This is a genomic window from Phycisphaerae bacterium (assembly GCA_019636475.1).
In the GTDB taxonomy this organism is placed as follows: Bacteria; Planctomycetota; Phycisphaerae; order UBA1845; family UTPLA1; genus JADJRI01.
In genome coordinates this window covers 634,388-692,058 of the sequence record JAHBXN010000001.1, presented here as the reverse complement: position 1 = coordinate 692,058, position 57,671 = coordinate 634,388, and the positions used below count along the sequence as shown (strand labels likewise).

Sequence of the window (57,671 nt, the reverse complement as noted above, 5' to 3'; positions counted from 1 at the left end):
GGTCGTATGTTCAAATCGGTCGGGTTTCAGTTGTCCCGTTGTGTCCGCTGATCCTGGAGTCGCATGGATGGGCGAGTCTGTTCGTCAGCGGATTCTCTTCACGGGTCGTGTGCAAGGCGTCGGATTCCGGCAGACGACCTGCCTGATCGCACGTCATCACGCTGTCACGGGCTACGTTCGAAATCTACCTGACGGCCGCGTGGAGGCCGTGGTTGAGGGGGAGTCGGCCGCGATTGACTCGTTCCGCGCCGCAGTGGTCGACGAAATGCGCGGGTTCATTCGAGACGTTCGGTCAGAATCAGGCGAGGCGTCCGGCGAGTTTGAAGGATTTCGGGTCCGGTATTGACGAGGCGGGTTGATCGAGGCGCGGCTGTGGAAAGGATTTGCATGTCTTGTCGGTAGTCAATTGTCGCAGCGGCAAGAGGCGTTATAATTAGGGATTGCAGCCGACGCCCCTCCGCGATCGTCGGCGTTTTTCGTGCGCGGGTCAGCCGTACTGCCACGAAGTTGATCCATCCGCTCGCAGCTGTAGCTTCCTATCGGCACGGTCGCGTGTATCCAGCGACGACCGATGGTCGAAAAGTCTCTCCGACGGATTTCATCGCCGGGGAGCCTTGCCGGTCCGGATTTGTACGGTGGGCCGGCCTGCTGAGCGGACGCTTGATTTGGGTAGAGGCATTTTCCGTTGCTAGTGTGAGATCGCGTGGGCGCAGTTGCGAGCGGTCTCTTTTTCGCGTGTCAGGCGAGCGGCATCACCGCCTGCGTTGAATTGCAAATCGAGAAACAGAATCATGGCAGAAGTTGTTACTGAGTCATTGTTGCGTGTCCTGGAAATGGGAGAAGGCGGATTTGGTCATTTGCGCGATCCCGCGACGAATTATTCCGCGGCGGGCAACAGCCCGCAGATCGGACGCGATCTGATTCAGAAGTTCCGGCTTCGCGGCGGCGAACCAATCGTCTTCTTCCGAAACCAGGTGCAGAATCTGCGAGGTCGTCCGACGCTGACACGAATCGAAACAATCGCGGGACTCACTCCGCCCGCCTATGCTTCCAAACGTTCCTTCGACGAACTCGAAGTGGTCCATCCATCCGAATCCCTCCGCTTCGAGACGCCTGATGGTCCCATGTCGATGCGGATCATCGATCTGTTTGCGCCGATTGGCAAAGGACAGCGTGCGCTGATCGTCGCGCCGCCCCGTACCGGAAAGACGACGCTCCTTCAGCAGATGTCCTCCGGGATTCGCAAGAACCATCCGGAAACATTGCTAATGATGCTGCTGGTCGACGAGCGGCCGGAAGAGGTGACCGAGATGAAGCGTTCGGTGTGCGATGCCGGCGCGGGCTGGGAAAAGGGATTTCCGGAGGTCGTGTTTTCCAGCAACGACCACGAGGCGAAGAGCCACGGCAGAATCAGCCGGTTCATGATCGAGCGCGCGAAGCGTTATGTGGAGATGGGCCGGGATGTGGTCATCCTGCTGGATTCGCTGACGCGGCTGGGACGGGCATTCAATAATCTTGTCGGATCAAGTGGCCGGACGATGACGGGCGGCCTTGACATTCGGGCATTGGAAATCCCCAAGCAGCTGTTCGGCTCGGCGCGGAAGATCGAGCATGGCGGCAGCCTGACGATTATCGCGACGGTTCTCGTTGAGACAGGCAGCCGTATGGACGATTTCATTTTTCAGGAGTTCAAGGGCACAGGCAATATGGAACTTGTGCTTTCGCGTGAGCTGGCGAACCTGCGAATCTGGCCGGCGATGAATCTGGCGGAGAGCGGAACGCGCAAGGAGGAGATGCTTCTCGGCGCGGCGAATTATGAGAAAGTGTCGCGCGTGCGTCGTCGATTGATGTCGCTTCCGCCCGTAAAGCAGATGGAGACGATGCTCGAGGAACTCGGGAAATACCCCTCCAATGCCGAGTTTCTGCGGAATCTCGCCTGAGTTCGTGCCGTCGTAAGGCGACTCGCGGGCGCGTGCCCAACTATCGGGCTGCCGCGATCGGAATGCGCATCGGCGACGATTGAATCGGCTTCGAGGGGTCGGGACGAGTCACGGTTGGGCCGGCGAATTCGAGCAGATCCGCCACGCCATGCGCGGCACGGAGCCTGTCGAGAATATGCAGGTCTCTCCGATCGAACTGTCGTCGGAAGATGAGCTCGCTGAGCAGGCGTCGAATGCGATCGCATCGGGCCGAATCGATTTCCCGCCGAAGTGTCATTTTCTCCACGCCGTCTGATTCGTACATCACGTCGAGTCCCGTGGTGACTCCGGCGCCGACGGAGTGTGTCGGTTTGTTCCACGCCAGCGATTCAATCAGCACGGTCGAGTTGATTCCCACGACGGCGTCGGCATGCTGAATCCATGAGTGCAGGAATCCCTCTGTGGTCACCATCAGGTTGGGTCGCGGCGAGATGGCGACATCGGAGAATTGGGGATGTGGCCGCACGACGAACCGCTCATTGGGAAATTTCCATGAAAGTGCCGTGACAAAGGCATTCATGGATGGATAGGGCGAAGCAAGCGTGATATTCACGTCACGCTCGTCCTGCAGCGGAACGAAGATGTATCCATTGCGGCAGAATTCGGCACGCGGTTCCGAAAGTGAGCAGGCCGGATCGCCTACCGCACGGCCCGGCGTTTTCGAGAGTTGCTGATTTCGCCATTGATCGAGCCATTCATCGAGACCCGGGTGAATTGCAACGCGGGAGAGGTCCAGCCTGCGGATGGAACTGCGGGCATTGGTGCCCTCGAGATCGAAGTACATCGTCGTTGATTGAGGCAGCCATCCCAGCTCGGCGTAGCGAATCGGAATCCGGCGTTCCTCCGCAAACCGCTTTGTGATTTGATGGGCGTCGGTCGCGCCGTTCCAGAGAAACATGACGTCCGGTCTCATCTGGTCGAGCAGTTGGCCGAAGTCGCGATGATCCTCCCGGATGAACTTCCGATCGGCACGGATGGAATCGAGTCCTTTTACGGCCCTTGGGTGACAGACATACCAGCTTTCCACGCCGATCTCGCGCAGCGTGTTGCCCATCGTCGCAAAGAACCGGGCGACGGCGTGGCATCGTTCCGGCCTGTCATTAAAGCCGACTGCGATGGGGAACACGATTCTCAGTTGTTTTGGGGTCACGGTTCGGCGAGCGTGTTCGCGCGCGGGAGCGCCGTGGGCGATGGCCGCCTCCGAAACGTCGCGGTTGACGAAACTGTTGGCGCCGATGACGGCGTGATCGGCGATGTTGACGCCCGCGGCGATGGTGGTGTTAGCGCCGATCCACACGTCGCGGCCGATGACCGTGCGACGCTTGGAGAGCGGCTGATGCTGGATCGGGAAGGCAAGGTCAATCTGATGGGTGGTGCTCAGGATGACCACGTTTGGACCGAGACAAGTCAATTCCCCCACGGTGACATCGCCGTTGCCCTGAATCCAGTTGTTCACGCCGACGACGGCTTCGGGTCCGATGTGAACGACACCCTCGTCGTGGACTTCGATGTGAGCGTTGTCACGAATCTGGCACCCTGCCGCGAGGATGAGCGTGGCGTTGGGGCCGACGTCGAACCGGGCAGTCGATGCAACACGAGCGTCGGGATGCCGCTGAATATTGGTTCGTCGCTGAATGGCCGATTGGTCCTGCACTTCCGATGCGGGGACGGTTGCGATGGGCGAATCAGCCATGCGAGCGCGGGCCGGCAGGGTGTCGACCGGTTTTATCGCCTGCGGTTCGGCGGGCGGTGAATCGGGCAACCTGCCGGAGAGCCAACGTTCGACAAACACATCTCGATTTCGCTTCTGAAAATTGCCGAATTCTGCGGCGAGCTGCTCTCGCTTGATGTGCGACGTCGATTTCTCCGGACCGAGATCGTGGTGTCCGTGAGGGATCGGGCAGATCCCGAGTTGCCAGCCGCTGGATTTGGCGCGAATCGCGAGATCCGTGTCCTCGTAGTAGCCCGGCGTGAAAACTTCGTCGAAGAGACCGATCTCGTCGATCATGGACTGCCGGATAATGCACAACGAACCGGAGATGCTGTCGAATCGTCCGTCGCGAAGTTCATCGGCGTCAGCCAGGCGGCACCAGCCGAGGCGTTCAGCAGGTTCACGTTGGTAGATGACGCCGGTTGGACCGGCAATTCCAACTTTGGGCCGTGCGTCCATGAAACTGACAAGTGAGTCGAGCCAGCGGTTGTCGTGAAATACGAGGTCGCTGTTGAGCGTAACGAGAAACCGCGGGTCGAACCGCTCGATCGCCCTCCTGTGCAGCAGGTTGTGCCCAGCCGGGTATCCGATGTTGCGTTCAAGGCGTACAAGCGTGACGCGATCTTCGTGCGCCGCTGCGAATCGGCCAAGCAGATCCGCTGTGGAGTCTCCGGAGCCTTGATCGAGTATGAACAGCCTCCATGACTTCAGTTCAGAGATGCCGGATTGAAGCGATTCAAGCAGCCGGGAGACCGCCTCATGTGCGTCCCAGACCAGTAAAGTGATGAGTGCGTCGATTGGAGTTCGGCGATGGCCGTAAAGTCTGTGTACAGTGAGTCCGGAGGTCTGCAACGCGCCCCGGCGTTCCCAGATGTCGTTCTCATGCAGCCATGAACTAATGACGACGTGGCGGGCGTCGAGACCTGCGACATCATCCGGCCCGACGATCGGCCAGCCCCAAAGGGTCTTGCCATGATGAGCCGGGTCGTCGTCGATGACGGCAACGATCTCAACGGGGGACTCCGCCCAGACATCGGCCAGAGCACGGGTGTGTCGTCCCGCACCATAGATTGCGACCGAACCGGCGTCGCGCCGAGCGATTTCGTTGAGCAGCGTCTTCAGTCGCGCTCCGGCGTCGGTCGGTACGGTCAGCTCACCTGGGGTGTCGACGCCGGGTCGGCCGCCGGCTTCGGCCAGCACCGGTTGCGTGGTCGGCCAGGGTCGGGGCGCTGCGGATTCGACTTGTTGAAAGATACGTTCGATTTCGACGGCGTGCTGATCGAGATCGTATAGATCCCTGATCGTCGTCGCGGCCGCTCCAGAAAGCGCGGCGAGGCGCGTCGGGTCGGCCGCGAGTGACTCGATGCACGCAGCCGCGGAATTCATGTCGCCGATGGGGAAGGTGCGACCGTTGCAGCCGTCTCGGATGACGTCGCCGACTCCGCTTTCGACGGCGGAGACGACCGGCACGCAGCCTGCGGCCATGGCTTCGAGCATTGCGACGCTGAGACCTTCGTGTGCGGACATGAGCAATGCGATATCGGCCCAGTGCCACAGCTCGTGCATCTGCTGGGGCGGACGTGCGGATTCGAATTGAATCGTCGCGCATTGACGAACCGCCGATTGACCGCGGCCGCGCTCATGCTTCCAATCCGTGATCAGCCGATTGAGTTCTGCAGTGACGGGGCCGTCGCCGACGATTCGCATCTCGAATGCGATGCCGCGCGCGTAAAGATTGTGAGCAAGCGACGGCAGATCGAGAACGCGCTTCGCAATCTGGTCGATTCTGCCTCCGTACGCGAGGCGGATGGGACGGCCGGCTGCCGGGCCCCGTGACGTGTCGCGAGGCGATGGAACACCGTGCGGGATGAATCGGATGTCATTACTGCGATTGTTGATGCGCGAGCGAAGGTTCTGTGTGCATGTCGTCGAGTTGGTGATGAACGCATGGGCGATCGGCGCATATCGGCTCAGCAGGGTGTATTCGTAGGGATGATCGCTGTGGTTCCATGCCACGACGCGGAGCTGTTCGGCCTGCGACATTGCGAGTGCCGCAGTGATGGCATAACTTTGTTCCAGCAGGGCCGGCAGGATGATCGAAGGCGTCGCGGTGCGGTACGCCGCGGTCCACCGCGACCAGTTCTCGCGATGGTGCAGCGATGGAGCACGCAGCAGCGTGAAGCGCGGGTGCCGCGGAAGGGCGGCAGGCTCAAGCTCAATGTACCCGGGGGGAGCGTCGTGCAGGACCCAGTTTACGCGTCGGGGTGTTTTCTCAAGAAGGTGTTCGGTGAGTCGCAAGGCCCAGGCCGTGAAGCCCCCGACAGTGAATCCGACGGGCATTGAGAAAGTGACAGGCCAGTCTTGCATGGGCAGCTTGGGAGCAGGGTCCGTTCCGGGCGACCGCCGTTTCGGCGGTGAATTCGCACCCTGAAATATCGACGAATTGAGCGACACGGAATGAAGTGCGATTGCGACCGAGCGCGGTTTCAAGCCGTCGCGCGGTGCGTCCCGATAAGTTCTTGTGGCAACGGGTGTTTGGCTGGTTCAAATGAGCGAGACGGCCCGGCCTCATTGAGTCGTGAGCGAGGCGTGGAGGACGCGGATGCGGATGCCGCGCGCATCGTCTGAGCGTCACGTGTGATCGTTTGGGGTCAAGTCAGTTGGGAACGGGTGCATCCATCACGCGCGATCAGTTGCTCACGCTGGGGCGGGAGGGGGACAGCGTCGCATTCGTCAATATCGCGACCTATGCGCTGAATCAAGACCCGTCAGACGACGAAATTCGACTTATGCTCCTGCAGCATCTTGCGCAATGGGGGCTGATCGCGCGGGCGGCCACGATTTGCGAGGGATTCACGCCACCAATGCGAGATCGCGCAGAAATTGCCGATCTCATGAATCAGTTTCGTTCTCTTCAGCATGCCGGCGCAGCAAACTGGGAGAATCATCGCGCGACCTTTGAAGCCAACATGGCCGTGGCTCGGTCGCGACACGAATGGCCAGGGGAGGTTGCTGCGGCCTGGCAAGCCCACGGAGCATCGCTTGACCTGCATCGAACGCGCGATGGCGAATGGATGGTGTGCGAGCCGGCTGCCGGGGCGGTCGGATCGTGGCGGCCGGTGTTTGGACGCCTTCGCGTCGGTGCGACGGCGGAGGAGCTTCGGGCCGGTTTCTCGGGGAGGATTCTGGCGGCGATCGCGTTTGACGGGGTCGGGCTTGGATGGCCGGTCGGTTCTTACTACGAAGCGACGCGCGACACGATGTTGGGCGCGAGTCCGATGTTGTTCGTGGTGGAGCCAAGCCTGCTGGGTCTGGCCGTTTCGATGCATTTGCACGATTGGCGGGAGATCATTGCGGACGGGCGGGTTGTCTGGTGCGTGGGCACGAAAGCGTCAGATCGGTTTGAGTCAGAGCTGATTGCTCGGCCGCATGTGCCGTTACCGCAGAATGTGGTGGTGTCTCCATCGTGGCAGACGTGCGGTGATCGAAATGTGCGATCGATTGTGGAGGCTGTGCGCAAACGGGTCTCGGGCGAACATGCAAACATGAAGGATGAATTACGTGCGGCACGGTCAGGGCGGGACGTCGCATGGTGGGCAGCCCGTTACCGCGAGGCGATGGCGGCCGTCAAATCAAGCACCCGACTCGGTCGCTGTTCGGCTGCGCGGCAGGAAGGGCGACCGTTTCGCGTGCTGGCAATGACGAGCCGGTTTACGACGGTGTTACAGTATTCAACGCGTGACGCGATGGAAGCACTGGCGGGGATCGGCTGCGAGACGCGAACGCTGATCGAACGCGATGCACAGAGTTACCTGGCGCCGAACCAGACATTGAAAATGATTCGCGAATTCGACCCGGACCTGATTTTCATGATTGATCACACCCGGCGATCGCAGGCCGATCATTTGATCGAGCACGTGCCGGTCGTGACTTGGATACAGGATCGCCTGTCATGGTTGTACGACGAGCAGGCCGGCCGCTCGATGGGGCCGCTCGATTTCTGCATGGGACAGGGATCGGATGAACTGGTACGGCGTTACGGCTATCCGGCGGACCGGTTCCTCCCGTGTGACATGGCGACGCACACCGCTTCGCTTGTGCCGCGAGCGGATCGACCTGATCCAGACAAATTCGACTGCGACATTGCGTATGCAACGCATGCGTCGGAGACGCCGGAGGTATTTCACGCGGCGGTGCGCGAGCGCGTGGAATCCCCCGCGGTGCGGCAGCTTTTCGATGCCGTGTACGAAATGATTCGGGCGCGGTCGATCCGTGGCGACTTGAACGGATCGCTGAAATGTGAATCGCTTGTACAGCGCGCGTCCGATGCCATGGGCGGGACGGCGAGTCCGGAGATGATCGACCGAATCGCATCCGAGTTTGCGAGGCCGCTCTGTGATCGCTTCCTTCGTCATGAGACGATCGGCTGGGCGGCCGATTGGGCGGAGCGGACGGGCGGCCGGCTTCATCTGTACGGCAACGGCTGGGATCGGCATCCTCGGTTTGCACGATTTGCGCGAGGGGCCCTGTCTCATGGTTGGGAACTGGGCGCCGCGTTTCGTCGGGCGCGAGTGAATCTGCACGCCGGAAACAATTGCGCGCTGCATCAGCGTGTCCTCGACGGGCTGGCGGCCGGCGGTTTCTTCCTGATCCGTAAGCATGGTGCGGATGTGTCCCATCGCGTGGCTCGGGCGATTTACGAACACCTGAAAGTGACCGGTGCGACGCTTCCGGCGGAGGTTCGTGACGAGAATCTTCCCGAAAGCCTGCGAGCCGAGTACATCGAACTTCGACGCTACAACGGATTTGATAAGAACGAGCCGTTTGTACAGACGCATCAACACTGGGAGCAGTACGAGCGTATTTTTGTCACCGGAGCGGTCCAACTGGCCGGCCAGGTCTGGCCGGATCTGGATCGGGTGGTGTTTGCGACTGCCGAGGAGTTTGAGGAGCGTGTGAACTACTTTATGACGCAAATCGAGGAGCGAGAGGCCATTGCGTCTGCGATGCGATGTCGAGCGGTCGAGAAGTTTGGATACGAGTCCTTGATGAGGCGGATGCTTTCCTGGATGACCGATCGATTGTCCGAAGCGTCTCGCTCCGGGATCTCAAGGGATGTCGGCGAGGCACCTGTTAGAAAATGCGAAGTGGCTCGTCGTGGTGAAGCCGGCGTCGGTGCCGCGATCGTCTCAGGAGTCTGACGTCATGAATTTGTTCGACGTGACGGTCATCGTTCCGACGCACGGACGCGCGACGAAGCTGACACGCTGCCTGTCGTCGCTTACCAGGCAGAAGCTGCCGCCGGGCGTTCGACTTGAGTGCATCGTTGCGATCGATGGAGGCGTTGAGAGCCGGTTCGAGCAGCCCCGAGAGCTGCCGGCTGAGACGCTTGTGCTGCAATTGCCGCGAATCGGCGCGGCGGCGGCCCGAAACGCGGCCCTTCGCAAGTCGAGGGGGCGCATCGTGATATTCACCAATGACGACACCTATGCGCATTGCGACTGGGTAAAGGAACATCTGGCGGCTCACGAGATCATCGGCCGGCCGGGAATGGTGTTGGGCGAGACGCGATGGATGGACTGGCCGGACGCAAACGTGATGGACGGGCTTGTGCGAGATACGTCCATGATCTTCTTCTACGACAGATTGGAGAGCGGGCGGTCATACGGGTTCCGGCAGTTCTGGACATGCAATGCGTCGGCGCCGCGGGACATGATTGATGCGGTTGGTGGATTCGAGGAGCGATTGCGGCCATATCTATTCGAAGACATCGAGCTTGCGTTTCGAATTGAGCAATCGACGGGCTGCGGCGTGTATTATCACTCTGCGGCAGCCAACGTGCATGATCATCGCGTGACGTGGGCCGATTACTGTCATCGGGAAGCCTGTCTCGGACGAATGGCCGGCCGATTGGGTGCGGTGAATCCGGCATGCTTCGAATCGCTGTATGGATGTCGCGATGTTCGCGCGCTTGTTGCAACATATCGCGAGTGGCTTCAGCTCGATGTCGGCGATCATGATGCCATCCGTCAATTCATGGAAGCATGGGCCGAGCGTCCGCTGTCGAGCGTGGAGGATTGGCCGAATACCTGTGAACTGCTCTATCGGGCGCATCTCCCATTGAAGCGGCGGATGTTTCGCGCCGCTTTCGTCGATGCATCGCACTCTGCGGACGATTCGCATTGGCAGGAGCGGATTGCCATGCAGACCGTTTCGATCTGATCTTTCGAGTAAGCAATCAGTGCGGGCCGACTTTGGAATGCGGATTCGCGATCGGGGGATGGGCGTCCTGAGAATCAATGTGGCGAGCGGCCTAGTCCTGTCCGCAGAGACGGGTTTCCGCGCAACAGATGGCATCGACAAAATCGGAGCGCGTCTCGGCCGTGCGCAGTTGGTCCTGCAGTTCGGGGTCCAGCAGCAGTCGACAGAGTCTGCCAAGATAGAGCAAGTGGGTCTTCGGTTCGGGGCAGCATACGAGAAAGAACAGGTCTGTCAGGCCCCCGTCGCGCTGGCCGAACGCGATGCCTCCGGGCGTTCTCGCGGCCGCCAGGACGGGGCCTTCGGAATAGACCGTCTTTGCAGGGTGTGGCACGGCGATCCCGTCCTGCAGGGCGGTCGAGCCGCGTTCCTCCCGTTCGACAAGCGCTTCGGTGAGCGATGCGGCATCGATACACGGATCGGCCGATTCGGCGAGTCTTGCGAGTTCGCGAAGGACGGAGGCCTTCGTCTTTGCAGGCAGCTTGATTTCAACGGCCTCCTCACGCAGTGTGGGTGCAATAAGCAAGTCACCCGGTGCGAATGGGTCGCGGTCCCTTCGGCGTCGCTCGGGTAGCGAGTGGAGGTGCTTTTCGATCCAATTCAGAATCTCTCCGGAGCGGAAGTGCCAGACTTCCTTCACTTTCATGGCAGGGAGTATGCCGGCGTCCGCCATGCGGACGACTTCACGCGCGCTGACATGCAGGCTCGCGGCCACCTCACTGACTGTCATGATCGATCTTGGCATCGGTCTCTCTTATTCTAAGGCGAAAACGGGCGGCAAGAATTACCACGTACGCGAATCCGCCGCGCGTGATTATCGGCTCCCCGGCGTGGGACCATGAGCAAATCCGAGAGGCCCGGCTCTCCCCGCCACCGCCTACGCCGGGCGTCCGAGCAATACGCGGGTCTCATGAGCGATATCGCGAGCCCGCATCAGGACCTCACCGACGAGCATGGCTGCCGCGCCGTGTTGTTGCACGGTCAGGACGTCTTCCCGCGAGGCAATGCCACTCTCTGCGACGAAGGGCGTACCCGGTGGGACCAGGGCAGCTAGGCGGCGGGTGGTGTCCAGATCCGTCTTCTGAATCTTCAGATCGCGGTTGTTGATGCCGAGCAGGTTTCTTCGTGCCGCACCAATGAAGGGAAGCACGGCGCGCAGCTCGGCTTCGTTGTGCACCTCGATCAGTGTCGACATCCCGAGCTGATGGGATATCGCAGAGAGCGCGTCGATCTCGGGTGGAGAGAGCACCGATGCGATCAGCAACACCGCGTCTGCGCCGGCCGCCCGGCTCTCAAAAATCTGATACGGATCGACGATGAAATCTTTTTGCAGGACGGGGATGGAGACGCTCCTTTTGACGGCTTCAATGAAAGCGACGTCACCGCGGAAATAGGCGCGGTCCGTCAGAATGCTCAGGGCCGACGCGCCGGCGGTTTCGTAGGCCCGACCGATCGCGACAGGGTCGAAATCCTCGCGAATCATGCCTGCGGAAGGTGATGCCTTCTTAATCTCGGCGATCAATCGAATGTCATCGGCGGCTGCCGGCCCGAATACCGCCCGATGAAAGTCTCTTGAAGGCGCAGCGGTCAGGGCATCGCGACGGACCTGGTCGAGGGGTCGCGCGGACATGGTCCCGGCCAATTCTCGCCGTTTGTTTTCGATGATCGTATCCAATATCGTTGCGGCCATGTTCGTTGCCCTGATGTGAGTGGAAGGTAGAACGAATGAGTCGCGCACGGCGAATTGTCTGTCGGCGCGCCCACGATTGCAATCATTCAGGGATCGTTGGTGTTCGCGCCGCCCCGGGGAACTGTCGGTCGATCCGGAAAGTTGAGCTGGACGCATGCGAGCCGATCAGATCAGCGAAATCGTCCTTCTCATCCTCGGCAGTTTTCTGCTGATAGCCGGTGCGGTGCGATTCATCGCGATGGGTGGTTGGCGACGGGCGTTTGCATTGCCGCTGCTGAAGCCGATCGGACTGACAGCGCCGGACGTCATTCTGGCTGTCTGCCTATTCCTGTTGACGGGATCATTCGTGCTGCGGGCGGCATCTTCGATCTTACCACGCGGTGAGTCGATTGCGCCTGCGGCGACATCGCCTGCGCCGACCGGGCCTGACGGTGGCGATGGAACGGCGCCGGACTCTTCCGAACTGGCGGTGCGAGCGTTCGCGGATCTCATCGCCAAATCGATTCTGATCGGCTTGTTCGTTTCGATTGTCTATTTCCGGTTGGGGCGTGCCGGCTGGGCGGATTGGGGACTGAATCTCTCAGGGTTGCCGCGCTATTGCCTCTGGGCCGTGCTGGTGTATCTGGCATTCTGGCCGATTTGTGCGGGACTGCTGATGATCTCGACGACGATCCTTGAATGGCGTGGTTGGGGCGGAGAGATTCGGGAGCACAGTGCCATCCTGACGCTGCAGGACGAGCGGACCGCGACGAATGTCGTCGTAATGACGGCATTGGGCGCGATTGTATTCGCGCCGATCGTTGAGGAACTGCTCTTTCGCGGCCTCATCTTTCGATCATTGCAGGCGTATTACAAGTCGACATGGCCCGCGGCGCTCGTGAGCGGTCTGCTTTTCGGGATGATTCATGTCGGATCGCCGCAGACCGTGGTTCCGCTGGTGTTCTTCGGGATTCTGCTGGCGGCAGCCTATGCGAGGACAGGCTCACTCGCGTTTACTATCCTGATTCACGCGGTGTTCAATGCCAAGACCGTGATCTGGCTGCTCCTGGGGACCAGGGCCTAGTCACGTTCTTGGATGAAGGTGCCACTCGTCGGACAGCGCCGTGGATCCCCGCATTACGAGACGCGCGCGACGATCATTGTGCGGTCGTCGTCGGCAGGGTGCCCTGCGGCGAATTCGTTGACGGCTTCGATCACGGAATTGATCAGTCCGTCGGCCGTTCGCATGCATGTCTCCAGGACCTGGTCAAGCCGCTCCACTCCGAACATTCCGTTCTTTCCATTCATGGCCTCGGTAATGCCGTCGGTGTAGAGGATCAGTTGGTCGGACGGAACGAGCTGATACTCAGCGTCGTGATAGTCGGCGTCTTCTGTGATGCCGAGGGGAAGGCCCTGTGCCCTGTCGAGCGACGAGATGCCGCCATCGCGGCAGCGTTTGAGCCGCGGCGGGTTGTGACCGGCGCTGGAGTAGGTGATGAGATGGGTTGCGGGATCGTAAATTCCATAGAACAGAGTGACGAACGCGCCGATGCGGTTTGTATACCGTTGAACCAGGTGACTGTTCAGGTGGGTGAGCAGTCTGCTCGGAGGAAACGCGGGGCCGTTATACGCTGTGGCCAGCCCATGCGTGATGGCGGCGATCACCGCTGCGGAGGTGCCGTGCCCGCTCACATCGGCGATCAGCAGGCCCCATCGGCCGTCGGGCAGCTCGATACACTCGTAATGATCACCGCCCGCGCGTTGCGACGTCTGATAGTAGGCAGCCAGGTCCAGCGTCGGGATGCGGGGAAGTTTCTCGGGCAGCAGGTTTCTTTGGATGCGACCGACGGACTCCATTTCCTGATCGAGCGCTTTGTAGGCGGTCTTCAGTTCCTCGGCGATGACGAGCGTGTGGGTTGCCCGGCCGAAGAGGTTGCTCATCCAGACCCAATCGGGGAGCCTATCGTGTTCGAACCCGAATTCCTTTGAGCGAGAAAGCACGACCATGTTGATTCCCTCGCCGCCGTCGAAGAGCGGAATGGCGAGCAGCGAACCGGCATCGGCAAAATACTCATACGCCGGATCATCCGGATTGAGTGAGACCTGATCGAGGATGCGCGGCGTGTTTCCGTAAATGAGGTCGGCGAGAAGGCCGCCCTGCAAGCGCGGCAGCCGGTCTTTCTGTTTCCACGGGTTAATCATCTCCGACCAGCCGCTGAACCGGGTGATTCGGAACTCGGGATACTCAAGCCCGCGACGGCTGAGCGACATGCGCTTGTCGGATGGCAGAATTTGTTCAACGCGGCGTACATACGCGCGCACCATCTCCTCGGGATCGGTCTGACTGCTCATCTCGCGCATGGTTTGGACGACGAAGTCGAGGTGGTCGCCGATCTGATTCCGCGGCAATTCGTGTTGGAGCGACGTGCGTGTCATTTTGCATCCTCGTCCCGGAAGCGGCGATTGCCCGAGCGCGGCCGTCGGTGTTGACGGATTCCCACGCAGGCTCATCACGTGACCGGTCGCCCGCCGGATTACGTCAGTATAGCGGCTCGTATCAGGCACTTCATTCCGCAGCCGAAGGTTTTGTCGAGAGCGGGCTATGTTGGACAGGGCGAGAGCGGTCGCGACGGCTGGGATCGTCGGGTATCCTATGATTCACGAGATGTCAGCAAGCGAACTTCTGGAAAACCTGACGCCGCCACAACGTGAGGCGGTTGCCCATACCGACGGCCCGCTGCTGGTTTTGGCTGGCGCCGGCTCGGGCAAGACGCGGGTGATCACACGCCGCGCGGCGTACATCGCGCGGACAAAGGCGCATCCCGGCGAAGTGCTTGCGATCACGTTCACAAACAAAGCGGCCGGCGAGATGCGCGAACGCATTGAATCGCTGGGTGTCGGTGGCCGAATGTGGGTTTGCACGTTTCATTCGCTGTGCGCGAGACTGCTTCGCGAATACGGCGAGATGGCCGGCATTCAACCGAACTTCACGATCTTTGACACGGCGGACAGTCGTTCGGCGGTGGGCGATGCGGTGAAGCAATGCGAGCTTCACACGGACAACTGGCGCCCCGCGGCAGTCTTGCCGGCGATCAGTGAAATCAAGACCCGACTGCTGACTCCCGCGGAGTACGCTGTGCAGGCGTACAGTTTCGAGCAGAAGACCTATGCCCGAATCTACGAAGCGTACCAGCGAATCCTGACGAAGCAGAACGCGGTTGATTTCGATGATCTGCTCATGCTCGTCGCCCGGCTGTTGAATGACAACGCGGAGGTTCGCGCCGAGCTATCGATTCGTTTTCGATATCTGCTCATCGATGAGTATCAGGACACGAATCATGCGCAGTACGTCATTGCTTCGCGGCTGGCCGAGGGCCATCGCAATATTTGTGCGACGGGTGATCCCGATCAGTCCATTTATGGATGGCGTGGAGCGGACATGCAGAACATCCTGGATTTCGAAGCGGATTATCCGGATGCGGCGGTCGTCCGGCTTGAGCAGAATTTTCGAAGCACCGGATTGATCCTGTCGGCCGCTTCGAAACTGATTTCAAATAACGAGCATCGCAAGAAGAAGGAACTGTGGACGGAAGGCGATGCCGGTCAGCCCGTCCGGGTTTGGGCCTGCGAGGATGAGAGACACGAGGCACAGCGCATTGTCGAGGACGTGCAAGCCTGGTGTGCGCAAGGCGGCCGGCCGGGCGACGTGGCAATTTTCTACCGGGTCAATGCCCTTTCACGCACGCTGGAAGACGCGTTTCGCCGGGCACATGTGGCATATCAGATCGCGCGCGGCGTCGAATTCTACGCACGCAAGGAAATCAAGGACGTACTCTCATACCTTCGGGTGATCGTTAATCCAGCGGACGAGACGGCGCTCCTGAGGGCGATCAATACACCATCACGCGGCATCGGAAAAGTGACCATAGACCGTTTGCACAGCCTTGCGGGCCGCGGGGGCTTCACCTTCTACGAGGCGGTCCTGCGAGCCGGTCAGGATGAAGCATTCAAGGCCGCGAAGAAAAAGCTTGCCGCATTCGGAGAATTGCTGGTGACACTCCGCCAATTGCCCCGATCACCGGTACAGCCGATCATGGAGGAATTGCTTAAGCGAACGGGAATTGAGGCCTCGCTTCGCGAAGGAAGCGATCCGGACAACGAGCAGCTTGAGAACGTCGAGGAGCTGGTGTCGGCCGCACGGCAGTTCGATCTGGAGAATCCGGGCGGAACACTGGATGAATGGTTGCATCAGATCAGTCTCGTGAGCGACACGGACGGAATGGAGCTGAACGGCGGGTCGGTCACGTTCATGACGCTTCATGCGGCGAAGGGTCTTGAATTCCCGGTTGTCTACATTGTCGGCGTGGAGGAGGGACTGATCCCTCACAGTCGGGCGATCCGTAGCGGCGGTGACGCGATGGAACTCGAGGAGGAACGCCGGCTGGCGTTCGTCGGGATCACGCGGGCGATGCGGCGGCTGACGCTCTCACACGTTCGGTATCGGACGATCCGTGGCATCAGCGAGCGCGTGCTGGAATCCAGATTTCTCGATGAATTGCCCGCAGACGAGCTCGCCTTCGAGCGATTCGAAGTGGAGCGGGACCGCAGTCGCTCACATCTCGGGCGATACTATCGGGATGCGGTGTCGTTTGATTCCACATCGTATTATCCGGGCTGCCGGGTACGTCATGATGACTATGGCGAGGGTCGGGTCGTGGCAGTGGAGTCGCGTCTGCGGTCGAAGTACATCCGCATCAGTTTTCGCGAATATGGCGAGCGATCGTTTGCCCTGGATCATGTCTCTCTGTATGTAATCGATGATTGACATGCGCCGAACAGATTTCGCTGTCACTGGCCGTGGATTGGCTCCTGCATTAGGCTGATGCGCATGCGAACCGTCGCAGTCATCATGGCGGGCGGGTCGGGCACCCGCTTGTGGCCGCTCAGCAGGATCGCCCGGCCCAAACAGCTACTGCATATCGTCGGCGGACAGAGCCTGCTCCGAAGCGCCTATGATCGGCTTAGCACGTTTCTGCCCGCGGACGATATCTACATCGTGGCGCTGTCATCGCATCTGCCGGCCATCGCCGACGAGGTGTCTGCTCTTCCGCCGGAAAACCTGATCGGCGAGCCGATCGGCCGGGACACGGCGAATGCCATCGCCCTGACAGCATCCATCCTCCACGAGCGGGATTCCGATACGGTCATGGGGGTCTTCACCGCCGATCATTTCATCCGGCCCGCGAACGTCTTTGCGGAGGACGTGCGCACGGCTTTTGATGCCGTCGCTGCGCATCCCGACGCGCTCTTGACGATCGGACTGCGGCCGACGGAGCCGCATACCGGCTTCGGATACATTGAGCGGGGACAGCCCGTGGCCGAGCGGATCTATCGAGTCAAGCAATTTCGCGAAAAGCCCGATCTGGAGACTGCACGGAGCTATGCCAGGTCGGGCCGGCACTACTGGAACAGCGGCATGTTTGTCTGGCGCACTGAGACGATTCTTGCCGAATTCGCTCGGCGACTGCCCGAGACGCATTCGGCGGTTCGCACGCTCGGCAGGTCCTGGTACGAGTATGACGGTCCCCGTGCCGCAGCCGAAGTGTATCCGACGCTGACGCGGATCAGCATTGACTTCGCTGTGATGGAACACGCAAAGAACGTGCTGGTTGTCGAAGGCCGGTTCGAATGGCACGACGTTGGAAACTGGACCGCGCTGGAGCATGTTTTCAGTTCGGACGAGGCACACAACGTTCGCGCGGCAGCGAACACCGAGCTGATGGATAGCCGCAACACGATCGTCGTGGCCGAAGGCGAACATTTGATCGCAGCCATCGGTGTCAGCGATCTGATCGTCGTTCACAGCCACAATGCGACTCTGGTCTGTCGTCGAGATCGGATTCAGGATATCCGCGAACTCGTTGCAAGGCTTGAGCGTGAGCATGATGGGCGGTTTACATAGGAAACTCGCATTGAAACTTGTCGCTTTCCAGGAAGTTCCTGCGTCCGATTGAAGTCGCACCCATGTCAAAGATTCTTGGAATTGACTACGGCCGAAAGCGGATCGGCATCGCAATTGCCGATCCGCAGGTGCGCCTGGCGATACCGCTTCGCGTGGTTGAAGGCCGCAACGATGTGACTCGAGATGCCCGAAATGTGGCGGACATTGCGATGTCGGAGGAGGCGAGCGAGTTGGTCGTGGGTCTACCGCTCAACATGGACGGCAGCGAGAGTGAGCAGACCGCGCTTACCCGCCGTTTTGCCCATGAACTCGCTCGACTATCAAAAAGGCCCGTGCATCTCCAGGACGAGCGGCTCAGCTCTGTTGCTGCGGATGAAGTGCTTGGTGCCGCCAATGTCGATCGTCGCAGGCGACGCGGCCTCATTGACCGGATCGCCGCCCAGAAAATTCTTCAGGCCTACCTTGATTGCGGTCAATCGCCGTCGCCATGACCGCAATTGGCGAATCCGCCGGGCGCATGGCGCACGAATTGCCAAAGCCCTGCACGGGACTACACTACGCCGCATCTGGACCGTTTCGGAGGTATCACAGATGATCAAACTCACCGATTGCCCCAATCGAATCGTCCGTGCGGCCCTCGTCCCTTTGGGTGGCCTGGCCCTGATAATCTGTTCCTGTGTTGAGCGAACCGTGACCATCAATACCGAACCGCAGGGTGCGACGGTGGTCCTGAACGATCAGGAGGTCGGTCAATCGCCCGTTCGCGTGCCCTTCACCTGGTATGGCGACTACGACATCATTATCCGAAAGGACGGCCACAAAACGCTTTCCACCCACCATCGGCTCAATGCTCCCTGGTATCAATGGCCTCTGATCGACCTGGTTTCCGAGTGCCTCGTTCCCTTTACGATTCGCGACGATCAGGTCATAGACACGTTTGTCCTCGAGCCTGCGGAGGTTCCGACCAAGGACGACCTGCTCCGTCGGAGCGAAGAGCTTCGCACGCGGGCAATTCAGGATGCGCCGGTCGTCGACTAGGCCACCGCACACTTCGAATGCTGTTTGCCTGCACACGCTTCGTGCGCGCCGAAGCGAGACAACTGTCACTTTTCCTCAGGTATTTATTGATTGATTTCGTAGTTCGCTCTTGGCATGATTACAGGACCCTGAGGGGAATCAGGCGGGACGTCGCTGTCGTTCCACGGACGATTCTGCCGTAAGTAACTCGATAGTCCATCAGGCGTCTGATGGTTGAATTTGCGGACGGGAGCGTGTGCTTGCGCGCCGCAAGGTGAACTGCGCATTCGGACCCGAATGGTGTCCGAAAGACTCAGTACCGCACTGAGCACACCGCCATTTTTTGTGGACTGCGCCGCAAGTGCCTTGCCTGCGCCGGCGGCCGATGTCCGAAGCGTCCCATCGCCATCAGAAAATTCCCTGACCAGCCCATTGCACGCGTTGCGCGTTTGCAGAGCACGCGGCTTGAATCGTAAGTAATGGAGAGGAATCTGCGTAATTTGGAGAAGTCAGGTGGCCAGCAACTTTCGTAACGGGCTCCGCTTTTTCGGACCGATTCGGATGCACAATCCGCGGCGAGCGACCTCGGTGCGATTGTGCGCGCTCCTCATCGGCGCATGCGCAGGCATCGGGGCTTGCGATGTGAAGGACGCCGAGCTGCTGCAAAGCGGGCTGGCTTCGGACATCTCATCTCGAGGCGGCGCGACCAAGTCGGACAACACGCTCGGAAATGACGATGCGACGCCACGCGGCCCAACGACCAATCCACCGGAACCTCCCGGCCCGCCGGGTGTGTGCCCATCCTGTCCGCCGGACGGCAGCGGTCAGATCGGAATCAGCGATGAAATCTCGAGCACAACCGAGATCGCGCCGAACGTGGGCCAGCCGCTCTACTCGAGGACGCCGCAGTGGCCGCTCAAGACGCGGGTTCGGGAATACTCCGTCGAACAGCTCGCGCAGCTGCGCATGCTGACATCAACACATCCGAATTCCATCACCTACAAGGCGCAGTTGATCGACTGGGCCAACTACTGGGTTTCCGTGCCGGACGAGCAGTTGAACCTGATCATTCCCGATCATCGGGTTCCGCGCGCAATCGACGTTTCGGAATCGACCGACGGGTGCCCCATTCACGGCACCGCCATCTACGCCTACGGCTCATATCCATGGATCCTGGACCGCGAGCGCCCATATCAGTTGAAGTGTCCTGTCGGAAATGAAGTGTACCCCAGCAACGATTTCACGGCTTATTACCGCACCGGACTGATCGATCAGTCGCGATTGCAGGGTTCGTATCCCGACGATGGGTTTGGCTGGCGCAATCCGAACAACGGCCGCAAGTACTGGTTCGTCGCTTATGCCGTGCACTGGCATTATCGAAATACATGGATCCCGGCCGTGCTCAAGCTGGCGCAGGCGTACGCGGTGACGGGCGATCGGATCTATGCCCGCAAGGCAATCGCGATGCTCGATCGGATCGCTTCGGTCTATCCGTCGATGAACTACCGAACCCAATCGCGCGAAAGCGCGATCTACGGTCAGCGAGCCGGCAAGATCGTCAATTCACTCTGGGAATACCAGAATCTGCGGTCGCTCGCAATCGCATACGACCTGGTGTTTGACACCCTTGTCGGACAAAATCCCATCAGCTTGCCTTGGCGTACCTCGCTCGAGATACGGCGGAATATCGAGGCGAATCTGCTCGAAGAGTCGTTCGAAGCCTTCGACCGGCTCGACATCGACGGCACCTATGGCGCCCACCAGAACGCCATCATGCACGCCGCGCTGGTCCGAGACAGCGCGCAGGCCGAATCCGTCATGCGCAATCTTGTCTTCGCCAAGTCAAGTGCCGCCGCCACGTACGAAGGCTTCAATTACGCACTCTACAACGTGATTTTTAAGGACGGGTTCCCGATTGTCACTTCGCCGAACTATAACGGCTATTGGGTCGAGAATTTCTCACGAATCGCCGAGATCGGACCGCAGTTGGGCATCGATCTCTTCGGATTGCCTCGTATGTCGCGCGTGTTCGATGCCCCGCTCGAACTGCTTTGCGCAGGCGGCTTCACCCCGAATAACGGCGACTCCGGAAACATCTACACCCGGGAGATGCTGCCGCCGACCTCAACCTACGAAATTGCCTATCGCATCACGCGCGACCCGCGGTATGCCTGGGCGCTGGCTCAATTTCATCCACAGGACGATCTGCCTTTCAACTCATTCGATGAATGCGTGAATGAATACGTCTTTGACGCCGCATTGGCGGATGCCCAGCTTTACAACCCGGTCAAGCAAAGCCGCGTGCTTGACGGCTACGGCATGGCCATTTTGAACAATCGGTCGGACAAAGTCGCCGTTAGTATGAATTACGGCATCCGGTCGCACCACGGGCACAAGGATCGGCTGAACATCGAGCTATTCGCCCACGGTTCACGTATTTCGCCCGATCTGGGTTATCCCGACTTCGCGGACGCCACGACGCCGGGCCGATTCGGTTGGACCGCAAACACCATCAGCCACAACACGGTCATGGTCGATGGTGTGCCTCAGGAGGGGAACGATCGCGGTACAGTGCTGCGATTCCATCGTGGCACGAATCTCAGCGTCGTCGATGTGGACGCGCCCACCAGTTATCCCAATACCTCCCAGTATCGGCGAACGCTTGTCCTCGTCGAAGTGGGCGAGGATGCCTACCTCGTGGATGTATTCCGGGTGAAGGGTGGCGGGCACCATGTGCTCAGCCTGCACGGACATGAAGGCGGCTTTGCGCTGTCCGGCGAAAACCTCTCCGCGCCAGTCACCGGGGGAACATTCGCCGGTCCATTCACCGCATATGGCGCGAACAATGGCTCGGCGGCTGGCCCGCCAAGTTACAACTCGTTCTACAGCGGATACTCATTCCTCTACAACTGGCAAAGCTCGCCGCACAGCAACATGGTGACCGGAAATTGGAGCCACACCGACGGCAGCATGTTGCGCGTCCATGTCGCGCCAAATGCCGGACAGGAACTGGTGGTCGCCGATGGCCGCGCTTCACCCCTTCAGATCATTCCCGCAGTGCTGAAGTACATGCTGCTCCGACGCTATGCGGACGCATCGGGCACGACATTTGTAACCGTGTGGGAACTTGCCCGATCGCCAATCATCACAGGGCCGGTGACTGTCAGCACGGACGCCGCACTCGGAAGTGGCGCCGATCGAACCGTCGTTCTGAAGGTCCCGCGCGGCGCGACGACGGACACCATCTCAGTTGCCGCCCAGCCGGGCGCTACTTATACGCTCGAGCCCGGTCTGACCAGCGATGCCGCTGTGTCTGTGCTCGGGCGAGTCGGCGCAACCTGGGAACGTGCATTTGCGGCCGGCGGATCGCATCTGACCGGCTCGCAGGCATTAAGCGTGCCGCAGACGCTGACCGGCACGGTATCGACGCTCAGTTATTCCGCAAAGACCGTAACGGCGGATGTCGGGACTTCCGCGTTCGATCCGGCCACACTCGTCGGTCGCACGGTACGGATATACAACGCCCTGCACAGCAGCGTGCATACGATCATCGACGCCTCACGAAGTGGCACGGTCCTGACGCTCACGCTTGGCGGCGACTCGGAATTGCTCGTCGGTCGCATTAAGATTTCGCAGGTGCTCACCGCCGAAAAGCACATCATGACCACTTCGAGCACGCCGTACCCGTCCTCCTTGCGAGGAATGTTCCTCGTCAGGCAGGACTACTCGCACGCCGAACGCATCGAATCGACCGTCTCGTACACGCGATACATTCTTCGCTCGACAGCAAACCTGGCTCCCTTCTCGGCGGCGTTGTCGGCGGGCGAAGACCTCTGGATCGCGGACTTCGGTACGGGAGACACGATCGAGATCGAAGGATTCGGCGAATCCGGCGCTTGATCCGGTCTGCTTGCCTCTCGTCGCGAGATTGCTGTTCCGCGCCGGCCGGGAGTCCTTGTTTCTCCTCTCGGTGGATTCCGACGTCTGTCGGCACGTCTGTGTGGAATGATTGCCCATCATTCGGAAGCGTCCGGCTCCCATCGGTCATCACACGCTAACCATATCCAGCGGTTGCCTATAGAATCTCCGGCCAATCGTGGGCGATCGCCCGAATTCGCAACGTTGAAGGTTGGCCAAGCACGAATAAGGAGACTCTCGTGAACACGAAATGGACGCGCATCTTTGTCGTCGCCGTCGCCGCACTTTTGATTGGAGTGGCCATCGGCTGGAATCAGACTTCGCCGGCACAGACGCTGATGAAGCCGGCCTCCGGCGGGCAGAAGGGATGGTACGGGGAATTCGCAAGCCTGCTTGGATCACACGGAAACGCCAACATGAAGCTAGAGGTCCACGCCACGACCGCCAGTCAGGGTGAACTGATCGGCACGCTCTCAGGTTCGACCGACGCATTCCTGATTGTGAAGGGTCTCGGCGAGGGGAAAGTCTATTTCATTACATGGGACGACGTCATTTGGATCACCGCACGGCCCAACTGACCGAACCAGGAAGTTCGGGCGGGCGTTCGCCGTGACGTTTCATTATTTGACAGGGGGGCGACTGGGCCGTAGGCTAACGCAGCTTTGGTCCGTTAAGCCCATGTCATTGGCATGGTTACGTTTCATTCGCTGGGGCGGAAGCAGGTGAGTTCTATATGGCTGCTCGACTTTGCTTGTTGCTCGGTTTTGCCCTGATTTCGGCGGTTGCTCTGGCGGGCTGCCAGCAGCACTCCAACGATCCGACGATCCTGGATTCCCGCGCTCAGCCTTATGTGGCGGACATCCCGGTTCCGCGGGACTTCTCGCTTGACGAGCGCCGATCAACGCACGATCGCAGCCCGGGAAAGCGAGAGATTCGTCATTTGTATCTGGGCAAGGATTCCTTGCTGGCCGTCAAGAACTTCTATCAGGCCCGAATGCCCGAGCGCGGTTGGGAGCTTCAAAGCGAAGAACTCCGAAACGGAGTGTACTTCCTGAGTTATCAGAACGCCGACGAAAAATGTGAAGTACGAATCGAGACCGTGCCGAAGGGCCGCGGAACACAAACGCAGGTCGGTGTTGAGATCAAACGAAAATACTGACAGAGCCGCGGCGGCCGAGTGTTTCGTGCCGTGGTAAGTCAAATGCGAGGAGGTCCCGCCGGCGCAAAGTTGGTGGGCACGAGATGAAAGCCGAACGACGACAGGAACTCCGCACCAACGAATTGTCCCAGCACCTGGATAAGCTGGGTGAATCCTTCAAACGCAACTCCACCCTGCTCACGGCGGTCATCGTCGGAGCATTGGTGGTGGTGATGGCGAGCTACTGGTATACAAATCACCGCGCGGCGACGATTGACAGCAATGTCGCTGAGTTGTCGTTTGATTCAACAAATGAAGACCTCCCCGGGTTCATCGAACGTTGCAAGGCGGTCGCCGGGCGGGGCATCAGTCCCGAAGTGACTCAGATGGCGTGGTTGCGGATCGGCGCTGCATGCCTCGGAGAATTGACACGGCCGCTGAATCCGGCCGATGGTTCCGCTCCGTCAAAGATGAGTCGTGAGGCTATGGCGGCCGCCGCGAAGGAAGGTTTCAGCCGCGCGCTGACCACAACCAGCAAGGACGCCGTCACGCGCGCTTCGGCGATGTTCGGCCTTGCCTTGCTCGACGAAGACGCCGGCAACTTCGACGCAGCCCGGCAGCAGTACGAGAAGATCAAGGCTGACCCGAGCCTTGCGGATTCTCCATTCGTCGCGCAGGCCACCTATCGCCTGAATCAGCTCTCGCATTGGGCCGAGCCTGTTGTGTTTGCCGCGCCGCCGCCGATGCCGGAGTTTCCGGCTGCGCCCTCCGGCGCTTCGGCCATTCCGGGTTTGACGGTCCCGCCGTCGCTCGCTCCGACGCAGCCGGAGTCGTTGAATGGTTCACCGCAGACCCCTGCTTCAATGGACGATGACTCCCCGATTTCACCGGAAGGTGCCAATTCGTCGGCACCCGAGTCGACTGAACAGCAGCCGACAGAGGGCGATGCGCCGGCGGCGCCTCCGGTTGACGACGCGGTTCCGCAGGGTGATGGGGCCGCACCCGGCAGTCCGGAGCGGTCGCACTAACTGTGTGTCGTCCTTGCATGAAGGGGGAAGCTGCATATGCGACCGCAAACGCTGAAGACCCGAGGGCTTCATGCAGGGGTGCGCTTCGCCCCCGTCGCCGCGATGGACAAGGCGCAGAAGCAGGCATTTCAGAAGAAGGCGAACGAAGGTTTCGACTGGCAGCGTCAGGAATTCAATTCTGCTGCATGGCGCCTGCTCTCTCCACAGAGCGACGGTGATCGCCGCAGCCACCTGCGATTCAGCGTGCAGCGCGACGGCTTCAATTTCGAGGATTCATTCCCAACAGCACCGCTCTCCGTCTTTTTTGACAATCTTCGCCTTGCGATGGCTGTAATCGAGGAAGTCTTCGAACCCAAGGTGATGGTCGGATCCGGCGTGGTCATTCGCATGACCGCTCAGTCGGACCCGGAGGACGCGCGCCTTTTCCTCGGCGGAAAGTGCCTTCACCTCGATGACCGGCTCGGGCCGCTCGGACGGCCGGTTCATGGCGTGGGGCTCAGCATGTTCCTTCCGCCGCTCCCGGGAGAGGGTCAACCGGACTGGCAAGCCACCGTAAAAGTCGAAACGTTAATTGAAGACGTGCGGCAGATCTTCATTGAAGTGGACGCGCGGTGGGGGGTTCCGACAGCTTGGAATTCACAGGCAATCATCGACCGCGTTCAAACCGCGAACGATTTTACGTCGCACCAGGTCGCGAATTTCCTCGCCAAACTTGGCCAGTAATGATGTTTTTCATCGCTTTTTCTGAGGCGAAATAAGGTATCAGTATTGCCATCCACGCACGCAACGAGCGGCCATAATTGCGCGGTCCTATAATCCGCCGAATACTCCGCGATCATCGCCTAATTCCATCGTGCATTCGAAACGCGCTGCCGATGCGACTGTATATGTAATAGTCGCCTGTCGGCGTCGTCTGCCCCGGGGTGCGCGCCCATTGGCGGCCGGAATGAGATCGAGTTGCATCGTATGAACGCACAGACTCACACAACCACGCCATCTGATGTCGGAACTTACTCGCTTCGTCCGCCGATCGAACCGTCCGGCGTAAAGCCGGCGGTCGCTCAATCGGCGGTTCCGACGGTCCGTGTTCATGCCGACAGCGGTTCGGGCAGCGGGCGGGCGAATCAGCGCGGCTTGTTTGTGATTCTTCTGGGCTTCGCGATTGCGATGCTCGGTGTTTTCGTCGCCTTTCAAACCGAAGAGGCATGGCGCGAATTTATCTGGCCCCGCGCCGCCGCGGGCGCTGCGAGAACCGGCGCCACCGAGCCGATCGGCACGGCGGTGAATCTGTCTTGGATCGAGTGGGCGCGTTGGCCCGGCGGCGTTGTCCTGTTGGCGATCAGTGCGCTTCTTGCGGGTACAAAGGTGCTTCGCTTCCTCCTGTCGGCGATGCTGTTCAGCGGAACGGCCTATGTCGCAAGCGGATTGCTCGAATCAAAACTCGTGCATTGGTTCGGGGATTCGCCGACGCTTCCGTGCCTCATCACGATTGGCGTCGGTCTTGCATACCTTGTGCATGCCGCCTCGGATTTGAAGGAACCGAAGCTTGGAGCGGTGATCGGTCTGTTATTCACAGGGATTGCGGGGGTCGGCGTGTTGCGCGGCTGGTTCAGTGAACCGGCATGGATCGGGCGGCTGGGCGAATCAGCGACGGAGTTGGCGCGCGTTTGGAAGGCGGAGTGCAACTGGGGAATCGCACTGTTGCTGACGGTCATCGGCGTGGTCAACTCGCGCGGTCGAACGATTCACTTCCTGAATGCGGTCATTCTCGCCGCGATGGCGTATTACTGCGTGCATGACGGAGCGCTCAGGGTATTTCCCTTCGAGGGTACGGACTGGACGCCGATCGAACTCCGTGACATTGCGTATGTGCCGACGTGGCGATGGGTGATGGTGGGCGAATTGATTCTGCTTTCTGGCGTACTGGTGCATTTGGCGCTGGGTGTCGGGGCATTGACAGTGATTTTTGCAGTGGCGTGGCTGGGATTTGCGTTGTCGGTCGATCGTGAAATGGGTCGCGATGCGATCCTGTCTTATTCGCAGGCCGCTGATATGTCGATGTCGGCCCGTGCAACCACCGGAGTCGGCACGCCTTCCGCAGCGAAGGGCCCCGCATCGATGCTGCCGTTTTTGGGTTCGGGTGATGGTCGCGGTGAAGGGCCGGCGTACTCACCGGAGCAACTCAAGGGGTTATTAAGAAAGGCGACGATCCGGATCAGCCTGCTTTATGTGTGGATCTACGCGACGGCGCTCATGGCCGGCGTGATTTTCGCAGCGGGACTCCGAATGTTGATCGACAACGCACGCGCCAGAACCTGGGTGGTGCTTGCGCTTGGAATCGTATCGGGCGCGGCCGCATACTGGCTTTGGACGATCTGGCCGACATCGGAGACGTGGGAGGTGAAGCTGACGTCCTGGGTGGTTCCTCGCACGCATGTGTATGCGATTTCCGTGGTGGCCCTTGTAGCGGCGGCTGTTTTCGGAGCGCGGAGTCTGAGTTGGGACAGCAAGTTCTCGACCTGGCTTTACACGGCGTCGACGCTGACCTTCTTCGGCACGGTTTCGACGCTGGTCGGCATCGCAATGCTGATCAAGTTGACCGGCTACGGTCAGATGCCCGTATGGGCTTATGCAGCGATCGCGCTTGGGCAGTCGCTCTTGATGTGGGTGCTCCTGATCCATCAGAGCGATCGCGCCCGGCGGGGACTGGCAAATACATAGTCGTTGCCGGTTCTTCGCATGTGTTTGTGGGGCAGGCAGAATTTGCCGGTCCCGCATCTGAATTCCGGGTACCGGGGGGCCCATAAGATCGTCGCAATCGGGCCTTTGATTCGGAAAAGAGCCTGTTTCATGCACTGCCGGCGCTGTGCGCAATCGGCGCGACGCTATCTTCCACTTCAACCGCGCGGGTCGGGAATTCCCCTACCGCTTGGAATCCAAACCGCTAAGGCGATAGAATAATAGTGGAGCAATACGGGTTTAACGTTTTGTCACCGCTTTCCGCGCATGGATGGCCCGTGGGAGCCGATGAAATGGGTGGGAGTGTAGGTTGATGACTCACGGTATCGCGACTCGTCCGAAGGTACTTCTGCTATCCAAGCATGGCTCGCGCGGAGCTGCGCTGATTGCGCGCGTCGGTGAAGAGGCGGATGTTCACGTTGTCGAGACATTTGCTGATGCGATGTCAGCGCTTCGTGACGGCCGGTTTGATCTGATCATAAGCGACCACAGCGATTTCATGGCTCTGGAACGGAATCTCGTCGAGCAGCAGGCGACGATGATTCTCAACACCATCGGCCAGGGGGTCTGCATCGTGGACTTAGAGGGTCGAATGGTCTGGTCGAACCCTCGAATGAAGGGCTTGCCGGACGACCTGCTCACGCAAGTGTCCGAATCTTGCATGAAAGCCTATTCTCAGTACACCACGGAACCCGGGCGACCAGCACATGCCCGGGTTCGTCGTTTTAGTCTTACCGTTGCGAGTGATCAGTACTTCGAAGTGACCATCACGCCGATACTCGACTCATTGACGGACGAGGTCATGCAGTTCACGGCGGTGGTCTGGGACGTCACGCATAGTCGACGCCTTCAGAAGAAGCTGGATGCGATCGACCTGGCCGGCCGTGAACTGGTGCAGCTCGATGCCGAATCGCTGGCGAGCATGGATGTCGAGAACCGAATCGCGCTGCTCGAACAGAAAATACTCCGATTCATGCGCGACCTGCTTCACTTCGACAACTTCGCGGTGTTATTGATTGACAAAAAAACCAACCGGCTTGAATTCGTGCTCCAGCATGGCATGTGTCAGAAGAGCCGCGACCTCGACATCTTTGCGTCGGCGGAGAACAACGGCATCAGCGGCTTCGTCGCGGCGACGGGACGGAGCTACATCTGTCATGATACGTCCAAGGACCCGCGATATCTGCAAGGGCTGGAAACGGCGAAAAGCTCGCTTACCGTGCCTCTGCGATTAAATGACAAAATCATCGGCGTATTTGACATTGAGTCCGACCGGCTTGCCGCCTTCAACGAAGACGATCGACAGTTCGCCGAGATTCTCGGCCGGTCGATCGCGCTGGCGCTGCACATGCTCGACCTGCTGACGATCGAGCGGTACGAAGTGCGCGGCCGTGTCGCTGACGACGTGCTCGATGAAATCTCCGGTCCGCTCAATGACATCATCTCGGAAGCGACCACGCTCAAGGACGAATTCATCGGTCACGATCCGCTGCGCCACGGGCTGAACAACATCATCGACTACGTTGCAAAGATCAAAGCAAAGGTCAAGGAGGTCGTCCGGCCGCGAGGGATTCTCGGAAATCACGAAGGCGGGCCCGGTGAAGAGGCCGATCCGTTACTTTCTCGCAAGCGAATTCTTGTTGCGGATGATGAGGAGATCATTCGTGAAACGGTCTCGGGGGTCTTCCGAAAATTCGGCAGCGTCGTCGATATGGCCTCTGACGGCGCGGAAGCGGTTGAGAAGATTCTTCACAACCACTACGACCTCGTCCTGTCGGACATCAAAATGCCGAACAAGAACGGCTATGAGGTTTTCGCCGCGGCGCGCGAGGCTGATCCGAACTGCGCGGTGATCCTGATGACCGGTTTTGGCTACGATCCGAATCACTCGATCGTCCGTGCTCGAAAAGACGGACTGAACGCGGTTCTGTTTAAGCCGTTCAAAGTGGACCAACTCCTGTCGGAAGCTCGGAAGGCCTTTACGCCCATCGCGACATAGGGCCATTTGGCGGTTCGTCGCGCCTGCCCGGACTGGCGCCAACGCGTACCGGACTTCCGTGACATTGCTCTATTTGCTCCGTCCGCAGCAAATCTATAAGATAAGCTCTATCAGTAACCTACCGCCGGGTTGCCGTTCGTCGGACGCGAGCCGTCTCGAATGGTCCGGAGTCTTTCCGATTAGCAGTGGGGTTCTTCGCTCATGAAGATTCGTTGTCCGCGTTGCGAGAAAATGTTGTCCATACCGGAGAAGTACGCGGGCAAGGCGATTCGATGTCCTGGATGCAATCAGGCATTCAAAGTGCCGGCGCTCACGGCGGCGCTGGGGGCCGGCGGCGCCCCCAAACTCGATCTCGAAGACCTTGCCCGGCTCGAGCAGGGCGGATCGCAATTGACAGAAGAGGAACTTGCCGCGCACGCCACGCAGGAACAGGCGGGCATCGACGCCGAGGCGGAAGCGAAGCTGGGCTATCGAACCTGTCCGAATTGCCGCGCGAAGATCAAGGCCAAGGATCCATACGTCGAACTGCTTTGCTCGCACTGCTGGAAGCCGATCCCGGCGGTCGGCGGCAGCGGTTCCGGCCTGGGCGGGAAGAAGGTCAAGCAGACCGGCGTTGAAGTAACGGCAACGGGCAAGGGGGGCTTCTACACGGAACTGGCCAGCGCGTTCACCTATCCCATCCCGGCGCTTTCGTCGATTCTGACGGCGTCCGGAATTGCGTTTCTGGCGGCCATGCTACCGGTGGTTGTGATCACCGGCGCGTCGTCGCTGATGGAACAGAGCAACGTGGGTACGGAGCAGGGCGTTCAGAAGGCCGATCTGTCGAATGTGGCGATTATCCTCATGGGTATCTTCGGCGCGGAGGTTTTCTTCTTTTCGGCAATCGCGATTCACTCATTCTTTGATGTCGTTCGGACGACCGGCGTGCGCGACGATCAGCCGCCGAAACTTACTTTCAGCCCGAGCCAGTGGGGTAAGAGTTTTTTTTCCTACCTCGTGCTCACCGTTTATTACGTTGCCATGACTTCGCTGGTGATCGCGCTGACGATGGACGGCTCATTTGATTCAGTAATCAGCGCCCTCGGAACGGATCAACCGCTGAAGCCGTTTGAGGAGGCCGCGACGCCGTTCGTTGTGGGCATGGTGCTCGTTTCGTTCTTCATTCCGATGAACCTGATCGGCATCAGCCTCGGCAATATCGGGCAGGCCTTGAATCCGTCGGCTGTTGTGAAGTCGGTGCTTAAGACCCACGTTCACTATGTTTTCCTGGTGTTGATCGTGTGCGTGTATGGCGGTCTATTGAGCTATATCTATGCGTCGATGCTCTTCGGCTGGTTCCTGCCTCAGATTTCAAAAATGCGGGCCGGTTCGACCGAGGGCAGCCTGATGGATGTCGCCCTGCCGCTGCTGGCTTGGGGTGCGGTCATGGCGGTGTTCTTTTATGGCACCTATGTCCTCGGGCGATTGCATGGATTGTTCGTTCGCACCTATCGCAAGCAGCTTCTCTTCGGCACGGACTAAATCGCCGGAATCCGGATCATCGTCGTGAATTACACATTAATCGGACTCGTCCCCGAATCGGGCCGGCGCGCCCTGCGGCAGGCCGTCCGCTCCGGTTGACGGAATCGGTGCAACTCCGGCCCGAGGACCGATTATCATGATCATAGGGAACCGGATGGGCATGTTTGGCGTCAAATGATGCGAAAAGGGCAGGTGTCGGCTCGCATGGACGGATCAGGGGATCCGCCATTGACGGGCCAGCGGCAATCCGGCGATCTCACAGCGGATGATTCACAATCAGCTTCGAGGGGCCTTCCATGATGCGAAAACTGAAGGGCGCGATCCACGTTTTCTGTGTGGCTGCGTGTCTGTTCGTGATCCTAAACGTCTCGACGGTTCGGGCCGGCGAGTCGGCTGTCGAGCAGGAGATCAATCGTGCTCTGCGTGGTCGCGAGTATGATCGGGCAGTCGCACTGATCGAGAAGGCGCTGTCGTCCGCGACGCCCGATTCGCGAGAATTCTTACTCTATCGCCAGGGGCTATCCCTCCAGTATTCGGGCAAACTGTCGGATGCGATCGCGGTGTTCGAGCGGCAGATCAGCGAGTTTCCGGCCGGTGCATGGACGATCAAGGCTCGCATGCACATCGCCGATGCGCACTTTGCCCTCAAGCAGTTTGTTGAAGCCGAGAAGATTTACGCCGCGCGGATTGCGGAGCTGGTGAGCGAAGGACGCAAAGGCGAGATCGCCAAAGTCTACCTTGAATTCGCCGACGAGTACTTCAAGCCCAAGGACTCGCTCCTGCAACCGAACTATGAACGTGCGCAAACCTTTTATGAGAAATCGCTTGAACTGGAACCGACCGGTTCGCTTCGCGAAACGCTGCTCTTCAAGCGGGCGCTCTGCAATCAGAAACTGGGCAGACATGGGCCGGCCGCCGATCAGTTCGAAGCGTATCTTCTGGAGTTTGACCCGGCCTTTCGCGAAGCCCGGAGGCTGCGCACGGGAGAGCAGCCGATGCCGGGGAAGGCCGACGGGGGCGGGGCGCACTGGATCGACGCGCGACTTGGCCTCGGTGAATCGAAGCTGTTTCTCAATGATCGGCTGGAAGCGCGTCGCGTGCTTCAGGACCTTTTGTCGGGATTGGAATCGGCCAATGGCGGAACGCCAGCGGACAAGACGGCTGTCGGTCGTCGCGATGATGCGTGGATCAAGGCCAAGTTGCTGATCGCCCGGACGTTTCAGATTCCGACGCCGCCCGACTCGATCAGCCTTCATTCGGGCGTGAAGGTGCTGAACGAACTCATCGATCGATTCCCCGCATCGGCCGAGGCAGTGACCGCGGCGTTTGATGTTGGGGTGGCATACCGTAATCAGGGGCGAACCGATGACGCCATTGCGGCATTCAGATCGCTGATCAATCGCGATCGGATCCGTCCTGAGGAGTCAAACATCGTCAAATCGGCTGAAGCGCTCTCGCAGTCGGCGCTCTTTCAGGTCGGCCAGTTGCTGCTTTCGCAGCGAAAATACGCGGATGCGATCGGCGCGTGGAACCAGTACATCGCAAAGTATCCCAATGGTCCGCAATGGGCGAGTTCGCAACAGGCGATTATCGACGCGGAGTATGGCATCGGCGCTGACGCTCAGGCGGATGAGCGCTTCGACGACGCGAGAGGCGCCTGGGCACGCTTTATCGAGAAGTATCCGCTCGACCCTCGGGCCAGCGGCATTCTGTTCGCTTTCGGTGAAATGGCGTTCCGGGAGCAAATGAAGCGAAAGGATGCCGGCGACGTGCCGGATTGGAACATTCCGATTCAGGCATGGAAGCGACTGGTCGAGAAGAACCCCGGCACCGAGGACGCCGGACGCGCGCAGTATCGAATCGGTCAAACGCTGGAAGAGAATGTATTTGATCTGGACGGCGCGATCACGGCTTATCAAAAGTTGAACTGGTCGGCCATGGCGCCGCTTGCCGCACAACGGCTTTCGGCGATGCGCTCGGTCAGCATGGAGCTTCGAACAGACCGGGCATACCGCGCGGATGAGAAACCCGTCGTTCATGTGGACGTGCGGAATATAGATCGTCTGACGGTCAAGATGTACCGCATCGACATGGAGGAGTATTTCCGCAAGGGTCGCTCCCTCAATGGCGTTGAAGGACTCGACCTGATCCTGATTGATCCGGACGAGACCTTTGATGTCGAAGTGAGGGACTACGCGCCCTATCGACCGATCGCGCAGACGATCGAGATTCCGTGCAAGGTTCCCGGAGCGTGGGCCGTCTATGTCAGCAATGAGAAGAGCGCTGCGCAGGACAAGGGGGCGCCGGCCGGGCTGGCCGCTGATCGGCCGACTCGATTGCAGGCGACAACGCTCGTGCTGGTGTCGGATATTGACGTACTGGTTCAGTCATCGCGCGGACAGGTGCTGGTGTATGTTCAGGACATGCGGCAGATGAAGCCGATGCGCGGTGTGAAACTTCTTATCGCAGATCAGTCGTCGGTCATTCTCGAGGGTCAGACGGACGAAGGCGGTTTTTTTGCTTCGACCGATGCGAAGTTGAAAAATGCCGGACGTCTGTCGGTATTCGCGAAGGTCGGCGGATCCGCCGGGGCTCATGTCGCAGGCACGGCACTTGGCCTGGAGGGTCTGTCATTCTCGCAAGGACTTCGGCCGCGGGGATACATTTACACCGATCGGCCCGCCTATCGTCCGGGCGATAGCGTCAACATTCGCGGCATACTCCGCGAGGTGGCAGGCGGCGCGTACAGTCTGCCGGCGCAGCCTGAAGACAAGCGCCTGCGCTGGAAGATCGAGATCGTCGACGCCAAGGGCCGAACACTACGGGCGGACGAGATTGCACTGACGGAATACGGCACGTTTTCGTCGCTTTTTCAGATTGCAGACGACGCGCCCGTGGGAAACTATCGAATCATCGTGCGTCGTGTCGACGGGCCGGCATTCGAGGGCGGCTTTGGCGTAGAGACCTACAGGCTGACGACGGCGTTCATTGCATTTGATATTGCCCGTCCCGTTGTGCTGCGTGGCGAGCGCGTGACCGGCGATATTCTTGTTCGGTATCACTATGGGGAGCCGGTGATCGACAAGGAAGTGGAGTATGAACTGCACTTTCCGAACGGCGATGTCGAACGGCGTGCCGGGCGAACCGACAAGACCGGTAAGATCGCGATTGAGTTCGAGACGGCCAGCCTCCCGGAAGATGGCCAGGTGCAACTCGTCGCGCGTCAGGCGGACATGAACCTGATGGCGGCGGACACAGTCTTTGTGGCGGTGCGGGACTTCACGGCGGGCGTTTCCACGCTTCGCTCGCTTTATCTGTCTGAAGAGCCGGTCGAGGTGCGGGTCGAGACGCGCGATCTGAAGGGCGGGCCGACTGCCCGCAAGATGACGGTCACGGCCTACCGCAGAACTTATGAAAAAGGCATGTGGTCGGAATCACGCGCGGAATCGGCGGAGGTTGCAACGGATGCCGGCACGGGCGTGGGTCGGGCATCTCTCAAACTTGCAAAGGGCGGGATCTACATCATTCGGGCGGAAGGACGTGACACGCGCGGCGAGCTTGTGGCCGCGGAGGCATCGCTCACTGTTTCCGATGCCGAGGATACGACACGCCTGCGGCTGTTCTCAGATCGCGAGAACTATCGCGTGGGCGATCGCATCGCACTGGATGTCCATTCCCGGATCGAACCGATTCGACGGTCGCGAATCGGCGAGAGCGGTGGAGTAGAGCGAGGTGACAGCTCTGCGCCCGAGGCCCTCGCCGTATTGATGAGCGAAGGTGATGGCGTTTTCCAGTATCGCACGGTGACCATCCGTCCGGGGCACAATGCCATTGATCTGACTGTGGAAAATGTTCACTTCCCGAATTTCAAACTGATCGCGGCCGTCATGACCGGCGGGAAACTTCATATTGCGACGCGGGAATTCACAGTCGAACGCGAGCTGAGTGTGAAGATCAAGCCGCGTCAATTGACGGCTCGGCCGCGGGACGAGATGTCGGTTGACATCGTGGTGACGGATCAGCAGGGCAAACCGGTTCAAGGCGAGTTCAGCGTGGCCATGGTGGATGCCGCGTTGTTGGCACAGTACGCGGACAGATCGCCGCCGATCGTGCCATTCTTTCAGTCTGATGCCCGCCGATCGACCGACAGCCGGACGCAATCGAGTTGTACGTTTCTTTATCGTCCGGCGACCACCGCCATGGTGACGGAGGTGCTGGATTTTGATGCCGAACTAGCGGAGGCGGACGACGAAAAGGACTACTCTCGGGCAATGCGTCGGATCGCGGAATCGTGGAAGCCGGGCGAAGCTGCTCCCCCGGCCTCGCCGGCTCCGACAGCGGGGGGCGTTGATCTGGCACTGATTCTGGGACGAGACGGGGCCGTGGAGAGTGAGGGAGCCGGTGGCGATGCAAACGCACAACCCGCCGTGAAGCGGCGATCGGGCTCGGCGGGTGTCGCGTCGTTGTTCGGCGGCGTTTCGGCGAGGCCCATGAAGGACGAAGTGAGCCAGATGGCCGCCCAATTCAGACCAGAGTCGAAGGATGACGAGTTTGGTGACATGGGCGTGGCGCCAATGGTTCGTGCAGGGCTCGCTGATTTGCCGGATCGCGAAGCGTACAAGCAGCAGTTACAGCGGCGGCTCTTTGAATCGTGCCAGTCATGGATTCGTTCAGGACAGATGGACAATCGCGCGATTGACGAACGGCTCGGGGAGGCGGTCCGTGCGACGCCGTTTCGCACGTATTATCCGGAAGTCGCGTATTGGAATCCGCAGGTCGTTACGGATTCGGAGGGCAAGGCGACGGTGACGATCGTGCTGCCCGACTCGAGCACGACGTGGAAACTGATCGCGCGCGGAACCACACGGGACACGATCGTCGGAGAAGCGTCGGCCGAGGTTGTCAGTAAGAACGATTTTCTGGTCGAGTGGAACGCGCCGGCGATGCTCATTGAGGGTGATCGCTTCGTGCCGCGCGGACAAGTGCACTGCCTCACTCCGTTCGCGGGACGCATCAAGGTACAGTTCGAAGCCCGGCGATCCAATGGTGAGCCGATCGCCTCGGGCGAGAAAGTCATGGACGTGGAATCAAGCGGCGTGTTCGACGTGGAATTCGATGCGATCGAAGTTCCCGCGAGTGAGCTGGTTGCGCTGACATTGTCTGCTGTCGCGGTCGCGAAGAATCAGGACGCCGGGAGCGGGGCGCGCGAGCTGTCCGATTCGTTGAAGGTCGAGATTCCGGTTCAGACCTGGGGACTGCGAATCGAATCCCAGCAAGCCGGAATTGTGAAGGACACCGAATTTGTTGAGATTGAGCTGCCCCAGCTTGAAGACATGAAGCATGCCTATCATGACATGCGACTTGTCGTCGCCGTCGGCTCTTCCATGCAGCGTTGGCTGGTCGAAGAGGCGCTCGAGATGGGCGGCCGCTGGAACCGTATCGACGTAGGAATGAAGCGCTGGCGGGTGACACCACCGCGGACGCATGCGGATACGGCTTCAGTGCTTCTTGGCACCCTTTATGCGGGGGATTATCTCGCGTCCAACGCTGCCGCACAGGATCCTCGTTTGACATCGGATCGGGTGCTGCTCGATGAGCGCGTCGCCGGGCTGATCGCGCAGCTTCTGGCCAGCCAGAACGACGACGGCGGGTGGCCCTGGTGCGGCAGTGTGGGTGAGTCAAATCCGTGGGTCAGTGCGGCGGTGGCGTGGTCACTTGGAAAGGCGAAGTATAACGGCTACGCACCGGCAACGGACGCGGTTGCGAGGCTGAGTGCCTATCTGCAGAAGTCCTTTGCCGATGCGGCGGTGAATCAGGCTGAACTGAAGACGGTTGTTCTGCATGGCCTGGCGTGGATTGACGATATCGATTTCGGTCACGTGAATCGGCTGTATCGAAATCGCGAAAGCCTCGGCTCGGCGGGTCTGGCGCATCTTGCACTGATTTTCGCGAAACTCGACCGCGGCACGATGGCAGCGGAAGTGCTTGAGTTGTTGGCCCGCAAGTCGAGCATTACGAATCGCAAAAATGTTCGGATTTGCGAGGTCCGGTGCACGGACAATTCCGCGTGGATGCGTAGTGAGTTGGAAGTCACGGCGCTGACGCTGCTCGCACAGCTTCAGGTGGATCCCCGCAACGATCGTGTGGCTTCGATGGTCGCGTATCTTGCCGGCGCCGCCCGCGCCGACGGGTGGCGTCCGCATAAGGCGAAGGGGCCGGTCATTGCGGCGCTGGCAACATACTATCTTCGCGGTGAGCGCGATCGCGAGAATTTCAGGATGGGCCTGTCAGTCAATGGGAAGCCGGTCGGTGAAGTCACTTCCGACACGCCCGAATCGCTGGTTTTTCAGTTCTCCAGTGATGAATTGGCCGCCGGCAGGCAGCGCGTGGATTTCAGTTTTGCCGGACGCGGTGAGTGTGCCTATTCGGTGACACTCTCCGGATTCCGGGCGTGCTATCCCACCGCGGTCGAAGCCAGAAATGAGATTGTTTATGTCAATCCGCGCGAGATCGATCCACCTTCGATGGAGTACCGGGGCCGGCAGGTTCGGAGGGGTTTCGGAGTTGCCGCCCGGTACGATTCGTTCACCAATGTGGCGAAACATGTGCCGGTCGGGACGGTCGTGTCGGCACGAACTTCGTTCGGCCGAATGGACACTCAGCGCGGTGACGCGGCGGATCGCGACTATCTCATTGTCAAAGAGGTGATTCCGGCGGGGTTCCGGCTGCTGACCGACACGCTCAGCGGCTCGTATGCTTCGTATGATGTGCGAGACAATGTCCTGACACTCTATTACGGGAACGTGGCCGACCTGGGCCAGATTTACTACAAAATGGTGGCTGTCACTCCCGGCACCTACCGCCTGCCGCCGACAATTCTTCGCAGCCTCTATCGGCCCGAGGTCTATCATCTGAATCGCGATGACCAGACACTGACCGTCCTGCCGCGCGGCGCTAAAAGCCCTGACGAGTATCAACTGTCGCCGGACGAGCTGTACGAGTTCGGGCGATTCCATTTCGACGACGGTGACTTCGCGGCGGCATCGGAGTATTTGAAGAAACTGGTTGCCGGGGCGTGGACGCTTAGAGACGAGCCTTATCGGCAGTCCGTCCGGATGCTGCTCACCTGCGCACTGCAGATCGGCGACAACGAGGCAATTGTCAACTACTTCGAAATTCTCAAAGAGAAATTCGGCGATCTCGTGATTTCCTTCTCCGAGATTGTTCGCGTTGCAAAGGCATACGCCGCCACCGGACAGCAGGAACGTGCCTGTGTGATTCATCGCGCGACCGCCGATTCGACTTTCATCGCCGAAACGGCCGTTGGCGGAGTCCTCCAGGCGGAAGGGCGTTTCCTGGACGGACACGATTTTCTCGTGCGGCTCTGGCGGGATTATCCCGATACGCCCGAGGTGCAGAGCACGTTCTTTGCAGCATCTCAAGTGCTGTATTCCAGAGCGGCTACTGCCGCGTCGCTGTCGCCGCGCCGCACAGCGGAGGGCGCGGCACGGCGAGTGACGCGGCTATCGATCATGGCCGAAACGATCCGCATGCTGGAGACGTTTGTCACGCTTTATCCCGACAGTCCGGCCGTGGACGAGGCGTCGTATTCGCTTGTGAACGCATACCTGGACCTCGACGATTTCAAGACCGTCATTTCACGCACGGAGGAGTTGATCAGGCTCTTCCCGCAGAGCAAGTGGCTCGACCGTTTTCGGTATATGCAGGCCCTGGCATACTTCAATCTGGGCGAATTCGACAAGGCCCTCACACTGGCCATCCAGGTTTCCGAATCCACATTCGTGGATGATCAGGGCGTGACGCGACCCAGTCCGAACAAGTCGCTGGCGCTCTATATTGCGGGACAGATTTTTCACGCACAGTCAAAGATTGAGAAGGCGATCGAGTATTACAAGAAGGTCGGATCGCAGTTCTCGGATGCGTCGGAAGCCGTCGAGTTCTTTGAGCACAAGTTCATCCGTCTGCCTGAGGTGACGATCTTCCATCCAGATGACAAGGTCTTTCGCGAATCGGTGGCGCTTGAGCGCCTTTTCAGCGTCGCCAATCTGCCGCGTGGACAGAGGCCGACCCAGCAAAACTCGCCGCAACGGGAATACAACGAGAGCGTGTCGATGAAGCCGTTCGTTCGGGTCAGCTACCGAAATGTGAAAGACGCCGTTGTGCAAGTGTACCGCGTCGATCTCATGAAGCTCGCGCTGGTCGAGAAGAACCTTAATCAGATCGCGTCGGTCAATCTTGCCGGCATCAAGCCGATTATCGAAGAGACCGTTCAGTTGAACGACGATAAGACCTATCTTGACAAGCAGCAGCGCGTTCCGCTCGATCTGGCCGGTCGGAAGGATGGCGCCGATTCCGTCGAGGGGGCCTACCTTGTGATCTGCCGGTCTGGTGACTTTTATTCCAGTGGCCTGGTTCTCATCACCCCGCTGGCTGTCGAAGTCCAGGAGGATCCCGCCGGCGGCCGGGCGCGCGTCAACGTGGTCGATGCCCTGACGCGCGGTGGAGAGAAGAGTGTGCATGTGAAGGTGATTGGCACGGGTATGACGAGGTTTGTAAGCGGAGAGACCGATTTGCGCGGCATGTTTATCGCGGACGATATTCGCGGCGCAGTGACGGCGATTGCCCGCGACACGAATGGGCATTTCGCGTTCTACCGAAGCGAGTCGATCCTGGCTGAGCGATTGGCGAGGCAGCCGAACGAGAAGGGCAGCATCGGGAGGAAAGAGACCGCCGGTTCGTCGAAGGCGAATTATCGCGGAAATCTCGATCTGGATAATTGCCGAATGCAAGAGTTGAATAGCCAGTGGCTTGAAGGCAGATTCCAGCAGCAAGGGCGCGGCGTGGCCGTGCAAAAGGCGCAATGACCGCTGTGGCTTTGCGCAAGAGGGTCTCGGTTCGCGCTCGGTGGAGGGGGGTCAGGTTGCGAGCAGTCGCACCACTTCCGCCGCGCAGCCCCACGACAGGGTGACACCGGCGCGGCCGTGCCCATAGTTGTGGATGATTGTTCGCCCACAATCAAGCGATTCTCGCTCCAGCCGCACGGCTTCATGTGCGGAGGCGTTGTCGCGACAGGGCCGGATTCCCGCCAGGGCCGCGATGCGATCTGCGGCGAGCCGTTCGGCGTTGGCAACGTTGCATGCCTTGAGCAGCGCCGCACATCGGCGGACAATGCCGTCGATCGCGGCGGCCTCTGTCACCGGATTTTCCTCACCGCGCTCAAAGGTCCCGCCGAGTACGACAAAATCGTCGAAGGGAAACACATATGCGCCGACGGCGCTGTTGGGATCGTCGCCGCCTTCAAGCAGGCACTCCGACAGGCCGATCGTGTTTCTGATTCGTAGAATCTGTCCGCGATAAGGGGTCATTGCCGCGTCGTGCGCGAGTTCGCGTGCGCCCAATCCCGAGCAGTTGACGATCACGTGATAACCACGATCGAAGAGTTGCTGAAACGAGGCGATGGTTTCCGTGACGATGCAGCCTGACAGACCACCGACGAATCTTTCTTCGAGCCAGGGCACATAGCGCGGGATATTCATTTTCGGCAGGATGCACCGCACGCCGTCGACATAAGGCGCCGGCGGGTTGTGCAGGCGTTCAAAGTCTTCGACGATGTCGGACCACCACGGATCGGCGTCGAGCGGCTCGACGAACAACTCGCGCATGCGTCCCATCGTCACTCCGGATGCCGTGGGAGAGTCGTCGGCCAGCGCCGCGAAAACGGCGAAGGATTCGGTCGTCCATTGCGCGGCGGAAGGGCTGCCGTCGATTCGGTAGGGGGAAAAAATCGCCCCGGAGCGGTCGCTCGTGGTCTCGGGCGTTCGATCTCGCGCGAAGAGTGTCACGGGATGACCCGCTTCACGAAGGCGGATTGCCGAAGCAAGACCGACGACGCCGGCGCCGATGACGGCAACGGGATGTTCTGTGTGCGCCATGAGTTGAATGGTGTCAGACCTGCATCCGATTGCAAGTGCAATTTCACCTTACAAACTGGAGGTGGGGCCGTGGCTGTGATTGACTCCGGCCGGCACTTGGAGTTCGGGAGCGGCTTGGATATGCTGGTCCATCAAACGCACCCATTGCGCGCAACGGAGGCGACTCGATGCTTATTAACGGCGAACCGGATTTTGAAGTCGGAATCATCGGTGGTGGACCGGCAGGCGCGGCCACGTCGGGGTATCTAGCCAAGGCAGGAATCCCCTGCGTCGTCATGGAACGCGAGCTGTTTCCGCGGCCGCATATCGGCGAGTCGCTGGTTCCCGCCACGACGCGCGTTTTCCGGGAGCTTGAATTCATCGACGAAATGGAACGCGCGAAATTCCCGAAAAAGCTGGGCGCGGTCTGGACTGCCAAATCGAAAGCTCCGGTGTATTCACACGACTGGGCCGAATTGCCTGAGGACAACTTCACTGACATTCGATTCGAAGAGCGTCAGCAGGAAGGCGTTGATCGGCGATACACCTACCATGTCGATCGCGGCAAGTTTGACCTGTTATTCCTGCAGCATGCGCACAAGCTCGGAGCCAAGGTTTATGAGGGCGTTCGCGTCACGCGGATCGATTTCGAGTCGAAGCCCTATCCTCGCATGTACTTCAAGATGGGCAACAAGGAGATGTATCTCACGGTCAAGATGGTGATCGATGCATCCGGGCGCGACACGCTGCTTGGTAATCAGCTTCGTGTAAAAGTGAAGGACCCCGTCTTCAACCAGTTTGCATTTCATACGTGGTTCGACGGATTTGACCGGCGCGATCCGGGTCATCCGGACAAGGCCGATTACATTTTCATACACTTTCTGCCGATCACCAACTCGTGGATATGGCAGATACCCATTACCGATACGATCACCAGCATCGGAATCGTCACGCAGAAACAGTATTTTCCCAAGACTCGGGAGGAACGCGAATCGTGGTTCTGGGAGTGCATCAGCTCGCGGCCCGATCTGCACGAGCGACTGCGCAAGGCCGAGCGCTGCCGCCCCTTCAAGGAGGAGGGTGACTACAGCTACGCAATGAGGCAGGTCTGCGGCGACCGATGGGCCCTTGTCGGCGATGCCGGCCGGTTTGTTGATCCGATCTTTTCAAGCGGCGTATCGATCGCGCTCAATGGTGCACGCCTAATTCAGGCTGACATTCGCGCGGCGGCAGAGAAGGGTGAGTACGGCAAGGCCAGCTTTGAGAACTTCGAACGCACGCTGCGCTGGGGCACCCGCAACTGGTACGATTTCATCACGCTTTACTATCGTCTGAATGTGCTGTTCACCATGTTCATTCAGGATCGTCGCTACCGCCTTGATGTGCTCAAGCTCCTCCAGGGAGAAGTGTACGATGAGGAAACACCCGATGTGCTCCGGCGAATGAAGGAAATCGTCACGGCTGTCGAGCAGAACCCGAATCATGTGTGGCACAAGCTATTGGGCGATCTGACGTGCAATGAATTCAAGCCTTCGTTCTGACTGATCCGGCCGCGAGGTGATGGTTGATTCGCCAGGCGATTCTCCCGCCTTGTTGACATCTCCATGTTTCGATGACCGTCGCGTTACGTCCAGCGGCATGTTATTCGGACGGCCGATCGCGCTTCGCTCAACTTTGGAATCCGGCGAGTCGATAATCTGGCTGGAAATAGTGCGCTTGAACGGAGACGCCGGGCAATTGCGCCTTGAGCGTTGAATCATGTCGCGATTTGCAGGCAGCATTGAAATGAAATTGACCCAATTAATCTATCTGAGTCGAGCGACCCGCCCAATGAACGCAGGGGATCTGGAATCGATCCGAACAAAGTCTGATCAATTCAATTCACAGCACGGGCTGACTGGCGCGCTCTTCTACCTGGGTGGGAACTTCATGCAGATTCTTGAGGGCGGCGCTACGGCGGTGACATCGCTTTATGCCCGAATTCAGACGGATCCACGTCACTGCGAATGCAAAGTTGTGTGCCTGGGACCGCTTGATCGCCGAATGTTCCCGGAATGGTCGATGAAAGTCGTGGATGTCGATGCCTGGTCCCGGGAACTCCGCAAGGAATTCGTATCGATTATCATGGATGCGGAGCAGCCGAGCGGGCTTCAGATTGATCGCTTGCATGCCTTCCTGACTTCGGTCACGCTTCAGCCCGCAACATTTGGCGCCTGAATGCGGCAGCGCCGCAGGGGGACGTGAAGGCGTTGTGACCGGGCCTGAGGCAGTCCATCGCTCTCCTGGCGCAGGTCTCGATGCACGGCGTGACTCACTTCGCGCCCGACGCCCATACCAGGACCAGATAAGGCGTGAAGTTACCCGCCTCTATTCCATTGAAGAGCATCGGCGATTGGTTTCTTGGGAATGTCTGGCACCGTGCAATTGTCCGCTGGATAGCCGACTGGCATCAATAGGAACGGTTTTTCGAAGACCGGCCGGCAGAGCAGTTCCCGCAGAAAGGTCATTGGACTGGGAGTGTGTGTGAGGGTTGCCAGGCCAAGCTGCTGGCAAGCCATGAGAAAGAAGCCGGCGGCAATTCCGGTGCTCTCCGATGGGTAGTAAGTCCGCAGTTTGCGGCCGTCCTTTTCCTCGAAGTCGATGCGGAACAGAATCACGAGATGAGAGGCGACCTCCAGGAAGGGCTTTTCCCAGGTTGTCCCAAGAGGCTCCAACGCATCAAGCCACTCCTGCGGCATCCGATGTTCGTAGCCATCCCGCTCCTCTTTTTCCGCGGCGACGCGAATCTCCCGCTTCAGCAACGGATCATCCACGACGACGAATCGCCAGGGCTTGCGATTTGCTCCGCTCGGCGCGGAGTGGCCGATCTCAATCGCCAGCTCGAGTACGCGGCGGTCGACCGGCCGGTCAGAGAAGAAACGGCAGCTTCGTCGATTGCTCATATCCTCCAGCAAGGATCTTCCCCTGTGGAATTGCCAGTCGGTGTCTCGCGCGGGCATGTTATAGGGGATCGTCGGAGCGGGCATATCGCCTCCGTTGCATCGTGCATTGGAATGGGTTGCTTGGAAAGAAAATGGTGTGTCGCCGGCACGCACCGATGACACACCACCGTATTTCTTGCAGTTTGTTCCGGGCAGACAATCCGGACTCAGGCGGGGGCGATCATACCCAGCCGCGCAATTTGCAAGCCTCGGCCACGCGCGTCACCGCCACCATGTAGGCGGCCAGTCGCATATGAACCTTCGCCCGTTCGCGCGTTTCGTAGACTGCATTGAATGCATCCGTCATGCGCCGATCTAGCTGCTGGTGCACATCTTCGAGCGACCAGTAGTAGTTGTAGGTGTTCTGGACCTGCTCAAAGTAGCTGACGGTGACGCCGCCGGCATTTGCCATGAAATCGGGCAGGACAAGCTGACCGGCTTTGTGCAGGATTTCATCCGCGCCGGGAGTGGTCGGCCCGTTGGCGAGTTCGCAGATCAGCTTGGCCTTGATCTTGCCTGCATTGGCTTCGGTGATGACGCCCTCGAGCGCAGCCGGGTAAAGGATGTCGACGTCAAGTTCAAGCAGGTCGGCATTGCTGACCGGCGTCGTACCGGGAAAGCCTTCGATCTTGCCGGTTTCATTCTTGTATTTCACGATCGCCATCGGATCGATGCCGGCCTTGCTCATGACACCGCCGCGCGAGTCGCTCACGGCGACGAGCTTGCCGCCTCCGAGAATTTCGGAGTGAAGCGTCGCGGCGAATTGACCAGCGTTTCCGAAGCCCTGGATGGCGTAGGTTGATTTTGACGGGTCGAGCTTGATCTTCTTCGCCGCCTCTCGAACCACATAGACGCCGCCTCGTGCGGTGGCGTCGCCGCGGCCTTCACTGCCGCCCAGCGGAATTGGTTTGCCCGTGATGACGCCGGGATGACTTTGGCCGACGATGGTTTCGTACTCGTCCATCATCCATGCCATGATCTGCGGCGTGGTGTAGACATCGGGTGCGGGCACATCTCGATGAACGCCCAACTCCCGAGCGACCACCCGCATGTAGGCCCGGGCGAGTCGTTCCTTTTCGCTTTCGCTCATTTCCTTCGGATTGCAGGTCACGCCGCCCTTGCCGCCGCCCAACGGAATATTCACCACCGCGCACTTCCAGGTCATCCATGCGGCCAGTGCACGTACCGTGTCAATTGTTTCATCGGGGTGCCAGCGCAGGCCGCCCTTGGTCGGGCCGCGGGCGCCGTTGTACTGAACGCGATAGGCGTGGAAAACCTTTGTGCGGCCGTTGTCCATCTTGACTGGAAGCGTGTATCGAAACTCGCGCTGCGGCCACCGTAGAAGCTCGTGCGTGGCGGGATCGAGACCGAGCTTCTTTGCGGCCTCGTCGAGTTGTTGCTGAGCGATCTTGAATGGATTCATCTCGGACATGAGCCATGCTCCTAAAGCGAAATGATTCGACGGAAACACGATGCTGAATCTGCATCGCTGCCTGTGCCCCTTCGCGTACATGCAAATCGCGGGCCTGGAGCGATTCGCACCAATTTCCTGCCACGTTGCGGGGAAAAACGCCCCATGCGTCAGCCCGGCGGATCTTAACGCTGCGAAAAAATCAGCACAATGGGCGGCGATTTCCGATTGGTGACGGGGTGCGACTAACGCCTCGTCGGCATGGCTAGTCCCTGGAGGCCCGCGCCTGGCTATTCATGTGTCGATCGTAAAGCTCCTCAAATTCCTGCAGCAGCTTTGAAAAATGCTCCATTGTGTCTTCAATCGGTTTCGGGTTGCTCATGTCCACTCCCGCCAAACGCAAGGTCTCAAGCGGGTACCGGCTGCTACCGGAGGAAAGGAAATTCATCATTCCCTCGACGGCGCCGTTTTCGCCGTCGATGATTCGCCGGCCGATGTTGGTGGCGGCGCAATGGCTCGTCGCGTAGGTGTAAACGTAGAAGTTGCGATAGAAATGGGGGATCCGCAGGCACTCTGCCGCGGCCGACGGTTCAATCACGAGGTCCGGACCGTAGTATTTTCGAACGAGCTCGCCGTAGATTTCGCAGAATCGGTCTCCGGTCAGCGCTTCGCCTTTTTCCGCCAACTCGTGAATCGCCAGTTCGAATTCGGCGAACATGGTCTGTCGAAAAACGGTTGTGCGGATGCCTTCGATCTGCTGCTGCAGGATCAACAGCCGTTCGATATCGTTCTTTGCGTTGTTAATGAGGTGGTGCGCGAGCAGCACTTCGTTGACGGTAGATGCCACCTCGGCGCAGAACGTCGCATAATCGCCGTAAATCGGGGGCTGGTTCTTAACGGTGTACCACGAATGCATCGCATGGCCCATCTCGTGGGCGACGGTCGAACGATCGTTCATCGTTCCCCCGTAATTCAGCAGCAGGAATGGATGTGTCAGATAGGAGCCCCAGCAGTAAGCGCCGCTGCGTTTCGATTTGGTCTCATAGATGTCAATCCATCGTGATTCAAACGCGCGGCGAAGCGTCTGTATGTAGTCAGTGCCGAGCGGCTTCAGTGCAACTAGGATCGTGTCGATCGCGTCTTCATACTTAATCTTTTCTTCCTCGACATCGACCAACTGGACGTACAAGTCGTACCCGTGAATTTCATCCAGCTTCATCAGGCGCTTGCGCATGTCGACGTACTTGTGAAGGCGCCAGGTATTTCGGCCGACGGTTTCGACGAGGTTCTTATATACTTCAGTGGGGATGTTCGGACCGCTGAGAGCGGCGTCCAACGCCGAAGCATAGTGGCGGGCCTTGGCGTTGAAGATGTGCTGTTTGAGATGGGCGCTGAGCATCGCGCCAAGTGTGCTCTTTACTTTTGCATAGGTGTCGTGCATGCCGAGAAACGCATCGCGCCGGACGCGTCGATCGCGCGAGTAGATCATCTTTGTATAAGTCGCGGCGCTGAGCTTCGTGTCGTTGCCCTTTTCGTCTTTGATGACCGGGAACTCCATGTCCGCATTCGTGAAGAGTCCGTAGATATTGCCCGGTGCCGCGGTCACTTCGCCCGTCATCGCGAGCAGCTCTTCCTCGCGGGGCGACAGGTAGTGCGCCTTCTCACGCTGGATGTCCTCGAGGGCGTGACGATAGATCGCGAGGTCCTTGTTCTCCTTCATCCATGATTCGATCGTCTCCCACGGTATCGTCAGCATCTCGGGGACGAACCAACTCGTCGCTTCGCCGGCGGTCGTGGCGAGAGTGTGCGTGCGGCTGTCACGCGCCTGTGCCGCACTGACCGACATGTCCTGGTGATAACTCAGTCCGGCATAAACAATGAGCCGGTCAAGTTCGAGCATGAGTGTGTCACGCGCTTTCAGTGCCGCCAGCAGTGAATCCCCGGAGGCCGAGAGCGTGCCGCGCAATGCCTTGACCTCAGGGATCTTCGCAGCGGTTCGGTCAAACGCGGCATTGAAGGCGGCGTCGTTTTCAAAAATATCCGAGAGATTCCATTTGTCCTTCTCGGCGATTTGATCGCGCGTCGGCGCGCCAAGCGGCTTGGCCATTTTCTCATCAGCACTTATTTCGCTCGGACCGAGGGTCGGCGAGAACGAGGCGGACGACAGCGGCGAACTGATGGCGGCAAACACGGTCATGGTCAGAAATCCTTTTCTTTTGGCTTGCGTGATCTTCTGGTTCATTGCATTGCTTCCTGTTCAGGATCGGGTCTTATTGCCGGGCAGATTAACCGCCCCGGCACGATTTACTTTGATGGTTTCGGCGGCAAGGTGATTTCATTGGCTTTTTCAGCCATTTCTTCGATGCGCTTTTCGTCGGCCGCCTTGATGATCTGCCCTTGGAGCACGCCGCCGTAGTTCGTTCCGAACCAGGTGCCCGCGTAGAATCCGTCGTGAATCATGACGCGGGCGGAGTAGGTACCCAGCAAGGGCAGTTCGGTCTTGTCGAGCGTAATGATCGGAACATCTTCAGCCCAGACCACGCGGACGTTGAACGGCAATTCAACATCCCGGTCGGCGAATTGAACGCGCGCCGTGATGATCCAGTTGTCGTCGAGTCCTTTGGACACGCCTTTGATGGTGTATCGCTCAGTATGAGGCGGCGAGAGCGGGGCTTTGCCCTGAAGGCCCTCGGCGTTGGTCATCTGCCATGAGCCGCGAAAGACCACATCGGTGAGTGTGGACTTGAATTTCGCTTCGAGTGCCTTCCGCTTGTCGGCTGGCGTGGATGCCTTCGGGGAATCGCCGGGCGCCATTCGTACGTCCTGGGCGGTGGGCTGCGTCGCTGACTGTTCATTTGCGGTGGATGTTACGGCGGCGATTACCAGCGATCCGATCGCCGCCAAAGCGGCCAGAATGAACGGTCGAAACTGGATAAACATGAAGGTCGCTCCTTTCTGCGCGGCTATGGTATCGCGATTGGGTACGGGATGTCGCCTTCTCTGGAGCCCAATCGCGGCTTTCCTGGCAGAATACATCGGGTTGCTCATTCCCGGGTGGTGGTCCGATTGTGCCGTTGCTGAAAAATGCCACAATCCGTTCCGCTTGAAATCGATCGCCGGCCGGGCACAATGGGGGGGCGAAAAGCCCGACGGGATGGCTCGTTATTCCGTCAGTTCGGGTGAATTCTCGCACATGGGGGTCGTAAGGTAGCCGGCCCGATCGACGGTCCGCGCCCGCGACCCGGTCTGTTCGCCACTCACATATTGAAGGGAACGTTCATGTTTTCACCGCTTTTCCCATCTATTTCTCGATCTTCTCGTTGGACAACCCGTGCGAGGATGCCCGCCGCCGGCGCCTTGCTCATGCTGGTCGCCGGGCTGTTCGGTTGCTCCAGCGTCGCCACTCGGCCGGCTCAGCGTGTTGAATATCCCGAAACGCGGCGGGATTCCGTTGTGGATTCGATCCACGGCGTCGAGGTGGCCGACCCGTATCGGTGGCTCGAGGACGACAATTCCGAAGAGACAAAGGCATGGGTTACGGCGGAGAACAAGGTGACGTTCGCTTACCTTGAGAGCATTCCGGAGCGCGAAAAAATTCGTGCGCGCCTGGAGAAGCTCTGGAATTTCGAGCGCTTCGGCACACCGATCAAGCGAGGCAACCGATACTTCTTCTCGCGAAACGACGGACTTCAGAATCAAAGCGTGATGTACGTCATGGACGGCCTTAACGGCGAACCGCGAATCCTGCTCGATCCGAACACGCTCTCGAGTGACGGAACCGTGTCGCTCGCGAGTTTCGATGTCGATCAGGACGGCACCAAGGTCGTCTACGGAGTGTCGGACGGCGGGTCGGACTGGCGAACTTTCCGTGTCCGCGAGGTGGAGACCGGCAAGGATCTGCTGGACAATGTCGAATGGGCGAAGTTTACGGGCGCCTCATGGGCGCGGAACGGCAAAGGGTTCTTCTATAGCCGATTTGATGAACCCGCGAAGGGCGCGGAGTTGTCCGGCGCGAATTATTTCCAGAAGCTCTACTACCACGAACTGGGCAAGCCGCAGAGCGAAGACCGCCTTATTTATGAACGCAAGGATCACAAGGATTGGGGCTTCTACGGCACCGTCAGCGACGACGGTGGCTACCTGATTATCAACGTCACGGAGGGTACCGATCCCAAGAACCGTCTGTTCTACAAGGTGCTGTCCGTGCCCGATTCGCCTGTCATTGAACTCATCAGCGAATTGGAAGCGGAGTACGACTTTATCGACAACGACGGTCCGGTCCTGTGGTTCAAGACCGATCTGAACGCGCCGAAGGGCCGCGTCATCGCCATCGATCTTCGAAATCCTGACAAATCCAATTGGCGTGAAATGATCGCCGAGCAGCCGGAGGCGCTGCAGTCGGTGTCTCACGTTGGCAGACATTTCATCGCCAGCTATCTGAAGGACGCGCACAGCGTCGTGAAACTCGTCAGCTACGACGGCCATGTGGTCCGCGAGGTTGAATTGCCGGGGCTGGGCGCCGCGAGCGGATTCGGCGGGAGGAAGGAAGACAAAGAGACGTTTTACTCCTACGCGAGCTTTAATACGCCGTGGACGACCTATCGATACGACATCACAACGGGCAAGAGCGAGGCGTTTCGCACGCCGAAAGTCGATTTCGATCCATCCAATTACGAGACCAAGCAGGTCTTCTACAGCAGCAAGGACGGCACCCAGATTCCGATGTTTATCTGCCACAGGAAAGGTCTGAAGCTGACGGGTAACAACCCCACCTTCCTCTACGGTTACGGCGGTTTCAACATTCCGCTGCCGCCGGTTTTCAGCGTGTCGAATCTTGTCTGGATGGAGATGGGCGGCGTCTATGCCCAGGCCAATCTGCGCGGAGGCGGCGAATACGGTAAGGCATGGCATGATGCCGGACGCCTGATGAAGAAACAGAACGTATTCGACGATTTCATTTCCGCGGCGGAGTGGTTGATTGACAACAAATACACGTCGCACAAGAAGATCGCCATCGGAGGATCAAGCAACGGCGGCCTCTTGATCGGCGCGTGCATGGTGCAGAGGCCCGACCTCTTCGGCGCCTGTCTCCCGAATGTCGGCGTTCTCGATATGCTGCGTTTTCAGCTCTTTACGATCGGGCACGCATGGACCAGTGACTACGGAAAGATCGAAGACGAATCCATGTTCAAGTATCTGCTTGCATATTCGCCTTATCACAACGTGAAGCCCGGTGTCTGTTATCCCCCGACCATGGTCACAACCGGCGACCATGACGATCGCGTCGTGCCGGCGCATAGCTTTAAATTCGCGGCCGCTCTGCAGGCGGCCCAGTCGTGCGACAATCCGATACTGATCCGCATAGAAACGCGGGCCGGTCACGGAGCCGGAAAGTCGACGAAGATTCAAATCGAGGAGGCAGCGGATCGATGGGCGTTCGTGCTGAATGCGATGGGAGTCCGAGCAAAGGTTGCCAACTGATCAACTGCGCCGCATGAGGACACGCGTCGCGCATGCCCTCTTGGTGGCGTGCGTGCAGGGCGGGTCGCATCGCGCGGCCCGCAATGAAATCTGAAATTGGCTGTTCTCGCAAAAACGCGAAAGCCGGCGGCGATCTCACCGTCGGCTTTCCGTCTTTTTAGGGCCGGTGTTGCTTTGATCGTCTGTCGGCTAGGTCTATTCCGATGGCGGTCCTGTTGATGGGTGGTCGGCCGAGATGTTCCCGGATCCGGCGAGTGGTGGTGAATCGGGTCCGCCGCCGCTCGCAGTTGCGAGATGAGGTTCTAACGCTTTGCGACCAGGTGAGACGGGGCCGGCCGGCTTCGCCAGCGAATCATCGTCTCTAGTCGTTGAGGTGTCCCCCAGGGACCCGCTCGAATTAAGCAGAACTGAATCGCTGGCAGACAGCGTGTCGTGAGGCTGGCTGTTCCATGAGAGCCAGACAAACAGCCCGCCGGCCGCGAGTGCGAGGGTGTAGCGGCCGACCAATCGCGCGATCCGAAACAGGCTGTTACCGTCAGATGTGCTGTTCATGGCGGGGTCTCCACGGTTCGCGGTGCAGAAGCCTCGATCAAAATGGATCCGCTTCGGTCCAGAGGCTCGGCGACGATCGATCTGGGCCCGTGCATCGTTGGACACTGCCTGGTCCAACCCACGACCGGACAAGAAGATCGGCGTCCCGTCGGCGGGTGGGACAAATTTAGGTGCATTATTTTTGGAAGGATGTGCGGCCCTCGCACGGCAGGGCTGATAACGCGGATTGACCCGGATTCGGACGATTTGCGGCTGCGGACTCCCCTTGCGACGCTTCACGACCGGCTTTCTAATGAGCCGTTTCGAATCGGTTTTCGTGTGTTCCGGCGGCCGAATCAGACTGAATCCCGCGCCCCGGATGGACGACGACCGAGGCTGAAGCTCGATAACAGACTGGAAATCTAAGGAGTGGTCCTTTGGACATCGCAAAGCTGGAAAAGAAGATTCGCGACAAGAAAGCCCTCGTCGGCGTGATGGGAATGGGCTATGTCGGTCTGCCGCTGGCACGCACATTCGGGAAGGCCGGTTACTCGATCCTCGCATTCGACGTGGACCCGCAGAAGGTCAAAATGCTGAATACCGGCAAAAGCTACATTCAGCACATTCCGGATTCACAAATACAGACCCTGATCGATTCAAAGCGCTTTCGCGCCACGGCCAACATGGCCGATCTCGGCAAGCCCGACGTGATCGTCATCTGTGTGCCAACTCCGCTTTCCAAGACGCGCGACCCCGATATGAGCTACGTGGAGTCGACCGCACATGCCATCGGAAAGACACTCCGGCCGGGACAGCTTATCACCCTCGAGTCAACCACCTATCCCGGCACGACGCGAGATCTCGTCAAACCGATCCTGCAGAAAGCAAGCGGTCTGAAGGCCGGCAAGGACTTTTTCCTGGCATACAGCCCGGAACGCGAAGATCCGGGACGCAAGGACTACACCACCGAAACGATCCCCAAGGTCGTCGGCGGACATGACCGCGCGAGCCAGCGTCTGGCGCTGGCGCTCTACGAAAACTCGATCGCCAGAGTCATCCCCGTTGCGACCTGTGAAATCGCCGAGGCCGCCAAGATCGTCGAGAATGTCTATCGATGCGTGAACATCGCGATGGTCAATGAACTGAAGGTGCTCTTCGACAAGATGGGCATCGACGTCTGGGATGTCATCGACGCGGCCAAGACCAAGCCGTTCGGATTTTCGGCCTTCTACCCCGGACCGGGACTCGGCGGGCACTGCATCCCGATCGATCCGTTTTACCTGACCTGGAAGGCGCGGCAGTATGGCGAATCGACGCGGTTCATCGAACTCGCCGGCGAAATTAACACGCACATGCCGGAGTATGTAATCAATCGCCTCGCGATGGCGCTGAACGATCGCAAAAAGTCGATCAACGGCTCGAAGATTCTCGTGCTCGGTCTGGCCTATAAAAAAGACGTGGACGATATCCGCGAAAGCCCCACGATCGAATTGATCCATCTCCTGCGGCATCGCGGGGCAAAAGTGGACTACAACGATCCGCACGTGCCAAGGACCCATAAGGGTCGCGAGCACGACCTGCGAATGGTTTCCGTGCCACTCACGGCCGCGAACTTGAAGAAGTACGATGCCGTCCTGATTTCAACTGACCACAGTGCCTACGATTACGACTTCATTGTTCGGAATTCGAAGCTCGTTGTCGATTCGCGAAACGCCACGGCGAAGGTGAAACGCGGCCGTGATCGGATTGTGAAGGCTTAAGCCCGCTTCCGGATGCAGGTTGTCTCTTGTCCTCTCCGCGTGGACATGCGGCGGTGTGTGCCCTCGCGCGCTTGCATTCCGAAGGCCGAGTCCAAATATCCAGTGAAAACCGCAACATCCGGATTTGCTGTCGGATATAATCGGCGAAAGCGGTTGCGTAGCGAGTCCGCGCCACGCGGGGTAGGTCAGGGCAGATCGGTGGGGTGATTGGGATGAATTTGTCGATTGGGTGGCTTTTCTGTTTCGTGCTGATTGCAGGTCAATCGTCCGAGAACACGGTAAAGGCTCAACTGAGTTCTACTGAAGAATCCGTGTCCGGCGTCGCGTCGGACCCGATGGCGGATGCCGAAGACTGTGTCGTCGACGATGAAGGAAAAGATCCCTTTTCATGCGGCCGTGCACAGCGAGCGGGGCGGTTCTTTAATCCGCCGGTGTTCGCTGGTGACATCGGTGGTGATCCGCGCGGCGGCGAGCCTCGCGAACCCGAAGAAGCCACCGATGTACTGCATTATTTCCTCGATATCGAAATTGTTCCCGAATACACCGGACCGACGCCGACAGCCGTTCGGGTCCAGGGTGTCAGCACGATCACCGTTCGGGCTGCTTCGGACAATCTGACGACATTCACGGTCGACATGCACGCCCCCCTGACTCTCAATAGCGTGACGGGTAATGTCACGTCCCACATGCGCAGCGGCGATTTGCTCATTATCACGCTCGATCGCCCGTACAACACGGATGAGGTCTTCCAGGTCGCCATCAGCTATTCGGGATATCCTTCGGCAGCGGGCTTTGGCGCGTTCAGTTGGTGGATGAGAAACGGCGAGATTGTTGTTGCAACGTTGTCGGAGCCCTACTACGCCAGGACGTGGTGGCCTTGCAAGGATCGCCTGTCGGACAAGGCGACGATGCAGATGCATTGCACGGTTCCGGATCCGCTGAAAGTCGGCTCAAACGGAATCAATGAAGGAATCGAAGCGTTGTCGGGAAACCGAACGAAGTACAAGTGGCACGAGATCAATCCGATGACGGCATATCTCGCCTCGCTGGCAATCACCAACTACGAGATTTACGAGCTGACCTACTTATACGATCTCGGACAGGGCACGCAGTCGATGCCCGTGGTGTGCTATGTTTATTCCGACCACTGGGATTTCGTCAACGGCGAGCCGACACCTTCGGAGAAGGCCGGCTGCGACGAATTGCTCGATCAGTTGGAGAAGTTCGGCACGCTGTTCGGCCCGTATGCCTTCCTGAATGAGAAATACGGCGTCGCTGAAACGGGCGGAACGGGCGGCATCACCTCAAGCATGGAGCATCAGACGCTCAGCAGCATGTTCCGTGTTGATATCGGCTTCAGTGATATCCATGCTCACGAGCTTGCACATCAGTGGTGGGGCGATGATGTCACATGCGGCACATGGTACGACATCTGGCTGAACGAAGGCTTCGCGAGCTATGCCGAATCACTCTATCGCGAAGTCAAGCCCTCCGGCGGCATCGCTTCGTATTGGTCCCGGATGAATGCCCGCCGCCCAAGCAGTCCCAATGCGCGGGTCTATCGCAGCAATATCAGCTCGGTCGGTGCGATCTTCAGCACGAATGACATTTACAACAAAGGCGCCTGGGTCCTGCACATGCTGCGTCATGTAATGGGCGATGCCATGTTTTTTCAGGCGCTTGCCGACTATCGCGCGACCTTCACAAGCAACTATGCGATCACGTCTGATTTTGCATCGTCGATCTCCGCAACGTTCGGGAACGATCTGACGTGGTTCACCGATCAATGGGTTATGAATTCCGGAAGCCCGCGATACGAGTGGAACTACTCAACCGTCTCATCTGATGGTCAAAACTACTTGAAGCTGCTGGTACGCCAGACGCAGAACGCCCAGGGCTTCGGATTGATCACCATGCCGGTCGATATTCGCGTCACGACGAATTCCGGCTCCGTCGTGCATCGCATCTGGAATGATCAGTGGCAGGAAAACTACGTCTTTCCGATCGCCGGCGTGCCGACCAATGTGGAGTTCGACGAGGACGGCGGCACTGACAACCGCAATTGGATTCTCGCGATCGGCAAAACCCAGACCGGCAATGCCGCAATCGCTCCGCCCGTGATTCTTTCCGCGCCGGTCACGCTCAACGGTCCGGTCTCCGGGCAGTCGCAGGTTGTTGTGACATTCAGCGAAAACATCGGCTCGTTCGATTTGGCGGACTTCAGCCTGGTCGGCGACGCGACCGGACCCAGTGCGCCCCTCAGCGTCACCTACATCAGCGGGCAGCGACGTGCGATTCTTACCTTCAGCGGCCTTCAGAACGATTCCTACACGCTTACTTTGTTCGATGACGACATCTTCGCCAACGGCATGGCGCTGGACGGCGAAATCTCCACTGCCGACTGGTGGGACAATCAGTTACTGCCGTCGGGCGACGGCCAACCAGGCGGCGACGCGGTTTTGAACTTTGTGCTTCTCGCGGGTGACGCAAACTGCGATGGTGTTGTGAATCTTGATGACATCGCACCGTTTGTCTCTGTCGCGATTGGCGATGATGTCGACGCCTGTCACTTCCTGCGAAGTGACGTGAACAACAACGGCGTTGTCGATGGCGCGGACGTGCGACTGTTCAGCAGCATCCTCGTGGGCAACTGATACCCCGTGCTATTCCGTGATTCTCGTTGCGATTTGATCCATGCCGGACTGGTGCAGTGTCAGGCTCGTGGCCCGATCGCTTTCGTCCACGTTGAAGGTGATTTGCGCGTCGACAACCTTGAGGAAAAACTCTGTCTCGGATGCGGCAAACAGTGGAAATCGCGGCTGGCCGGTCAGCATGACGGTGAGTTGTTTTCCTTCCAGCTTGACGTCGAAAATCATGCCGGGAGTGAGCTGATACCTGCCTTCATATCGCTTGAGTACCTCAACCGGGAGCTCGATCGACTGCCGCGGAGCGGGAGGCTGGTAGTCGTCCGGCAGCCGCTTGGCCGGCATGTTGCGTCCGTTCTGATGTAGCGTCACACTTTCGATGGTGCCATCATCATTGCGCTGAAAGGTGAGACGAGCCTGAACGATGCGATACGCAAACTCGGTCTCCGATCTGGGGTACACCGGTGCGGCGTCCTGTCCGGTCAGTTGAGCATACAGGGTGCCGCCTGAAAGTGTGATCTGGATGATCATGCCTGGCGCGAGTTCGTAGTATCCAACATAGCGATTCAGTACCTCCTCGGAAACCGAGGCGGTCTTTTCCGGTCGCTTCAGACGGTATTTCTTCTCGAGCAGATGAAAACCGATATCGTCCGCGCTTTCGGAAGAGTTGGTGAGCACGACGACACCCAGCTTCTTCGACGGTGCAAAGCCGCAGAATGCTCGATACCCGCCGGTACCGCCGTTGTGCCAGATGATCTCGGTGCCCTTGTCGTTGCTGATATGCCAGCCCAGTCCGATCCGAACGTTCGGCGTCTGGGTGTCAGCCCGGGGTTCAATCGAATCAGCCAGCGTCGCGGCCAGCTTCGATTCGCGAAAGCCCAGATTCGCCTCGACAAACGTGATCATATCCGCGCCGGTCGAGAGCAGAGCCCCGGCGGCGGACATCGCCTCGAAGCTGTCCCAGTTCGATGTGCGAGCGGGGCCGTCGTGACCGGGCGCGAGCCGCTTCCGCTGATCGTCAGTGAGCGTAAACACCGTGTCGATCATGCCCAAGGGCCTGCAGATGCGCTCCTCCACAAGGTCTTCATAGGCTTTCTTGTTTGCCAGTCCGAGGATGTGACCCAGGAGCCCCGCGCCGAGATTGGAATATTCATAATTTGCGCCAGGGCTGCGCGTTAGTTTGTAGCCGTTCAGGAATTCGTAAAGCCTGTCCACGGAGTAGTGGGCATATGGATTCCTGGGATCTGCCGTCATGTCGAAGTTCGTCGGCAGCCGAGGCAGGCCGGAGCGGTGCTGCGCAAGGTCCAGCAACGTGATTTGCCGCCCATCAAAGTTCGGCGCGGCGACGGATTCGGGCAGAAATTTGTCAATTGGATCGTCAAGCTTCACTGTGCCCCGGCGGGCCGAATCAGCCAAAAGTATGCCGGTAAAGGCCTTTGTAATGGATCCGATTTCAAAGACTGTCTTCGGGGTCACCTTGGTCGAATCATCGAACGAGTAGGTGCCGCGACAAAGCCACGTCACTCCATCCGGGCCGACGAGACCGACGACGAATGCGGGGGCCGATTTCGCGGCGATTCGCTGATCAATGTTCTCCCGCAACTTCTTGGGTAGCTTCGGTCCCTCAGCGATCACGGCCGAAGTGGCAAGTGCAAAGCCCATCAGGCCGGCCCAAACGGTGCGGATGTGACGGAGATTCAACATGGCGCTCCAATAATCTGAAGGTGCTGGAAGCTCTCCGATGCGGACATCCCATCCAACCGGGAAATGCGGAAAGCCATCCGCGCGAATTGAATTCGCACTCCCCTCTGAATCGGGTTCCTTCGAGGCCTCTCACGCCGTCCAGTGGGAATCGGTGGAAATCAAGGCTTCTTGCTTAATCCGGCCTCGAGCACGGAAAGGTCTTTCTCGCTGAGACCCGGCGCTGTCTTGCGGACGACTTTGACAAAATGCGCGATCTCCGACGGCGACGCCGGAAAACCGATGTTGCT

At 59.2% G+C, this 57,671-nt stretch carries 35 protein-coding genes (1 of these 35 cut by a window edge); 23 read left to right on the top strand and 12 right to left on the bottom strand.

Annotation, left to right across the window (positions count from 1 at the left end):
• Window positions 1-67 precede the first annotated feature (67 nt).
• The gene (locus KF841_02660) at window positions 68-346 is read left to right on the top strand and encodes an acylphosphatase (protein ID MBX3394249.1); all 279 of its coding nucleotides are present in this window, start codon (window positions 68-70) and stop codon (window positions 344-346) included.
• 445 nt (window positions 347-791) lie between these two features.
• Window positions 792-1,940, top strand: coding sequence for a transcription termination factor Rho (rho, locus tag KF841_02655; GenBank protein MBX3394248.1), 1,149 nt, complete (start codon window positions 792-794; stop codon window positions 1,938-1,940).
• 40 nt (window positions 1,941-1,980) lie between these two features.
• Here rho and KF841_02650 read toward each other — a convergent pair whose 3' ends face one another.
• Window positions 1,981-6,057 carry a glycosyltransferase gene (locus KF841_02650; protein ID MBX3394247.1) on the bottom strand — a complete coding sequence of 1,359 codons (4,077 nt, stop codon included), beginning with the start codon at window positions 6,055-6,057 and terminating at the stop codon, window positions 1,981-1,983.
• Between the two features lie 293 nt (window positions 6,058-6,350).
• Here KF841_02650 and KF841_02645 point away from each other — a divergent pair, with 293 nt between their 5' ends.
• Both KF841_02645 and KF841_02640 read left to right on the top strand, forming a co-directional pair.
• Window positions 6,351-8,891, top strand: a complete 2,541-nt coding sequence (locus KF841_02645) for a glycosyltransferase family 1 protein (protein ID MBX3394246.1) — start codon at window positions 6,351-6,353, stop codon at window positions 8,889-8,891.
• 4 nt (window positions 8,892-8,895) lie between these two features.
• Window positions 8,896-9,912 carry a glycosyltransferase gene (locus KF841_02640; GenBank protein ID MBX3394245.1) on the top strand — a complete coding sequence of 339 codons (1,017 nt, stop codon included), beginning with the start codon at window positions 8,896-8,898 and terminating at the stop codon, window positions 9,910-9,912.
• 91 nt (window positions 9,913-10,003) lie between these two features.
• Here KF841_02640 and KF841_02635 read toward each other — a convergent pair whose 3' ends face one another.
• Both KF841_02635 and trpC read right to left on the bottom strand, forming a co-directional pair.
• Window positions 10,004-10,678 carry a PTS sugar transporter subunit IIA gene (locus KF841_02635; protein MBX3394244.1) on the bottom strand — a complete coding sequence of 225 codons (675 nt, stop codon included), beginning with the start codon at window positions 10,676-10,678 and terminating at the stop codon, window positions 10,004-10,006.
• A 147-nt stretch (window positions 10,679-10,825) separates the two neighbouring features.
• Window positions 10,826-11,638 (bottom strand): indole-3-glycerol phosphate synthase TrpC, encoded by an 813-nt coding sequence (trpC, locus tag KF841_02630; GenBank protein ID MBX3394243.1) that lies wholly within the window; start codon window positions 11,636-11,638, stop codon window positions 10,826-10,828.
• 154 nt (window positions 11,639-11,792) lie between these two features.
• On the opposite strand from trpC, the gene KF841_02625 reads away from it, so the two are divergent.
• Window positions 11,793-12,701 (top strand): CPBP family intramembrane metalloprotease, encoded by a 909-nt coding sequence (locus KF841_02625; GenBank protein ID MBX3394242.1) that lies wholly within the window; start codon window positions 11,793-11,795, stop codon window positions 12,699-12,701.
• Window positions 12,702-12,754: 53 nt separating this feature from the next.
• On the opposite strand, the gene KF841_02620 is transcribed toward KF841_02625, so the two are convergent.
• Complete coding sequence (locus KF841_02620; GenBank protein ID MBX3394241.1) at window positions 12,755-14,053, bottom strand: serine/threonine-protein phosphatase; 1,299 nt, start codon at window positions 14,051-14,053, stop codon at window positions 12,755-12,757.
• A 229-nt stretch (window positions 14,054-14,282) separates the two neighbouring features.
• Here KF841_02620 and KF841_02615 point away from each other — a divergent pair, with 229 nt between their 5' ends.
• From KF841_02615 to KF841_02555, 13 genes are all read left to right on the top strand, one after another.
• Window positions 14,283-16,442: a UvrD-helicase domain-containing protein gene (locus tag KF841_02615; GenBank protein ID MBX3394240.1), complete on the top strand. Its 2,160-nt coding sequence runs from the start codon at window positions 14,283-14,285 to the stop codon at window positions 16,440-16,442.
• A 63-nt stretch (window positions 16,443-16,505) separates the two neighbouring features.
• The gene (locus tag KF841_02610; protein MBX3394239.1) at window positions 16,506-17,579 is read left to right on the top strand and encodes an NTP transferase domain-containing protein; all 1,074 of its coding nucleotides are present in this window, start codon (window positions 16,506-16,508) and stop codon (window positions 17,577-17,579) included.
• A 62-nt stretch (window positions 17,580-17,641) separates the two neighbouring features.
• Window positions 17,642-18,070, top strand: a complete 429-nt coding sequence (gene ruvX / locus KF841_02605) for a Holliday junction resolvase RuvX (protein ID MBX3394238.1) — start codon at window positions 17,642-17,644, stop codon at window positions 18,068-18,070.
• A 100-nt stretch (window positions 18,071-18,170) separates the two neighbouring features.
• Entirely contained in the window at window positions 18,171-18,617 is a 447-nt protein-coding gene (locus tag KF841_02600; GenBank protein ID MBX3394237.1) for a PEGA domain-containing protein, read from the top strand.
• A gap of 492 nt (window positions 18,618-19,109) precedes the next feature.
• Window positions 19,110-22,496 carry a heparinase II/III family protein gene (locus KF841_02595; GenBank protein MBX3394236.1) on the top strand — a complete coding sequence of 1,129 codons (3,387 nt, stop codon included), beginning with the start codon at window positions 19,110-19,112 and terminating at the stop codon, window positions 22,494-22,496.
• 257 nt (window positions 22,497-22,753) lie between these two features.
• Entirely contained in the window at window positions 22,754-23,092 is a 339-nt protein-coding gene (locus KF841_02590; GenBank protein MBX3394235.1) for a hypothetical protein, read from the top strand.
• 155 nt (window positions 23,093-23,247) lie between these two features.
• A complete protein-coding gene (locus KF841_02585; GenBank protein ID MBX3394234.1) occupies window positions 23,248-23,673 on the top strand; it encodes a hypothetical protein in 426 nt (141 codons plus the stop codon).
• Between the two features lie 83 nt (window positions 23,674-23,756).
• Complete coding sequence (locus KF841_02580; GenBank protein MBX3394233.1) at window positions 23,757-24,680, top strand: hypothetical protein; 924 nt, start codon at window positions 23,757-23,759, stop codon at window positions 24,678-24,680.
• Between the two features lie 36 nt (window positions 24,681-24,716).
• The gene (locus KF841_02575) at window positions 24,717-25,403 is read left to right on the top strand and encodes a hypothetical protein (protein MBX3394232.1); all 687 of its coding nucleotides are present in this window, start codon (window positions 24,717-24,719) and stop codon (window positions 25,401-25,403) included.
• 243 nt (window positions 25,404-25,646) lie between these two features.
• Complete coding sequence (locus KF841_02570) at window positions 25,647-27,401, top strand: hypothetical protein (protein ID MBX3394231.1); 1,755 nt, start codon at window positions 25,647-25,649, stop codon at window positions 27,399-27,401.
• 331 nt (window positions 27,402-27,732) lie between these two features.
• On the top strand, window positions 27,733-29,418 hold the full coding sequence (locus KF841_02565) for a response regulator (GenBank protein ID MBX3394230.1): 1,686 nt from the start codon (window positions 27,733-27,735) through the stop codon (window positions 29,416-29,418).
• A gap of 201 nt (window positions 29,419-29,619) precedes the next feature.
• Window positions 29,620-30,939, top strand: a complete 1,320-nt coding sequence (locus KF841_02560; protein MBX3394229.1) for a hypothetical protein — start codon at window positions 29,620-29,622, stop codon at window positions 30,937-30,939.
• A gap of 296 nt (window positions 30,940-31,235) precedes the next feature.
• The gene (locus KF841_02555) at window positions 31,236-39,824 is read left to right on the top strand and encodes a tetratricopeptide repeat protein (GenBank protein ID MBX3394228.1); all 8,589 of its coding nucleotides are present in this window, start codon (window positions 31,236-31,238) and stop codon (window positions 39,822-39,824) included.
• A gap of 51 nt (window positions 39,825-39,875) precedes the next feature.
• On the opposite strand, the gene KF841_02550 is transcribed toward KF841_02555, so the two are convergent.
• A complete protein-coding gene (locus KF841_02550) occupies window positions 39,876-40,892 on the bottom strand; it encodes an FAD-dependent oxidoreductase (protein ID MBX3394227.1) in 1,017 nt (338 codons plus the stop codon).
• 167 nt (window positions 40,893-41,059) lie between these two features.
• On the opposite strand from KF841_02550, the gene KF841_02545 reads away from it, so the two are divergent.
• Entirely contained in the window at window positions 41,060-42,412 is a 1,353-nt protein-coding gene (locus KF841_02545) for a tryptophan 7-halogenase (GenBank protein MBX3394226.1), read from the top strand.
• 289 nt (window positions 42,413-42,701) lie between these two features.
• The gene (locus KF841_02540; GenBank protein MBX3394225.1) at window positions 42,702-43,088 is read left to right on the top strand and encodes a BLUF domain-containing protein; all 387 of its coding nucleotides are present in this window, start codon (window positions 42,702-42,704) and stop codon (window positions 43,086-43,088) included.
• A 140-nt stretch (window positions 43,089-43,228) separates the two neighbouring features.
• Here the strand turns inward: KF841_02540 and KF841_02535 are convergent, their stop codons facing one another.
• From KF841_02535 to KF841_02520, 4 genes are all read right to left on the bottom strand, one after another.
• Window positions 43,229-43,870, bottom strand: coding sequence for a nitroreductase family protein (locus tag KF841_02535; GenBank protein ID MBX3394224.1), 642 nt, complete (start codon window positions 43,868-43,870; stop codon window positions 43,229-43,231).
• A 163-nt stretch (window positions 43,871-44,033) separates the two neighbouring features.
• On the bottom strand, window positions 44,034-45,284 hold the full coding sequence (locus KF841_02530) for a Glu/Leu/Phe/Val dehydrogenase (protein MBX3394223.1): 1,251 nt from the start codon (window positions 45,282-45,284) through the stop codon (window positions 44,034-44,036).
• A gap of 244 nt (window positions 45,285-45,528) precedes the next feature.
• Entirely contained in the window at window positions 45,529-47,505 is a 1,977-nt protein-coding gene (pepF, locus tag KF841_02525; GenBank protein MBX3394222.1) for an oligoendopeptidase F, read from the bottom strand.
• 62 nt (window positions 47,506-47,567) lie between these two features.
• Window positions 47,568-48,203, bottom strand: a complete 636-nt coding sequence (locus tag KF841_02520; GenBank protein ID MBX3394221.1) for a hypothetical protein — start codon at window positions 48,201-48,203, stop codon at window positions 47,568-47,570.
• 423 nt (window positions 48,204-48,626) lie between these two features.
• On the opposite strand from KF841_02520, the gene KF841_02515 reads away from it, so the two are divergent.
• On the top strand, window positions 48,627-50,744 hold the full coding sequence (locus KF841_02515) for a S9 family peptidase (GenBank protein MBX3394220.1): 2,118 nt from the start codon (window positions 48,627-48,629) through the stop codon (window positions 50,742-50,744).
• Window positions 50,745-50,939: 195 nt separating this feature from the next.
• On the opposite strand, the gene KF841_02510 is transcribed toward KF841_02515, so the two are convergent.
• The gene (locus KF841_02510) at window positions 50,940-51,296 is read right to left on the bottom strand and encodes a hypothetical protein (protein ID MBX3394219.1); all 357 of its coding nucleotides are present in this window, start codon (window positions 51,294-51,296) and stop codon (window positions 50,940-50,942) included.
• A 473-nt stretch (window positions 51,297-51,769) separates the two neighbouring features.
• Between KF841_02510 and KF841_02505 the strand changes: the two genes are divergently transcribed.
• Together KF841_02505 and KF841_02500 are read left to right on the top strand one after the other, a co-directional pair.
• The gene (locus KF841_02505; GenBank protein MBX3394218.1) at window positions 51,770-53,035 is read left to right on the top strand and encodes a nucleotide sugar dehydrogenase; all 1,266 of its coding nucleotides are present in this window, start codon (window positions 51,770-51,772) and stop codon (window positions 53,033-53,035) included.
• A gap of 212 nt (window positions 53,036-53,247) precedes the next feature.
• Window positions 53,248-55,689 carry a hypothetical protein gene (locus KF841_02500; protein MBX3394217.1) on the top strand — a complete coding sequence of 814 codons (2,442 nt, stop codon included), beginning with the start codon at window positions 53,248-53,250 and terminating at the stop codon, window positions 55,687-55,689.
• A gap of 9 nt (window positions 55,690-55,698) precedes the next feature.
• On the opposite strand, the gene KF841_02495 is transcribed toward KF841_02500, so the two are convergent.
• Window positions 55,699-57,384: a serine hydrolase gene (locus KF841_02495; GenBank protein ID MBX3394216.1), complete on the bottom strand. Its 1,686-nt coding sequence runs from the start codon at window positions 57,382-57,384 to the stop codon at window positions 55,699-55,701.
• A 158-nt stretch (window positions 57,385-57,542) separates the two neighbouring features.
• On the bottom strand, window positions 57,543-57,671 hold the 3' end of the coding sequence (locus tag KF841_02490) for a thioredoxin family protein (protein MBX3394215.1). It continues 822 nt past the right edge of the window; the window shows 129 of its 951 coding nt (coding positions 823-951); its start codon lies off the right edge, out of view — the gene reads right to left on this strand; it ends in the stop codon at window positions 57,543-57,545.

Bases quoted from the DNA above. Each gene is read 5' to 3' on its own strand.
- KF841_02660 (MBX3394249.1), top strand. From the start codon at position 68: ATGGGCGAGTCTGTTCGTCAGCGGATTCTCTTCACGGGTCGTGTGCAA.
- rho (MBX3394248.1), top strand. From the start codon at position 792: ATGGCAGAAGTTGTTACTGAGTCATTGTTGCGTGTCCTGGAAATGGGA.
- KF841_02650 (MBX3394247.1), bottom strand. From the start codon at position 6,057: ATGCAAGACTGGCCTGTCACTTTCTCAATGCCCGTCGGATTCACTGTC.
- KF841_02640 (MBX3394245.1), top strand. From the start codon at position 8,896: ATGAATTTGTTCGACGTGACGGTCATCGTTCCGACGCACGGACGCGCG.
- KF841_02635 (MBX3394244.1), bottom strand. From the start codon at position 10,678: ATGACAGTCAGTGAGGTGGCCGCGAGCCTGCATGTCAGCGCGCGTGAA.
- trpC (MBX3394243.1), bottom strand. From the start codon at position 11,638: ATGGCCGCAACGATATTGGATACGATCATCGAAAACAAACGGCGAGAA.
- KF841_02625 (MBX3394242.1), top strand. From the start codon at position 11,793: ATGCGAGCCGATCAGATCAGCGAAATCGTCCTTCTCATCCTCGGCAGT.
- KF841_02620 (MBX3394241.1), bottom strand. From the start codon at position 14,053: ATGACACGCACGTCGCTCCAACACGAATTGCCGCGGAATCAGATCGGC.
- KF841_02615 (MBX3394240.1), top strand. From the start codon at position 14,283: ATGTCAGCAAGCGAACTTCTGGAAAACCTGACGCCGCCACAACGTGAG.
- KF841_02610 (MBX3394239.1), top strand. From the start codon at position 16,506: ATGCGAACCGTCGCAGTCATCATGGCGGGCGGGTCGGGCACCCGCTTG.
- ruvX (MBX3394238.1), top strand. From the start codon at position 17,642: ATGTCAAAGATTCTTGGAATTGACTACGGCCGAAAGCGGATCGGCATC.
- KF841_02600 (MBX3394237.1), top strand. From the start codon at position 18,171: ATGATCAAACTCACCGATTGCCCCAATCGAATCGTCCGTGCGGCCCTC.
- KF841_02585 (MBX3394234.1), top strand. From the start codon at position 23,248: ATGGCTGCTCGACTTTGCTTGTTGCTCGGTTTTGCCCTGATTTCGGCG.
- KF841_02580 (MBX3394233.1), top strand. From the start codon at position 23,757: ATGAAAGCCGAACGACGACAGGAACTCCGCACCAACGAATTGTCCCAG.
- KF841_02575 (MBX3394232.1), top strand. From the start codon at position 24,717: ATGCGACCGCAAACGCTGAAGACCCGAGGGCTTCATGCAGGGGTGCGC.
- KF841_02570 (MBX3394231.1), top strand. From the start codon at position 25,647: ATGAACGCACAGACTCACACAACCACGCCATCTGATGTCGGAACTTAC.
- KF841_02565 (MBX3394230.1), top strand. From the start codon at position 27,733: ATGACTCACGGTATCGCGACTCGTCCGAAGGTACTTCTGCTATCCAAG.
- KF841_02560 (MBX3394229.1), top strand. From the start codon at position 29,620: ATGAAGATTCGTTGTCCGCGTTGCGAGAAAATGTTGTCCATACCGGAG.
- KF841_02555 (MBX3394228.1), top strand. From the start codon at position 31,236: ATGATGCGAAAACTGAAGGGCGCGATCCACGTTTTCTGTGTGGCTGCG.
- KF841_02550 (MBX3394227.1), bottom strand. From the start codon at position 40,892: ATGGCGCACACAGAACATCCCGTTGCCGTCATCGGCGCCGGCGTCGTC.
- KF841_02545 (MBX3394226.1), top strand. From the start codon at position 41,060: ATGCTTATTAACGGCGAACCGGATTTTGAAGTCGGAATCATCGGTGGT.
- KF841_02540 (MBX3394225.1), top strand. From the start codon at position 42,702: ATGAACGCAGGGGATCTGGAATCGATCCGAACAAAGTCTGATCAATTC.
- KF841_02535 (MBX3394224.1), bottom strand. From the start codon at position 43,870: ATGCCCGCGCGAGACACCGACTGGCAATTCCACAGGGGAAGATCCTTG.
- KF841_02530 (MBX3394223.1), bottom strand. From the start codon at position 45,284: ATGTCCGAGATGAATCCATTCAAGATCGCTCAGCAACAACTCGACGAG.
- pepF (MBX3394222.1), bottom strand. From the start codon at position 47,505: ATGAACCAGAAGATCACGCAAGCCAAAAGAAAAGGATTTCTGACCATG.
- KF841_02520 (MBX3394221.1), bottom strand. From the start codon at position 48,203: ATGTTTATCCAGTTTCGACCGTTCATTCTGGCCGCTTTGGCGGCGATC.
- KF841_02515 (MBX3394220.1), top strand. From the start codon at position 48,627: ATGCTGGTCGCCGGGCTGTTCGGTTGCTCCAGCGTCGCCACTCGGCCG.
- KF841_02510 (MBX3394219.1), bottom strand. From the start codon at position 51,296: ATGAACAGCACATCTGACGGTAACAGCCTGTTTCGGATCGCGCGATTG.
- KF841_02505 (MBX3394218.1), top strand. From the start codon at position 51,770: ATGGGAATGGGCTATGTCGGTCTGCCGCTGGCACGCACATTCGGGAAG.
- KF841_02500 (MBX3394217.1), top strand. From the start codon at position 53,248: ATGAATTTGTCGATTGGGTGGCTTTTCTGTTTCGTGCTGATTGCAGGT.
- KF841_02495 (MBX3394216.1), bottom strand. From the start codon at position 57,384: ATGTTGAATCTCCGTCACATCCGCACCGTTTGGGCCGGCCTGATGGGC.